We start from the raw sequence: 57671 nt of genomic DNA, 5'->3' as shown, positions 1-57671 counted from the left end.
GCGATCAGGATTTCATTCTGCTTCAGTGCATTTAAAATGCTATCACCCTCAATATTGCGGTATTTCAGAATATCTGCTTCAGAATCGTTTTTCCCGCGCTTGGCCATCGGCAGTTCAATAATCTGGGTCTGTACAAAAGGCTGAATACGTTTGAAATAATCTTCAAAACCAGTCAACACCCAAGCTGGCATTTTTTGACCAATGGTCAGAATACGGATTTTCATACAGGCAGATCAATAATTGGATACTTCATTATAACGATCAAACAACATGAATTTGAACCAGGAAACAAATTGAAATTGAAAGGGGGGATTTAGTGTTGCTTTAATGTCCGTAGTTCAAGTATCCGCTTGATAAAGGAATGGAATAATAATAAATGCGGAACAGTGTCATGATAAAAGGATGTTGTACTGTGCTCCTGTTACTGCTTGGTCTCATGGGTTCAAGCCTGTGTATGGCCAGCTCAAGCAAAAGTGCTCAAGTCCCCCATCTGGAATTGTTTTTTAGCCAGATTATGAATGTGGATGAATACCGGAATTATAAAAATATTAAGGAGCTGAATCGGGTGTCTGCCTGGATCAAAGGGCAGATGCAGCGTCTGGGTGTCCCATGTCAGTATCAGGTTTATGTGGTCAATAACTTGAGTTACCGGAATGTCGTCTGTCAAATCAATACTCAAGCCAAAACCAAGATGGTAATGGGAGCACATTATGATGTTTTCAGTGCCCGATATGGGGCTGACAATAATGCATCAGGTGTAGCGGGTCTGCTGGAAACGGCAAGACTACTTGCTTTGCAAAAATCCAGACTCAAGCATGATATTGAATTTGCTTTCTATACCTTGGAAGAGCCACCCTTTTTTAAGACAGAACACATGGGCAGTTATATACATGCCAAATCATTAAAAGTGCAAAAACAGAAAATTAAAGGCGTGGTGATTCTGGATTCGATTGGCTATTTTGATGAACATCAGGTACAGAGTTATCCAGTCGGATTAAAATGGATTTATCCACGACATGGCAACTTTATTGCATCAATTGGACATTTGGCCTCAACCGGCCTGACCGGCGATTATTGTGATGCTATGCAACGGCTTAACAGGTTGGATTGTCAGCGTTTTGTCAGTCCAAGTTTTGCTCAGGATATGAGTTTCTCGGGCTATCTGAATTATACCAAATTCAATTATTCAACTATGCTGATCACCGATACTGCGAATTATCGCAATCCTTATTACAACACCGAACTGGACACCTTAGACAAGCTGGACTTGAACAAGATGACGTATGTGATTGATGGGCTGGTTGCTATGGCGCTACAGCCATAATTGAGTTAAGTGGCTTTTTACCCAATAAAAAAACCCTGCCGGAGCAGGGTTTTTAGGAATCAGCAGGTCTTAATGACGTGCTGCTTTCGCTTCTTCTTTGGTTTTCACAATTGGCGGTTTAACCAATGCTTTTGGCAAGGAGGTCAATGCCAGCGGTAAAATCTCATCAATTGATTTTACTGCTTTGATCTCTAAACCTTCTTTGACATTTTCTGGGATTTCCGCCAGGTCACGTACGTTTTCCTGTGGAATGAATACCAGCTTGATGCCACCACGATGGGCTGCCAGAAGTTTCTCTTTCAAGCCACCGATACGTAGTGCACGACCGCCCAGACTGGTTTCACCTGTCATCGCGATATCCGGACGAATCGGAATACCGGTGAAGGCAGATACCAGTGCAGTGGTGAGTGCCAAACCTGCTGATGGACCATCTTTTGGTGTCGCACCTTCAGGTAAATGCACATGCACATCAGTTTCTTCAAAGCGAGAGGCTTCGATGCCGAGTTCATCGGCACGGGTACGCACAACAGTCATGGCAGTGGTAATCGATTCTTTCATGACATCACCAAGAGAACCGGTAGTAATAAACTTACCTTTACCCGGAACTGCAGCAACCTCAATGGTCAGTAATTCACCACCGACAGAAGTCCAAGCCAGACCGTTCACACGACCGATTTGTGCTTCTTCTTCCGCCATACCATAGTCAAATTTGTGTGGACCCAGGTATTCTGGAAGATTAACTGCTGTTACATCTACCTCAAGATTTTTAGCTTTCTTGCTGACTGCTTCTTTTACCACTTTACGTGCAATTTTTGACACTTCACGTTCAAGATTACGAACCCCGGCTTCACGGGTATAATGGCGCACGATATCACGAATGGCTTCTTCGTGAACTGTGAGCTCTTTAGAACGTAAGCCATTGTTCTTGATTGCTTTAGGAACCAGATAACGCTCAGCAATATTCACTTTTTCTTCTTCGGTATAACCCGGAAGACGAATCACTTCCATACGGTCCAGCAGCGCCTCAGGAATGTTCATGCTGTTCGCAGTACAGATAAACATCACTTCTGACAGGTCAAGATCGAGATCCAGGTAATGATCACTGAACTTGCTGTTTTGTGATGGATCTAGTACTTCAAGCATCGCAGAAGCAGGATCACCACGGTAGTCTTGTGCCATCTTGTCGATTTCATCAAGCAGGAACAACGGGTTCTTCACACCTACTTTAATTAAAGACTGCACGATTTTACCTGGCATCGCACCGATATAGGTACGACGGTGACCACGAATCTCGGCTTCATCACGTACACCACCCAGTGCCATACGGACAAACTCACGACCGGTCGCCTTGGCAATGGATTCGCCCAGTGATGTTTTACCGACACCTGGAGGACCAACCAGACATAGAATCGGACCGCGCAATTTTTTCACACGTGACTGGACAGCAAGATATTCCACAATACGATCTTTGACATCGTCCAGACCATAATGGTCTGCATCCAGAATTTCCTGCGCCTTGTTCAGGTTAATGCTGACTTTGCTGGCCTTGTTCCATGGTGTATCCAGAATGACTTCAAGATAGTTGCGTACCACGGCAGCTTCACTTGAAGCAGGCTGCATTGCTTTCAGCTTGCGGAACTCGTTTTCTGCTTTCTTGCGTACATGCTCAGGCAAATCTGCTTCAGCAAGACGTTTTTCAATTTCGGCGACATCATCTTCTGCACCGCCGTTCATATCAGAAAGCTCGCGCTGAATGACTTTCATTTTTTCATTCAGGAAGTATTCGCGCTGGTTCTTTTCCATCTGACGTTTAACAGAGTCATGCAAGGTTTGCTCGATCTGCTGTTCTTCAGACTGTTGCAATAGATAAGTCATTAATTCAGTCAAATGCGCTTCGAACTCGTCCTGTTCCAGGAACTTTTGTTTCACTTCAATATTCAATGGAACACGGGTTGCAACGAAGAACAATAACTGTAATAAGTCTTCAATTTTGTTGGCTGCAGTGATCAGTTCACGTGCATTACGTAACTTCGCTTCTGCATATTGAGCGAAAAGCGCACGTAATTCTTGCAAGCGCACAGCTTGCGTGTCTTTATCCATCGTAACTGTCATTGGGCTGAGTTCATGCTCTGCTGTCAGATACTCGTTTTCGTCAATGATCGTTTTCAGCTTGGCACGATGCAGTCCTTCAATCAGGACTTTAATACAGTTTTCATCATTTTCGTGATTCACAACTTGCACAATCTTCGCGACAGTACCGTATTGATATAAATTGTCGTGATCAATTTCTTCTGTAAGCGAATCTTTTTGTGCAACCACAAATACTAGATTGTCACTGTTACGAGCCACATCAACTGCATTGATCGATTTTTCACGACCGACAAACAGCGCAATTTGCATGTGCGGATAAACCACCACATCACGCAGCGCCAAAAGGGGTAGTACACTTGGAACCTGCGGCTCTAAGGTTTCTGGATTCATGATAATTTCAGACATGGGCACTCCTAATGAGTGACAACGGTGTTGCCATGCTTTTAATAGTGATGGGTAATTTTAAAAATACAAGGGCAGTTGAGATTAAATTGTATGAAAAATGACTAATTATGTGATTTTGAAGTAGTTATCAAGAGCAAAATTGAAAAATTAACGTTTGAACTTGATAGAAACTGTTGGAGTGATTAAAGCATCCAGGGGCTGATCCCATTTTTCCCGTTTTAAAGGTTGCCTAACCAGTTGAAAGTCATATGCAAGTCCCAAACGAAAAGGGTGCTTGGGTGCAGAAGCCAGGGTGCGATCATAAAAACCGCCGCCCATCCCAATCCGGGTGCCTGAAGTATCACAGGCCAATAATGGCATGAGCAACAGATCCAGTTTGGAAACATGGACACCACGCGTACTCATTGGCTCTCGCATACCCAGCCGATGGTGGGCAAAGCGCCTGTTATGGTATTGATGCGGGCTGATCCGGATCCAGACCAGATGCTGATTCATGTCACAAATTGCAGGGAGATAAACCTGCTTGCCCAGCTGAAAGCAGCGTTCAATAATTGCTTGGGTCTGAATTTCACCAAAAGCATGCAGATACAGCCCAATACGTTGGGCATGAATAAATTGTGGACTGCGGATCAGGCGGTTCAAGACTTTTTGTGCGGCCTGCCTTTGCTCAAATTTAGAGAGATGACGACGTGTTTTACGAAGGTATCTTCTTAATTCCTGAATGGTCATAGGGCGCAAAAGGATGTGCAACAAAAGTATGCTCTAGTCTAAGTGGGAATTCTGGAAAAGTAAAAAATAATTCTGAATTGTAATGTCCTATTGCATTTTATCTCCCGATATAAATCGTGCCAGGTTTAAAGTCTAATTAAAGAAATTTTATGACCTGTTTTTAAAAGGTCATGAGGTGAGTAGTTTACGCTCTTTGATTTTCATCGCTTTTTATGTAATTAACAGTGTGATAGCAAGCTGCAGCAGTGAATAATTAGAAAAATGTTGAAAAGCTTTAGATCAATAAACATACAGCTTCAGAATAGATTTGTCCCGTTTTTGGTGAAATAGTATAGATACGGAATCATATGACTATTCTCGGCTGAGAAATGATACACATTGGACATTGGACTTAGGTAGGCACGTAAGACCTAACTCAATGGAGAACATGATGAATATTGTGAAGAACACTATCTGCCTCTGGTACGATAACGATGCTGAAACTGCTGCGCGATTTTATGCGGACACCTTTCCAGATTCCTCGATTGACGCGATCAACCTTGCTCCTGGAGATTATCCCTCTGGGAAAGAAGGTGATGTCATTACGGTCGAATTTACAGTAATGGGCGTTGCCTGCATCGGGTTGAACGGTGGTCCTGGTTTTCAGCATAATGAAACATTTTCATTTCAGGTGGCGACTGAAGACCAGGAGGAAACAGATCGCTACTGGAATGCCATTGTGGGCAATGGCGGTCAGGAAAGTGAGTGTGGCTGGTGCAAGGACAAGTGGGGCATTTCCTGGCAGATTACGCCAGCGGTCCTGATCAATGCCTGTAACAGTTCTGACCGTGCTGCAGCCAAACGTGCATTTGAGGCCATGATGGGCATGAAGAAAATTGATGTTGCCGTGATTGAAGCCGCTTTTCGTGGTTGAGTGACAGAGGTTATCCGTAATTTCAGTGAATATTACTGGGCAGCCTTATTTACTTCAATATTTGAAACCTCTCCTTTTATATTTCCTTTCGATCATCTCCTATGTGCCTATATGCATCTTGGGTTAAAACCCCCTTAAGTCCGGCATGGAGTACCTCCAATTTTATTACTAGTCCAAGATATGAGCTGAATGGTTCCCTTAAAGGTTCATTAATAGATAGGCTTTTATATCAGTGTCGTACAAGTTGAAGGGATGCAGATCATGCAATATGAGTTCCAGAATAATTTTTGCACTGAATTGAAAACAGACTGAACCAAAAACAGTCATCTAATCAAATTTCCCTCTCATTGGGACATCTTAAATAATATTAAAATATTGAAATTAATATAAAAATAAAACTGGCATAAGTTCTGCATATCTGTATTCAAACTTGGATACAAGATTGGATACAGAATGCTTCCTCACCAAATGATCGACTGGACAGTCCTGAAATGGCGTGCGGCCGATCAGCAAAAACAGTTCTCACCGAAAAATTCCGCTCAACCCAATGCACAGTTCGAGCGTATTGGGCCTGCCTGTATTTTGGTTGCGACTGGCACATATCTGAAAGAAAAAATTGATGCATTCAGGAAAGCTGAATATGCGGATAGTGTGCATCTGCACCTGCATTACAGATCAGTGAACTTGGTAGGTAGCGAGTCTATGTCCATGAGCTGAATCAATAAAAAAATGAAACAGAGCCATTCAGCAGATTCAAAAAATAGATAAAATAACAGGGGATTCATATGTTTAAGACTGTACTGATTGCAAACCGCGGCGAAATTGCTGTTCGCGCCATTCGCACATTAAAAAAAATGGGTGTAACCAGTGTCGCCGTTTATTCAGAAACAGATCGTTATGCGCAGCATGTACTTGATGCAGATGTTGCCGCATCTCTGCAAGGGACTAAACCTGGCGATACCTATTTGAGTATCGAAAAACTGATTGCTGCAGCCAAAAATACCGGGGCCGAAGCAATTTTCCCGGGTTATGGTTTTCTATCAGAAAGTGCTGATTTTGCCCGTGCCTGCGAAGAAAATGGCATTGCTTTCATGGGACCCACAGCTGAGCAGATTTTAGAGTTTGGTTTAAAACATCGTGCCCGTGAACTTGCTGCAGCTGCCAATGTACCCATGACTCCCGGTACAGGTCTGCTAAATAGTCTGGACGAAGCTTTGGCAGAAGCTGAAAAAATTGGTTATCCAATTATGCTGAAAAGCACAGCAGGCGGTGGCGGAATTGGCCTGACCCGTTGTGATGATGCAGACGCACTTCGGGAGGCTTATGAAAGTGTAAAACGTCTGGGCGAGCAGTTCTTTAAAGATGCCGGGGTGTTTCTGGAACGCTTTATCGATAAAGCCCGTCATGTCGAAGTCCAGATTTTTGGGGATGGTCAGGGACAAGTCGTGGCTTTGGGCGAACGTGACTGTTCACTGCAGCGCCGTAATCAGAAGGTTGTGGAAGAAACACCCGCGGCTCATTTACCTGATGCAACCCGTCAAAAACTGCATCAGGCGGCAGTTGAACTGGGCAAATCGGTGAAATATCGCAGTGCCGGTACGGTTGAGTTTATTTACGATGCAGCACGTGACGAGTTTTATTTCCTTGAAGTGAATACCCGTTTGCAGGTGGAACATCCGGTGACTGAAATGGTGACTGGACTGGACCTGATCGAATGCATGTTGAAAGTGGCAGCAGGCGATACTCTGGATTGGAAGCATCTAAGCAGTATTCAGCCTCAGGGTGCAGCGATTGAAGTACGAATCTATGCCGAAGATCCGGTGAAAAATTTCCAGCCGAGTCCAGGGATTTTGACTGATGTCTTTTTTCCGGAAAATGTCCGGGTTGATACCTGGGTGAGTACCGGTACTGAAATTTCCCAATATTTTGATCCGATGGTTGCCAAGATTATTGTGCATGCTGAAGATCGTGAAACTGCGATTACGACTCTTAAAGCGGCACTAGCTGAAACTCGCCTTAATGGTATTAGTACCAATCTGGATTATGTCCATACCGTCATTTCAGATCCGCGTTTTGAACAGATGCAGATCTGGACACGCATGCTGGATGATTTCAAGTATGTGCCGAATGTGATTGAGGTGATTCAGCCGGGTACACAAAGTTCGATTCAGGATTATCCGGGTCGTGTCGGGTATTGGGATATCGGTGTACCGCCTTCAGGCCCAATGGATGATTATGCCTTCCGGCTGGCCAATAAAATTGTCGGGAATGCCGAGGCCGCCGCCGGGTTCGAATTTACCCTGCAAGGTCCGACCCTCAAGTTTCATGCAGACAATATCATTGCTTTAACTGGCGCACCTTGTCCGGTAAGTCTGGATGATGAAGCAGTAAATTTCTGGCAGCCTATTCAGGTAAAAGCAGGACAAACCCTAAAAATCGGACAAGTGGAATCTGGATGCCGGACCTACCTGGCTGTGCGAAATGGTCTGAATGTACCGGAATATCTGGGTAGCCGTTCTACCTTTGCTTTAGGTAATTTTGGTGGACATGCAGGCCGAGTATTACGTGCTGGCGACATGATTAAGATGGTGAATCCTGAGCTGCCGGCCGATGGTCTACTACCTTTGGCGATTGCAGAACCTGAAGCTTTGGCCACAGCTCTGATTCCAGGTTATGGCAAGGAATGGAAAATTGGTGTGCTCTATGGTCCGCATGGCGCTCCTGATTTCTTTAAAGCTGAATATATTGAGGAATTTTTTGCATCAAGCTGGAAAGTACATTTTAACTCGAACCGGTTAGGTATCCGTTTAACCGGACCGACGCCAAGTTGGGCACGTGAAAATGGCGGTGAAGCAGGACTACATCCATCCAATGTCCATGACTGTGAATATGCCATTGGTGCAATCAACTTTACCGGTGATTTCCCCGTAATCCTTGCCAAAGATGGTCCAAGCCTGGGTGGTTTCGTCTGTCCGGTGACTATTGCCAAAGCTGAACTCTGGAAAATTGGTCAACTGAAAGCCGATGACACGATTAGCTTCTATCCAATTTCGGTAGAGCAGGCCAATGCGCTGGAACGGCAGCAAATTCAAACCCTCCAAAACTTTGCCAAGGCAGAGATGACCCACGAGACTGAAGTTGTTGCAGTTCAGGCAGAAAGTATCCTGGCATTGCGTGAAGCTACGCCAGATGCACCAAAAGCTGTATATCGTCAGGCAGGTGACAGTTATATCTTGCTGGAATATGGCGATAACGTACTGGATTTGGCCCTGCGCTTACGCGTACACCGCTTGATGCAACTGATCCGTGAAGCTGATCTTGAGGGTATCCTGGAATTGTCACCTGGTGTGCGATCCTTGCAGATTAAATATGATGGTCTGCGGTGTAGCCAGCAGCAACTGATTCACTTCCTGCTTGGTCTTGAAGAACAGATGGGCGATTTGCGTGACATTAAAATCCCTTCAAGAATTATCCATTTACCCATGGCCTTTGAAGACTCGGCGACTCTGGGTGCGGTGGAACGTTATCAGGAAAGTGTTTGTGCTAAAGCCCCCTGGCTTCCGAATAATGTTGATTTTATTCAGCGGATTAATGGTCTACATACTCGCCAGCAAGTTAAAGACATTATTTTTGATGCCAATTATCTGATTTTGGGGCTAGGTGATGTATATCTGACTGCACCTTGTGCAGTGCCCATTGATCCGCGCCACCGTTTACTGAGTTCCAAATATAATCCCGCGCGTACTTTTACCGCTGAAGGGACAGTCGGGATTGGTGGCATGTATATGTGTATTTATGGCATGGACTCACCGGGTGGCTATCAGTTGATTGGCCGTACCGTGCCGATCTGGAACAAGTTTAAAAAGAACAAGCAGTTTGGCGATCAGCAATGGTTCTTACGCTTTTTTGACCAGATTAAATATTATGAGGTCACTGAGGCTGAACTGGATCAGTTCCGTGCTGATTTCGCCCATGGTCTGGCAGAAATCAAAATTGAAGAATGCGAGTTTGACTTTGCAGCATATCAGGATTTCCTTGCTGCAGAACACGACAGCATTGCCGCCTTTAAAGCGCAGCAGCAGGCTGCTTTTAGTACCGAGGTAGAACGCTGGAAAGACGAGTTTGATGCACCTGTAGAAATAGAAGTGCTGCAGGATGATACCGATTACAGCCAGTATGTCCCTCTCAACGCCTCTATGACCGGCAATATCTGGAAGATTTTTGTAGAAGCCGGGCAGATTGTGAAAAAAGGCGACACGGTGGCCATCATTGAAGCCATGAAAATGGAGCTGCCGGTCTATGCTGATGATGATGGCATTGTCAAAGCGATTATCTGCCGTTCTGGTCAGACCGTGCATAGTGGTGAACCACTGGTTTATATGGAGTAATGGATTGAGCCATGACTATTGTCCGTAATCCAGCCACCACTAAAGCGACAGGAAAAAGCTCAGACAATCTGTCTGAGCTGGTTTTCCAGAAAATTAAAAATGATATTTTTGACTTTAAGCTGATGCCGGGAGAGCGGTTTACCGAATCGGAAATTGCTGAAAGCTATGCCGTCAGCCGTACACCTATTCGGCAAGCTTTATATCGTTTGCAGCAGGAAGGTTATGTCGAGGTGCAGTTTAGAAGTGGCTGGCAGGTCCGGCCACTGGACTTTAAAGCTTATGAAGAACTTTATGATCTACGGATTTTATTGGAAGGTTATGCAGTCGAGCAACTTTGTCAGAAGCCCAAAGACCAGTTGCAGGTTGCTCTGGCTATTTTGATTCAAACCTGGTGTATTCAACCAGAACAGTATGTCTATGATCTCAGGCGGTTATCTGTAGAAGATGAAGCATTTCATTGTCATTTGGTATTTGCAGCCGGCAATGCAGAAATGGCAAAAATACATAGTGAGATCAGCGAAAAAATTCGGATCATACGCCGGCTGGATTTTTCCAAAGATTATCGGATTGAGGCCACCTATGCTGAACATCAACAGATTTTAAAGGCGCTGCTTGCCCAAGATGCAGTCGCCTGTCTTTCTATATTAGAGGCTCATATTCGACTCAGTCGTAATGAGGTAAAAAAAATTACTCTGGAAATGTTGTCGTGTTGTCCTGGGTAAGTGAGTCAGAATAAATTTATGTTTACAGCAAGAAAAACATCAGACCTGACTCAAAGTTGATAACCAATTCATAACCAGAAAAAACAAGAATCAGCTAGTGGCATCTCTTGTAGTTTTTTAAAGTTAAGTCGAGGATAATAATAACAAAGAGATAAAAATGCTTATTCAGCACATACGACTTTTAGTTGCTGGTACCGCCTGTGCATCTTTCCTGACTATGACAGGATGTACGATGCCTTCCAAATCGCCCATCACTGACAGTTATGGTTCTGATCCAGACTTACCTAAACCACAGTCAAGCTTGCTGCCTACGGTCAATATTGCGCCTGCCAAAGGCTGGCCTGTGGATGAAATGCCTATACCCGCGACAGGTTTAAAAGTTCAGGCATTTGCCAAAGGACTGCGACATCCGCGCTGGCTGTATGTATTGCCAAATGGTGATGTGCTGGTGGCTGAAACGGATGCACCATCCAAGCCCGATGATAGTAAAGGGATCAAAGGGAAAATCATGAAGTGGGTAATGCAGCGCGCCGGCTCATCGCATCCTAGTGCCAACCGCATCACGCTACTTCGGGACAGCAATGGAGATGGGGTGGCTGAACAAAAAACCGTATTCTTGCAAAATCTCAATTCTCCATTTGGTATGGCGCTGATTGGCAATACATTGTATGTAGCCAATACTGATGCCTTGATGCGCTTTCCTTATCAGAACGGGATGACTGAAATCACAGCAGCCGGCACCAAGGTGCTGGATTTACCGGCAGGCCGTTTAAACCATCACTGGACCAAAAATGTCATTGCCAATCCTGCAGGCAATAAACTTTATATCACAGTGGGTTCCAACAGTAATGTGGCTGAAAATGGCTTAGAGCAGGAGCAGGGCCGGGCACTCATTATGGAGTTTGATTTGGATAGTGCCCAAGCACGACCTTATGCAACCGGACTACGTAATCCGAATGGCATGGACTGGCAACCTCAGAGTGGTGCACTCTGGACGGTGGTAAATGAACGCGATGAGCTCGGCAATGATCTGGTTCCTGATTATTTGACCTCTGTCAAAGAGGGCGCTTTTTATGGCTGGCCTTATAGTTATTATGGTCAGCATGTTGATACACGGGTCAAACCGCAAAACCCTGCTTTAGTTGCGCGAGCAATTCCACCGGATTATGCATTAGGCAATCATACTGCCTCATTGGGCTTGGCTTTCTATAGGGCAGATCTGATGCCTCAATATCGTGATGGGGCGCTGATTGGTCAGCATGGCTCATGGAACCGCAAACCACATAGCGGCTATAAAGTGATTTTCGTTCCCTTTCAAAATGGCCAACCAATCGGACAGCCGCAGGATATTTTGACCGGATTTCTAAGCGATCAAGGGAAAGCATATGGACGTCCTGTTGGCGTAGCAGTGGATTCTTCAGGAGCCATTTTAGTGGCAGATGATGTCGGAGACGCGATCTGGCGGGTATCACCCTTGAGTACAAGACCAAAAAAATAAATCTATAAATATAAATAGGCTAAGTGCCTTATTTGGATATAAGCCTGTTGCATAGCAAAAATTAAGCGAAAACTTTTTTATTAAAACGTCAATATTCTGGCTGAAAAGATACAAGAGCTGAGTAGATGTAAAGTAACTTTTAAGCTTCTTTTAAGCTGGCTGAATTAGGCTTTCAAGATATTTTTAAACGTGATTTCGCATGTACAGAGATTCTGCTCATCACATTAAAAATATCTGAATATAAGTAGCAGTTCTAGCCATTCGTAAATACTGGACTTAAAAGCTCAAGACATTGCAAAAAGAGGATTTTAAAAAGTGAAATCAATTATTGCATTTATTTTTCCGTGGTCATTGTTTATGACTCTTCGTCGGCCAGTCGAATCCGTAGTATGTTTGCTACTTCAGATTTCGATTTTTGGCTGGATTCCTGCTGCAATCTGGGCCATATATATTTTATATCGGGATAAAATAGTTTAAGAGATTGTTTTTGAATAAAATAAAGTGAAAAGGACTTTTGAGGCATTTCATGCATACAAGATGACTGCGTTAATACAAGGGGCGTGATCGAAATAAATGGTGAAATGAGAAGAGAAGATTTAGAAAGAATTTTATATGAATTATAAATAATATATTTTCACTAAGAAAATAAGCACTCCGGAGATGCCGCTGCATGTGTCGTTACCCTGAACCCGATGAGTTCAAGGAGGATGTGACGTATACTTGCTGGGTTTCCCATACGAAGATGGGCATACACTCTAAATATACAGACCACACCCATAAGTGTTAGTATCGGCAGGGGAATAGACCCGCTGGCGAACACCCCAGAGTTAAGTTAATTATAAACAATAATGCCGGTGTGGCAACTCCATGCTGTTCATGAACTGTAAACAGTTCATTCGAATGTCTGAAGTTTAAGCGGAATATGTGATTATTCAGTAAGTTCTTCAACTTCTTCTAAAATGGCTTGTAACAAACGTTCGCAATGTCCGTATTGTTGCAGGGACCGGTTCATGCTCAGAACTTCCTGCATCAACTCAAGTGCTACCATAATAATCAGTTTACTAGGTTCCATGCGTGGAGCTTTACGACGAAATTCATCATACTTTTCATTTAATAACTGTGCCGCACGCTGTAATTCTTCCTGCTTGTCAGGGGGCGAGGCTAAACGGAAACTATGCCCCAATACTCTGAGATCGATTGCAATTTGTTCACTCATGATGAAGCTTCCTCAATGACTTCAGTCGGATGGGCCAGTTGTTGAATTTCCTGTGCGTGATGATCCTGCGCAGTGCCAAGAATGGCCAGACGTTGAATAATTGCTTCAACCTTGGCTTTGGCATTTTCATTTTTTTGGGTTAAACGTTCAGCTTCCTGAGTCAAACGCTGGATTTCCTGCTGAGAATGACGCTGTTCAATCAGCATCTTTTCTTTAAGTACCCGCAGATCATTACGTTCAGCCAGAATTTCCTGAAAACGGTTTTTCAGATCAGTGCAGCTTTTTTCAAGTCTGCCATAACGGTCTGCCAGTGCAGTTGCATCATTATTAAGCAGTTGAAACTGGGCCCGAGAGTCCGTCAATTGTTCTGTCAGGTTTTCATTTTCTTGTTGTTTTTGCGCAATTACGCTGTTCTTTTGTTCAATTTGCAGTTGATGTTGCATTGATGAAGAGTCTTGCTCTTCGCGCAAGCTGGAATTTTCACTTTCAAGCCGTGCAAGTCGCGTTTTTAACACGCCGATCTGCACTTGTAGACGCTGTAATTCTTCTAACATATCGAGGTCGCACAGTGTTGCAAACAAAGGTAATATATAAGCAGTATAAAGATTGGATAAACGAATGCAAGACGATATTTCAGGTTGGACCGAATGGCACCGCAATTTTTCTTCAATTGAGGAGATTTCCAGCCCTAGCGAACTGCATGGTTTGCTGACGGGCATTGTTTGTGTCACTCAGGCCCCAAGCAGTGAAGAGTGGTTACAGATTTTAGAAACATTGGACGTATCTGAACTGGATGCCGAAGCATTAGAGCTGTTGACAGGCGAAGCCGAAGACATCTTCCATGCCTTGTCTGAAGATGAGCTGGATTATTTACCTTTGTTACCTGATGATGAGCATACGCTTTCAGAACGTGTGCAGGCACTAGCGGACTGGTGTGCAGGTGTAGTCTTAGGTTTTGGACTGGCATCCGGGCATATCCGCCAGGATGAAGTTGAACTGATTGAACATTTGCAGGATGTAGCCGCGGTAGAATTTGAAGATTCGGATGATGATGCTGAAGGTGAAGAAAGCTATCAGGAATTGTATGAATTTGTGCGCCTGATTCCGGTCAGTTTGTCTTTAGGACGTAAAAAAGTAGGAGTTGAAGAAACGCCACTCCTGCAGCAATTTGGTCAAAAAAATCAGCCTAACGATGCCGCTCCTACAGAGCCGCAAAGTGTTGTCGAGATTTTCTCGCCTAAACGTCCAAGTTGATGAAATGCTGAGGTGAACTAACTCATACTTGAAATCAGGCATATATTTTGCTGTTTACAGTAAAGTTGATGGTCTGGTTTCAAGATCATATTCTAAATAAAAGTACTAAACGATAAGAAGTAAGGTGTAATGAAGAAATTGACACAGGCAGTTTTTGAGGAACGTCGCGCAATCCTCGCAGGGGAAATCGGTTTACGCAGTATTGCTATTATCGCGACCAGTCCGGTAGCCATGCGTAACCGTGATGCAGATTATAAATACCGCGCAGACAGTAGCTTCTTATATTTAACCGGATTTGCAGAACCTGAAGCTGTTGCTGTGATTGAAACCTTTGACACTGAAGAAGAAGGCTATAGCTACAGTTTGTTCTGCCGGGAACGTAACCGGGAAATGGAAATCTGGAATGGCTATCGTGCAGGTATTGATGGAGCCATTCAGGATTATGAGGCAGATGAAGCCTATGCGATTGATCTGCTCGATGAAGAAATTCTGGAAAAACTGCAAAATAAGGATCGGTTATTTTATCGCATCGGGCAGCATGCAGAATTTGATGCGCGTGTCGCGAAATGGATTGCAACTGCAAGTGGTGAAAGCCGTCGTGGGACTTCTGCGCCAGCACAAGTCATTCAGCTGGATCGTATTGTCGATGAAATGCGTCTGCATAAAGATGCAAATGAAATTGAACTGATGCAGATTGCCTCCGATATTTCTGCTGATGCGCATACTCAAGCAATGCTGGTAGTACGGCCGGGCATGATGGAATATGCACTGGAAGCCGAGCTAAATTATGTTTTTGGCAAAAATGGCGGTGTTCCAGCCTATAATAGTATTGTCGGTGGCGGTGAAAATGCATGCATCCTGCATTATGTAGAAAATGACAAAGAACTCAAAGATGGCGATTTAGTCCTGATTGATGCTGCGGCTGAATATCAGTTCTATGCTTCAGACATTACCCGTACCTTTCCAGTGAATGGTAAATTTAGCCCGGAACAGAAAGCTTTATATAATGTAGTGCTGGATGCTCAAATTGCTGCAATTAATGCTGTGCAAATTGGTAACTCGTATAAAGAACCACATAATGTTGCAGTACGCATTTTGGTACAGGGTTTGCTTGATCTTGGCTTGATGCAGGGGAATATTGACGACATCATAGAAAAAGAAGCTTTCCGCCAATTCTACATGCATGGTACCGGACACTGGCTCGGTATGGATGTACATGATGTCGGTGCTTATAAGGTTGATGGTGAATGGCGTGCGTATGAAGAAGGCATGGTCGTAACAGTTGAGCCGGGGCTTTACATCGCGCCCGATGATGAAACCGTAGACCCGAAATGGCGCGGTATTGGCATCCGGATTGAAGATGATGTTGTTGCTACCGAAAATGGTCCACTGGTTTTAACCGCGAAAGTGGTCAAAACGGTAGAAGAGATTGAAGCATTGATGGCAAAAGTTCAAGCTGCCTGATCTGAGAAAACTCAAAAAAGCCGGTCGAAAAGACCGGCTTTTTTATGACACTTATATGCTGTGCAAAGTAGGCGTCTTAAAATATTTCGTAATGATCAACAAGCAATATAACTTACGTTTATATTGAACAAGTCAAATAAAACAAACCTAATTAAAATTTACAGCTTAAAAATTGACAGGAAGTCAACACAGAAAATCCGTTTTTAGCATCAAAGCTACATATTATATCTGCTGATATTCTCATAATTTCTCTGATACTTAAATAAACTTAAATAAAAGCAGGAGAAGACTTATGAGATTAAATACGATTGACTGGATTGCTTATGCCTTGACAATTATTGGTGGCATCAATTGGGGTTTAATTGGTGCATTCGATTTTAATTTGGTCGCTGCGATCTTTGGTGATATGAGCGCCTTATCTCGAATTATTTATGTCCTGGTTGGTTTGTCGGCATTATACCTGATCTATACAGGAACGAAGCTTGGCAAAACAGTACACCATACAGATCATCATACCAAGGTTGTGCGTTAAACAGCTAAAGCAGATCTAGATGATTTGCATGGCTATAAGGCCAATTTTGAATAATCTAAAATCCGGCTTTAATTACGATACCAGAATAAAAAACGGAGCTTAGGCTCCGTTTTTTATTACTATCTTGTTAGATTTTTATTCCGTAAACAGAGATTTTCCTATACTTTTATAAGCATAAAATTCTTGAATGATCAGAAAATTAATAACGATAATTTATTGTTAAGTTGGGTACTTATGTAGGACCAAGGAGTAAACGTGCAAAAGAAGAATATTGGTATTATCTTTGGCGGTAAGTCTACAGAACATGAAGTTTCACTTCAGTCAGCAAGAAATATTGTTGATGCGATCGATCGAGAAAAATTTGATATTACCTTGATTGGGATTGATAAAAATGGGATTTGGCATCTGAATGAAAGTACCCATTTTTTATTAAATTCGGATAATCCGTCTTTAATCGCATTGCATCAATCCGGTAGAAATATTGCCTTTATTCCGGATTAGAGTGAAAAGCAAGTCATTGAATTTAAAGAACAGGCTTTATCCCAGTTGGATGTTATTTTTCCAATTGTGTATGGAACGCTGGGCGAAGATGGCTCTATTCCTGACCAAAATGGGGAAATTTTAGTAAATGAAATAAATACCTTGCAAGGCTTTACCAACATCAGTATGTATCCGAAGATTTGGGAAGCAAGTGGACTGACATACACCAATTTAATTACTCGTTTAATTGAACTGGCTATTGAATATCATCAGAATCAGATAAAATTACAGCATTCAGTCTTCTAAATAGCTACTGGAAAGGCTGGTGTTATTTTAGTTTGAGTGTTATCTGAAAATAAAAAACTGGTTTTTAGAGAAATATCAATCATACAAAAAAAGAGTCTATAACTATTGAATTTTTAATAATAGGTATTGTCTTTCTTATCAGAGTAAATGTGATGATTTACCTTTTTACTGATATGAGAAGATGGGAGATACTTAAAAAATTTTTATATTATTTTAATTGATCTTTAAGCTATAGTGCTAACATCAATTTTATGGTTGTATGTTAAAAAAATAAAGTGAGGATATTAATATACAGCTATAATAAAGATAGTTAATAAAATGATCAGTGCTTAGTATTATCTTAAGGGCTCTTAATGAGTACATACGCTGTTTAAGAAATCTATAGTAAATCAAATATTAAGAAGAAATTATTCGCCATCTGGAATAGTTTGATTGCATTAAGTATGGGAACTAGGTTTAAGTATGGCGTAATCCCTTAATTAATAGTCTTAATATTTTGTATTTCAGGTGAAATGTTTTATCTGGAATTTGATTAATATGAACCATACCAGTTCCAGGAATATTAAAATTTATAAGATTAAGGACGTACCTCAATATGAAAATACCAAAAATAATTCATCAAATTCATACAAAAGGGATAAATTTGCTCTCAGAAGAAGATAGAACGGCAAGGGCTGTTCTTCTGAAAAATAATCCTGATTGGGAATACCGTTTTTATGATTATAATGCCATGGTAGATTTTGTTAAAAATCATTATTCTTCTAGATATTCAAATGCATTTCTTAAAATTAATCCATTATATGGCGCTGCACAAACTGATTATTTTCGATATTTATTACTTTACAGGTTAGGTGGGGCATATTTTGATTTAAAAAGTTTTACCACCTGTAGTTTAAGTGACATTATTTTAGAAGATGATGAACTGCTGGTCTTTGAATGGCAAGGAGGAGCAGCTGAATATGAAGAGTTCGGAAAGCATAAACAAATTAAAAGAGGTAAAGAATACCAACAATGGAATATTATATCTTCGCCGGGAAATAAATATTTGGCCAATGTGGTTGAAAAAATAACAGAAAATTTAGAAAATTATACTTATATTAAATTTGGATATGGCTGGAGTGGTGTGCTGAATACCACGGGACCTATTCCCTATACCAATGCCATAGATGAAGTTACTGATAAGCATGGACTGCGTTGTCTGGGAAGTAGTTGTCAAAATGGAATTATTTATAGAGATAACACTTTACCTAGAAGATTGGATCGTAGTCACTATTCAAGACAAACCAAACCAATTATTAGCTCAGCGAGCTTGTTGGAACAAATAGAAGCTGAAATTTTATTAATCCTTTTTAAAATCTTCAATTTTATAAAAAGATATCTTAGAAAAATGATCTATTAAAAATATAAAATTATTTTGGGTAGATTTTTATTCACTTTAATTTTTTCTACAGTTTTGAAAATGAATTCTAATTTTTTCTTTTAAATAAGAGCTAAGCTGATTGACCGGGTATTTTTAATAGTAATGCATTTCAGCCTTTGTCTGGTCTGCCAGACAGCAGAACATTGAGGTCAAAACAAGCTACAACAACAGCATGTATCACAATGTCAAAATCTCGAGTCATGATGTAATATAAAATCCATCATGATTATAAGTATCTATTTGTATAGATACGACATTGAAAGGATTACAGCATGCAACAAGAAGTCATCATTGTCGGTGGTGGGATGGTGGGCTTAAGCCTCGCATTAATGTTGGCGAAAACTAATATTGCAGTCAAACTTTTGGAAGCCATCAAATACCCAAATTATGATGATGAAAATCTTGCGCCATATCATTCCAGTTTTGATGCACGTAATAGCGCCTTGTCACGTCGTAGCGTACAAATCTATCAGGAGCTTGGACTTTGGAATGCCTTGCAAGAACATGCTACCCCAATTCTGGAAGTGAATATTACCGAACAGGGCAGCTTTGGTAAGGCCCGACTGAAAGCCGAGCAGGAAAAAGTCGAAAGCTTTGGTCAGGTCATTGAAAATGCCTGGCTCGGTCGGGTGCTTCTCACTCAAGTCAAAAAAGAGCCATTGATTGAACTGATTGATGGTGTGCAGGTGAGCTCACTGACTCAAGATGCAGAGTTTGCTTATATCGAAGCGCATCGTGGCGAATCTCTACTGAAATTACAGTCCAAACTGGTTATTGCCGCCGATGGGCGGGATTCTTTCTGTCGTAAGGCTTTGGGTATTGGTGCATCAGAACATGATTATGATCAGGTCGCGATTGTGACCACAGTACAAACGTCGAAGCCACATGGTCATGTAGGTTTTGAGCGTTTCAGTCATTTAGGCCCTTTGGCACTGTTGCCCTTACCGGGTGAGTATCGCCGTTCAGTGGTCTGGCCTGTGAAAAAAGGTACTGAAGGAGAATGGTTGGGAGATGAAAATGACCAGCATTTTCTGGATGCCTTGCAGGAAACGTATGGCGATCGTGCCGGAAAATTCCAGAAAACCGGAAAACGGTTCAGTTTTCCATTGTCTCAAGTGTTAGCTGAAAAGCAGGCTGTTGGTCGTGTAGTGCTCATGGGTAATGCAGCACATACGATTCATCCGGTCGCCGGGCAGGGTTTTAACCTGTGTATGCGTGATGCGCATGTATTGGTGCGTTACCTGAAAGAGCAGCAGGCACAAGGCTCAGACTTGGGCGATGCTGCAATATTGCTAGACTATGAGAAATCCCGTCTCAGTGACCAGCAGCGTGTGATCAAGTTCTGTGATTCAGTGGTACGCGGTTTCAGTAACCAGAATCCGTTTTTAAAATTGATGCGTAATACAGGTTTAGTCGCATTTGATACGATTCCAGGCATCAAGCCACTCGTTGCAAATTATGCCATGGGGTTAAAAGCATGAGCTTAAATCAAACTAACGAAATATTAGACGTTGTCATTATTGGTGGTGGGTTGGTAGGCGGGCTCACTGCGCTATTGCTGGCCCAAGGTGGCGTGCAGCCTACAGTTCTGGATGCAGCGCCAATTCTGGATGCAGATAAAACCTTAAAGGTGGCTAATCCGCGTGTCCTGGCTCTAAGTCAGGCAACCATTCACCTATTAAAAACGGTGGGTGTCTGGGAAAATCTGGCACGTCAGCAGCCTTATACCGGTATGCAGGTGTGGAATAAAAATGGCTATGGCGAAATTAATTTTGGCCAGCCTTCAGAAAAAACACCATCAGTAGAGCAGGCTTTAGGTTCGATGGTGGAACCAAGCATTTTGAATCTGGCTATTCAGCAAAAGATGCTGGAAGATGTACAAGATTATAGGACACAGGTCAAAGTCAGCCGCGTTGAACGTGGCGTCGGTGTGTGGATCATTCATCTGACTGATGGTACACAACTCCAAACTAAACTGGTGATCGGTGCAGATGGTGCAAACTCCTTTGTCCGTGAGCAAGCGTTCATCGATATTGATGTACTGGACTATAAACAGGCGGGGATCAGTTGTGCCATTAAAACTGCACAGCCTCATCAGCACATGGCACGTCAGATTTTTCTTGAAACTGGTCCTCTGGCTTTTTTACCTATGGCCAGCCTTAATCCGGAAGAGCAGGGACACTGGCAATCAATTGTCTGGACCTTGCCAGAGGATTATGCAGAGGAATATGCAGCGCTCCCAGATGCTGAATTTACCCAGCTATTAACCCGTGAAAGCCAGCATATGCTGGGTGAAGTATTGCAGGCAACACCATGTGCCACTTTCCCTTTAAAAGCCCGTGCCGCCCAACAATATGTTCAAGATGGTTTGGCCCTGATTGGAGATGCCGCACATGTGATTCATCCGCTGGCAGGTCAAGGGGTGAATATTGGCTGTCTGGATGCTGCAGTGCTCTGTGATGTTTTACTGCATGATCAGGCGCGTGGTGTATGGGCACACGAGCAGACCCTTAAACGCTATGAACATCGCCGTAAAGGTCAGAACGATGCCATGATGCATAGCATGTCTGCGATTGGCTGGATGGAAACGACCTCATTCTTCCCAATGGTTTGGGTACGTAATTTTGGTTTAAAACAGGTAGAAAATCAGCCAATATTAAAAGATGCATTTATGTCACAGGCCAACGGCCTGAGTTTACTCAAAGACACACGCTACGCAGCTTAAGGGAGAAATGTAAATTTTTTAAACAAATGCCAATAAAGAGTAACGTTTTTGTTTAAAAAAGATACGATTTTTTGAGTTTTGGTACTAGGCGAAGGTCAAAGAGATTGCTAAATTTCACTTAATTCGATACCTGACTTGGAATACCAAGCGAGGGCTATTTTTGGGGAGATGCAAATGACAGACATGAATGATTATGATGACGACGTTGAAGATTCAATTGTTGACGATGATGAAGCAAAAGCCGCTGAAAAAGGCGCGGTCGATAGCACAGAGGTCGTCAGTGATACCGATCTTGTAGAAGCTGAAACTTTGACCGTCACTGCAAAGCTGAAAAAGCGTCAAGCACTTGAAGACGAGATTGCGGCTTTCCTTGCCAGTGGTGGTCGTATTGTTGAAGTTCCGGCAGATGAATCAGTAGCCAAAGAATAAGTTATTGATTAACTTGTCTCTTATAAAAAACACCACATTCAATGTGGTGTTTTTTTTGCAAATTAAAACCTAAAAGAAACATTTAGAACATTAATCGTTGGCCGAACTCAGTTCTAAAGCACGTTGATAAGCGACTTTCTTTTTGATTCCGGTTAAATCTGCTGCCAGTTGTGATGCTGCTTTGACCGAAAGGTCCTGTAATAGGCGATTCAATAATTTATCCAGCTTTTCCTGATCCAGATCTTTTTCTTCGGTGGCGCCGCCAATCACCAGAACAATTTCGCCTTTTTGCTGATTGTGATCATTGCTAATGAATTCGACTAGTTCACCCAAGGTCATTTTCTTGATAGTTTCAAAGGTCTTGGTAATCTCACGCGCAAAACCGACCGGGCGATCTGCTCCGAAAACGCTGGCCATATCTTTAACGGACTCCAGAATTCGATGCGGTGCTTCATAGAAAATCAGGGTTTGGGTTTCATCTTTCAGTTTTTCCAGATTTAGCAGGCGCTGACTTTGTCTGGATGGCAGAAAACCTTCAAAGCTGAAGCGGTCACTCGGCAAGCCAACAGCACTTAAGGCAGCAATAGCCGCACAAGCACCAGGAACGGGAATCACGCGGATATTATGCGCTTGAGCAGCCCGGACAAATTTAAAGCCAGGGTCGCTGATCAGGGGAGTGCCAGCATCACTGATCAGGGCCATATCTTCGCCATTGAGCAGGCGCTGGATCAGCTGATCAATCTTGTTGCTTTCATTATGCTCATGACAGGCAGTCAGAGGTGTTTGAATATTAAAGTGTTTAAGCAATTGTGCTGAAGTTCGTGTATCCTCGGCAGCAATAAGACTCACCGACTTTAACACCTGAAGTGCACGATAACTAATATCATCTAAGTGCCCGATTGGAGTCGCAACAACAAATAACTGAGCACTCATAGGTTTCTCCATGTGGAATAAATTGAATAATAAAAAATGGAAGATTAAAAATAAAATATTGGGCTTGTGTTTAGTCAGCTACATCAGCAGCGTACAAGCAGAAGTGTTGATCATTCTACCCGAATCCGGACCTTTGGCGCGAGCTGCATCGAGTATCAAACAGGGTTTTCTCAGTGCCTATGCTACTTCCGGGCAGAAAGTTCCATTAAAATGGGTCAATTCCAATCAGAAAAATATCTCCCAGCTACTGAAACAGCATGTCAATAAAAAGACCAAAATGGTGGTGGGTCCATTGGCACGCAGCGATGTGGAACAACTACTCAAGAGCAAACCTAAAGTACGTACCCTCAGCCTGAATGATGTAGCAGGGTCATCACCCCAAGTCTGGCAATTCAGCCTGTCCAAAAAAGAAGATGCCGCTGCCCTAAAAACCTTATTGCACAAAGATGGAATTCAACAGCTGCTGATTTTACGCCAGCCGGGCAGTGAAGCCGAGCATGAACTGTTGCTGATGTCATTGTTCAGTCAGAGTGATCTGAAATTCAAGATCGTGAACAAGGCGCCCATTTTTTTAATGCCAAAACAAGGGCTGTTATACCTCGGCAATGCAGAAGGGCTGGCTGCCATACCTGAGTTAAGCCATAAACGGATGTATACCGTGGCCAATGCGATCAGCGAGCAGCATAGACCTCCGAAAGGGATCAAGTTCTGTGATGTTCCGGTACTTTATCTGGCTGACTGGCCAGATGTTGTACAGGCCTATGCTAAAGAACCGGTGGATATGTCCTATCAGCGGCTGATTGCCTTCGGGGGAGATGCCTGGCAGATTACCCAGCAGTACCTGTCACAACCGCATTTGCAGCATATTGAATTTCAGGGTAGAACTGGCCGGATTGAAATCACGGACCACAGTATTCAGCGTAGTCCACAATGTTTTCAGTATAGTGGGACAGGCGTCAAGCTACTATGAGCGAAAGAGGAATGCTACGACCGCAACTAGGTGCATGGGCGGAGCAGCAAGCGGCCCAATTGATGCAAAACCATGGATTTCAGTTCCTGGCAGCCAATTATCACAGTCGCTATGGCGAGCTGGATCTGATTCTAGTACGTGATCAGGAGCTGGTCTTTGTGGAAGTCAAAGCACGTGCACAAACCCGATATGCACAAGCGATCGAGTCGGTGTCTAGGGCGAAACAGGGCAAGATGCTCAAGACAGCCATGTGCTTTATTCAAAAAAATCCACAATTTGCACACTATTACTATCGTTTTGACGTGATTTGTTTTGATTTTAAACAGCAATTTGCAAAAACCCTACAGCATGACTTTTCGCAATACCCTTATGATCTGGCATGGATTGAAAATGCTTTTACTTTTGATCAAGAGTTTATTAACCTTTAAACAAAATAAGATCTAAAGATGCATATATTTGCTTCAAGATCATTGTAAAGTTCAAGCAGAATTGCCATGATCTGAGCTTGGAAAAGATGATTAGATTGAAAAGACGTAATAAAATGAAGGAGTCTTGCTGAGTGGTTAAGCGTATTGCAATAACAATGCTGTGTGTCGCAAGTTTATCAGGTTGTGCCAGTTTTATTTCTAGCGGCACAGGTACGGCTCCTGTCGGAACTGAAAGTGGGGCGCGTACCTTGGGGCAGGTATTTATTGATTCCTCGATTGTCCGTACTGCAAAAATTAACCTTTATAAACTGGACTCGCGTTTTAAGCAGGCCCGGGTCAATATTGAAAGTTTTCATGGCAATGTCCTGCTGACCGGTCAGGTGCCAGATGCCCATCTGAAACAATTGGCCGAAGACAATGTCAAATCCATGAGTGATGTGAAGGCAGTTCATAATTTTATTACTGTCGGCAATCAGATCAGCTATAGCACTATCATGCAGGATACGGCGGTGACTGCAAATACCCGCGGTTTAATTATGAAGGCGCCTGTAGTTGCAGATAGTAAGGTGCATGTTCATACTGAAGATGGCATATTGTATGTGATGGGACGTTTAAACAGTGCCGAGATTACTGACCTGAATCAGGTATTACAGCAGGTAGGCAATGTTACTAAAATCGTGACCCTGATCGATAATGTTGAACAATCCTCAAGTCTGGCCAGTCAGAATTTTGCTGCACCGGCATATGCGCAGCCGGGTATTGAACAGACACCGGTTGCCATTGATCCTGATACGGTTGAACCGACCTATGAACCATAAGGTCGGTCAGTTTAAAACCCAACTTTCACAGCATATTCTTCAGCTTCAGCAACAGTATAAAGATTTCAGGTTATACGATTTTGGCAGCTATGCCCTAAATCGTTTAACTCCGAAACAGGGTTATATGGTCGAAACCCAATTGGCCTATGGTCTGAAATCCCGACAACGCTTTGACCTGTTTCGAAGTCAGCAGCCTTTGCCCCACCGTCCCCTGATTGTGTTTGTACATGGTGGTGCATGGTTGCATGGCGATAAAAAGGATTACCAGTTTATTGGCGAGTCCTTTGCCAAAGAAGGTTATGATGTAGTGGTGATGAATTATCATCTGGCACCACAGCATATTTTTCCCACCTATATTCATGATCTGCATTTGTTGCTAAATCATTTGCAGCAGTCGGCTGAGCAGTTGCAGATCTGTGCTGAAAATCTGGTCTTGATGGGACATTCTGCCGGCGCATTCAATGTGATGTCTGCCTTGTATCATCCGCAATCTGCCAGTATCGATCATAGTCAGATTCGGGCGATTATTGGTCTGGCAGGGCCTTATCATTTTGATTATAAAAACGATCCGATCTGTGCAGGTGCATTTGATCAGGCGGTACCTTATCAGCAGGTCATGCCTTACTATTTTGTTAAAAATAGCTCAACCCGGCATTACCTGTTTATTGCCGAAAAAGACAAGATTGTCGGGCATTTCAATAGTCATGATTTGGATCGTGTACTGAAAGAGAAGGGCAATCATAGCCATTTGATTCATATTCCGAAACTTGGCCATATTACGATCGTGGGTTCGCTCTCCAGTTTGTTTAGCCGCTTTTTCCAGACCAAGTCTCAGGTGCTTTGGGCACTCGAAGATGCGTTTAAATCCTGAGCTGATAGCTGGATAAACCCTGTAGCAACACATAAAAAAAGAACCCCAGGCGATTATCCACTGGGTTCTTTTTTTTGAGCCTTGAAAAATTTACTTTTAAGTACAGGCTTATAGCCAGGTTTTAGTGTCGTCTGCGACGGGCGTGCCTTGAGTCACATGCATGATCATGGCATGGGCAATACTACCTTTGAATGGAATCTCCGGCAGCTGATCGAATTTGAAGAATTGCGCATCGCTAATTTCTTCTTCCTGCAGCTGTAGCTCACCGCCAGCATATTCTGCCTTGAAGGCAATCATCAGGTTGCTTGGGAAAGGCCAGGGCTGGCTGGCCAGATACTGAATATTCTTGAGCTTTAAACCGACTTCTTCCAGCGTTTCACGACGTACTGCATCTTCCAGGGTTTCACCCACTTCAACGAAACCGGCAATCAGTCCATACATCTGGCTTTTGGTATTACGTGCATTTTTAGCCAGTAAAATCTCGTCTTTACCTCGGGTAATGATGGTAATAACGCAAGGCTGTACCCGTGGATATTGACGGTAGTTGCAGGATGGACAGACCATGGCATATTCAACAGCATGTGCTTCAGTGGCTGTGCCACAATGACTGCAAAATTTATGGTTACGACGCCATTCTAAAAGCTGTACCGCACGGCTGGCCTGTTCAAATTGCCGGGTATTCCAGAACTGTAACAGCTGACGGATGGGAACCAGTTGCAAGCCTGGAGGAATTGGCTCATCGGGAAGGAGGTCACGGGCAATCACCTGATCACCCGTGTGGAGTAGCAAATCACTTGCTAAGGCTTCAACCCGTGGAAGTTGAAAGTGTTGATCGACCAGCAGTTGCTGTTGTTGAAAAATATAAGCAAGTGATAATTTGGACATTAGGCAACTATTTTGAGTTTTTCGCTACTGTCCAATGCTACCTGAAACATGGTCTGTAATACAGGCTGTTTGTTCTTTAAGTTATCAATCATCATGTCGGCACTGGCCAGGGTATCTAGAGCCCGATGAATTTCTTCTGGACTTAATGCAATCGACAGTTCAATACGGTTTTTGATAAATTCCGCAGTTGTGACGAAAGCAGTACGAACATGTTCCGCATTCAGGAATAGCATGGCGCCGCCAATCTCGTAAAACTGTACGGGTACAGCTTCAAGGGCAGCCAAGTCCTGGTCTTGCAAGTAATTGCTGAGAATCTGGCTGGAAAGTTCAATCAGTGCCTTGGTTTCACTGAGCAAAGCAGCATGTGCTTCATCCAGACGGTCCAGGGAAATATTCATGTTATTGACGCGCAGCTGCAAACGGCTCGAAGTATAATGACGCTCCAGTACGCCAATCGAGTTCATGGCAGACAGAATGACATTCATTAACTGCTGGGCAAAACTGGCATCCTGCATCATCTCCGGCTGGCTCAGTGTAGCAGCCTGACGGGTCAGGTCATGATAGGCTTCATTCAGGTTCAACACCTTGAAGATATTGGCCAGATTATTCAGTTGAGCCTGTAATTCCTGGGTCTTTTCAGGTGTCATGCTGTGATAGTTGAACTCGATGTCATTACGAATGTGCGCCATTTCTGTGGTCACCAATTCGCTGATGGTATGCATGGTTTCAAAGTCTGGACCATATAGATGGCGACTGAAAACCTGTAGTTGCATATCGGTCAGCAGGTCATCGCTCACATTCAGCTGGCTGCGGATAGACTGTGCAGTTTCATCTTCCTGACTGATACACAGGCTGAGCACATTGGCCAGATCAGCCAATGAAGCCTTGAAACTGTCTGCCGAGCTAAAATACTGTGCCATGTTACGTTCAATGCTCACCAGGGTGCGTAGACGTGGCTCATTAATGAACAGATGCTCGATATTGTTGAAGGCAACATAGACCAGATTCCAGTACTGTTTGCTGCCATCATGCTGTTCGGAAAGTCCAGCCAGATAGGCTCCTACCAGTTTGATGGCTTGCAGATCCAGTTCACTTTCTTCCTGAGTAATCAGCTTGTTCAGTGACAGCTTATACAGGCGGTGTACATATTCGGATTTTTCCAGACCTGGCGCTTGTGGCAATGCAAAGTCAGGAGTAATACAATCCAGTAAGGATTCTACATGCTGGCCTTCAGTTGTCAGCGGTTTACCCAAAGCCAGTTCCAGGCGGTTCAGGGTATCTAGCAAAAATTGTGGAATTTTCACTTCACGCAGGCAGATGAATTCGATATAGCGTTTCAGCATGGTGGTGCCTTCACTCAAGGCAATAACATCCTGAGTATTGACCTGCGCTGGATTCCCCATGATCTTGCGCATCAGTTCTGCTGAATATTGAGCGATTTTTGCCAGACTGGACATGTCGATCAGAGCCAGAACCTGGGCGCATTGTTCAAACTGATTTAATGCATCATCAATGCCAAAAGGTAAAGTCTGGTCTTCTACCAAGGTGCTTACTGCTGATTCGACTAACTTGATCGAGTTATCAACCTCATTTTTTATTATCAGTAAGGCTGTTGGATCAAAATGTATAGAGGTTTGGTAAGACATGATCTGCACCTTTCCTGGAGTATTATCTATATATGAGCCCCGCTTCAAACTGCAGGACCTCTTTGTATTTACTATAACTGAAGAACGATAGTTTTAAACCTAAAGTATCCCCGGAAATGTAGATTTTATTTCGCGAAAAGGCAAGCAGTTCCATGTTTTTCTTCGAAATGTTTGACCCATTTCTCATGTTCCTGTAATTCCTGTTCTGATGGAAGAATCAGGGGTAAATCAATTTCAACCCTAGCCATCCCGGAACGACTGTTCTGCTCTTCCGACTGAGACAGGGCATCAATATCAAAAGAGACCTGTCCACCGGTCATGGCCAGATAAACATCGGACAGGATTTCCGCATCGAGCAAGGCACCGTGGAAGGTACGGTCGCGTTGTGGAATCTCGTAACGGCGCACGAGTGCATCCAGTGAATTTTTCTGTCCAGGATGCTTGGACTTGGCCAGTGCCAGAGTGTCGGTGACTTCACAGACCTCGGAGAGTGCTTTAAAACCTGCGCGTTTGAATTCCATATCCAGGAAGTTCATATCGAAGGCCGCGTTATGCGCAATGATTTCCGCACCGTGCAAATAGTCAAACAGCACCTGGGAAATTTCTTCAAACAGCGGTTTGTCTTGCAGGAATTCGTCGGTAATACCGTGGACATTGACGGAATCACCGACCGGTTTTTTCGGATTGATATAAATATGAATCGAGCTGCCGGTAAGCTTCCGGTTAATCATCTCAAGGGCACCCACTTCAATAATCCGGTCACCATCCTGATAATAAAAACCGGTGGTTTCAGTATCCAGAATCAATTGACGTGGGCCATGCAGCTGTAACTTGGCTGGTGTAATGACAATTTGCGGGTGTAATTGAGCCGCGGCAGATGCGTCTGAAGATGAAGTATCTTCATGGATGTCCGCTGCTAAAACTTCAGTCTGTACAATTTCTTCAACAGTCACTTCGATGATGTCTTCGGACAGCTCTTCCAGTTCTTCTTCACTCTCGGCCAGATCCAGACCAAAAGGATCATCTAGCAGCCAGTCTGGTTCAGATTTTTTTTTATCTTCAGAAATTGAAGGGCTTTGCTTGGATTTTTTCAGGGTTTCATCGGCACCCAGATTGGCTAACTGATCGGCCATTTCATTACCTGGATGGCCAGCATGGCCTTTAACCCAGTGCCATTCAATTTCTCGTCCCTGACAGACTGCATCCAGTTTTTGCCACAGGTCAGGATTTTTGACGTCTTTCCAGTTTTTCCTCTTCCAGCCATGAATCCATTCGGTAATACCTTGTTTGACATAGTTGGAGTCGGTATAGATCACCAGTTTGTCTTGCTTGTCACAAAACAGAATGCCCTCAATGGCAGCCGTCAGTTCCATGCGGTTGTTGGTGGTATGGTCTTCACCACCATATATTTTGTATTCTTGCTGTTCATTCACAATATATGCCCCCCAACCACCTAAACCCGGGTTGCCGCGGCAGGCGCCATCGACATAAAGTGTGATAGTGTGTGACATAAATTAAATCCGATCAAAATGGAACAAACTGGAAGGGTTATTGTATAGCGCAAATGCAGTCGATCAATCTATATGTTCCGGATTTTTTAATTTCTTGTAACATTTAACGTGAAATCGCGGTAAATTATTGCCTTGTGTCTTCGACATGCTTCACTACAATGGCATATCTAAAAAATAAATTTATATACGAGTTGTTTGGATTTCTTTATGTATAAACCAACCACAAACTTGTGGCAGCCGACATTACCGACTTTCTTGAAATTTTCTGTACTGGGAGCTGCACTTGCGTCTCTGGGACTGACGGGCTGTTCGTCTACACATAATGCGAACCAAACAGCAAAAAGCAAGCAGGTTGGATCTCAATATCTGGATGGCAGCAGTCTGGATGGACTGGAAGATTTACTTTCCGCAACAGATATGCGTGCAGTTGAGGGTGACCGTTTACAGATTTTGAAACATGGTGATGTCTGGAAGCGCATGACTGTAGGTTTCAAGATGAATTTAAGTGTCTGGAATCCACGGATTGATGCACAGCGCGGCTGGTTTATTTCGCGTCAGCCTTATCTGGACCGCTTAAGTGCCCGTGCATCACGCTATTTGTATTATACGGTAAAAGAAGCAGAACGCCGTGGCATGCCGACCGAGTTGGCGCTGTTACCGATTATTGAAAGTTCCTATGACCCGGCAGCGACCAGTAGTGCGGCAGCGGCAGGTTTATGGCAGTTTATTCCAAGTACCGGCCGTATTTATGGTTTAAAGCAGACCCCTTTATACGATGGTCGTCGTGATGTCGTGGAATCGACCCGTGCAGCCTATGAGTTTTTGGGCAGTCTGTATAACCAGTTTGGTTCTTGGGAATTGGCACTTGCTTCTTATAATGCCGGCCCAGGCCGTATCCAGCAGGCGATTAACCGCAACAAAGCTGCAGGTCTGCCTACCGATTATTGGTCATTAAAATTGCCACAAGAAACCATGAGCTATGTGCCACGTTTCCTGGCAGTTGCACAGATTATTAAAAATCCAGGCAGCTATGGGGTGAGCTTGCCACCGATTGCCAACCGTCCACATTTCCGTGAAGTTCCGGTCGGTGTGGCCAGTTTAAATGAAATTGCAGCCATCACTGGTCTAAGCCGTGCAGAACTGTATCAATTAAACCCGGGTCATCGTGGTGATCATATTGATCCTTCAAGTCCGCGCCGTATTCTGATTCCTGCTGATTTAAGTCCTTCAGTGGATGAGAAGCTGAAAAAATTATCCGGCTCAGGCGGTTTATGGGCGAGTAACACGAGCAGCCTGCCGCGAAATACGACGACAGTGGTGCCCAGCAGAGCTGCACCGCCAGAATTAAATACGAAAACGATTACGCCTTCTAAACAGACTCCGCCAGCGGTTGTTAGTAATCAGCCAGCAACGACCGTTGCCAAAACGACGACTCCGGCAAGAACTGTCACGACTGCACCTGTGGTAACAGCTGCTGTAAGTACGTCGACCACAGCAAATACTGTGACCCAGACCACCAAAAAGGTTTCGACACCTCAAGGCTCATCTGCCCTGGCGAGTTTTGCGGCACAAAGTGATTTGCCTATTCCAAGTGCACCACGTATTCCGGTGGCAGTGACACCTGCCGCACCAGTGAAACAGATTCAGGTTGAACCACCGATTTCAGCAGCTGAACGTCAGCAAATTCAACAGGTCGTAGCCGCACAGGATATGAACAAGACTGTGGATGAAATTCTGCAGCCTGTCGCAACACCGGCAGAACAAGCTCAGGTGGTTGAGGAGCTAAAAGCGTTGGCACCGGCAGGTACAGAAATTGTTGATCCTTATGACGGCAAAATCAAGCTGACTGCCATTCAAACCAGCCTGTCTGTAGCTGAGCAGCAAGGCAAGGAACTGACCAAAGGCTTCTCTTATCCAAAAGAGGTTGCTGAAAATACCACCGCAAATTCAGTTGAAGCCAAGTTAAATCAGGGCAAAAATTTCGTCAAGACGGATTCTGAAGTGGTAGTGGTCGCTCCAAAAGGCAAACGCAGTACCTATAAGGTCGTAGCAGGCGATAATCTGGCTCTGATTGCAGCTAAAAATGGGGTGAACTGGCGTGATGTGGCAAAATGGAACCAGATTGATCCAAATTCTCCGCTATATGTGGGCACCACCATTTATCTGTATGATGCCAAACCTGTACAGGAAGCAACTGCAACCAAAGAAAAACCGGAAACCTATGTGGTTCAGGCCAATGATTCCCTGACCAGTGTAGCGAATCAGTTTGGTTTTAGTGTGAAGCAACTGGCTGATTTTAATGGACTGAGTACCAATAGCGGACTGTTTGTTGGGCAAAAGCTGTCACTGAAAGATACAGGGCAATCCAAAGCCAAAGCTGAAGAGATTAAAAAAGCTGAAACTGCCAAGGTTCAGACCAAATCCTATACAGTAAAACGCGGTGAGTATCTGAAACTGATTGCCGATCGTTACGGGCTTTCAAATGCTGAACTGGCATCTTTGACTTCAGGTCTGACTGCCGGTAGCAGTCTGATGGTGGGTCAGAAAATCAATGTACCACTTCAGGAAGTTGAAGGGCTAACGGCATCTAGCCAGAAAACTGAGCAGAAGTTTGAAAATGTCAAAGTCGATCAGACTGCGACTGAAAACTATCAGGTCAAACGTGGTGAAACCCTGTATAGCATTGCTAATCAAAGCAAGCTGAGTGTCTCTGAACTGGCTGAACTGAATGGATTGTCTGCTAATAGTGGTTTACGTATAGGTCAGACCATCAAGATTCCAGCCGGCAGTCAAATCCCTGAAACCTATACGGTTCAAGCGGGTGATACGCTGACCGGCATTGCCGCAAAATACAATCTGTCAATGGACCAGGTGGCGAGCCTGAATGGCATGTCACGTAATGCCGGCTTGCGTGTAGGACAGCGTCTGAAACTGAGTGGTGAAGTCGCAGAACCGGTACGTGAAGTGGCCGCGGAAACTGCGGCGAAGAATGCAAAATCGGATTCGCATGTGGTGAAATCAGGTGAAACCTTAAGCTCTATTGCGCGTCAGTATCATTTACAACTGAAATATCTGGCAGATTTAAACGGCCTGAATACCAATAGCACAGTGCGTATTGGTCAGCGTTTAAAAATTGATGGTGACTTTCCGGCAGATAAAAAAGTTGAAGACGTGAAAGTGGCAGCTAAGCCTGTAGCTTCTAAGGCAACTGAATCCTATACGGTAAAATCAGGTGAATCTCTGAATGCAATTGCCAGCCGTTTAGGCATAAGCGTGACCGACCTGGCTCAGTTAAATAATCTGAGCCCACGCGCAGGATTGCGTGTCAGTCAAACCATTCAGATTCCAAAACTGGTAACGGATTATAAGGTCAAACGCGGTGATACCTTAATCGGTCTGGCTTCACGTTATGGCATGAACAGCAATGAACTGGCAGAAATGAATGATCTCAAACCGAATACGCAATTGCGTATTGGGGATGTGATTAAAGTGCCGAACTAATGAATGGATCATGAGATTCGCTCATTTATTTAAAACTTTCAGGTTGATCTGGCTAGCCCCGCTGCTCGTGAGTAGCAGTTGGGCGGCCCTTATTACCCCCCCATATATCGCGCTATATAACCAGCCGAAATATGCCCAGGCCAAATCCCTGCCTTATGCCAATCCGCAAGCACCGAAAGGCGGTACGCTGATTCTGGCAGCTGATGGCAGTTTCGATAATTTGAATAGCATGAATGGCAAGGGTAATGTCACTGAAGGGATCAACTATATTTTTGACAGTTTGCTGTCCAAGTCACTGGATGAGCCCGGTGTGTACTATCCCTTGCTGGCAGAAAAAGTCAGTTTTGACCCCAAGAAAACCGCCTTTATTATTTTTCATTTAAATCCCAAAGCACGGTTTAGCAATGGCCAGCCGGTAACTGCACAAGATGTCAAATACAGTTTTGAACTGTTTCAGACCCAGTCCAATTTTAGCCTGCAGATGTATCTGGCTGATTTAAACCGACTGGAAGTCCTGTCACCTTTACAGGTCAAAATGCATTTTAAATCCGGACATAATCCGGAAATGGCGATGATTGTCGCGCAGATGCCCATTTATTCTAAACAGGAATGGCAAAAACGTAATTTTAAAGAATTGACGTTGAAACCGATGCTGGGTTCAGGGCCTTATGTCATTGAACACATAGATGCTGGACGTAGTATTAGCTACAAACGCAATCCCCGATACTGGGGCAAAGACTTGATGGTCAACCGCGGACGTTATAATTTTGACCGGATCAAGTATCGTTATTATCGTAGTCCTGAAATCAAGTTCGAAGCTTTCAAGTCGGGCCAATTTACCTTGCATGAGGAAAAACAGGTCAACCGCTGGGTGAAAGACTACCAGTTTCCTGCCGTTCGGCAAGGACAGGTGCAGCGTTACCGCTTTCAGCATCACAACCCGATTCCGACCCAGAGTCTGATATTCAATACCCGTCGTCAGCCTTTTGCCGATATCCGTTTCCGGCAAGCCTTGAGTTTTGCCTATGATTTTGAATGGCTGAATAAAGCCATGTTCTATGGTGAATATCAGCGCCTGAACAGCTTTTTTTCCAATAGCGAGCTTGCATCTCATGGACGGCCAAGTGTCCAAGAACTGCACATTTTAAAACCCCATTTAAAACAGCTTGATCCGGTTCAACGTCAGGCTGTACTGCAGGACTGGAAATATCCTCAGTCAGATGCCTCCGGTTTTAACCGGAACAATCTGTTAAAAGCCCGTCAATTGCTATTAAAGGCAGGCTATCGTTATCAACAGGGGAAGCTGATCAATGCTGCGGGTCAACCGGTACAGATTGAATTCCTGTTGCATCAGGCGGAACAGCAACGTGATCTGATGCCATATCTACGTCATTTAAAACGCTTGGGTATTCAGGCCAGTATTCGTATGGTAGAAACCGCGCAATATTATGAACGGCTGCGGAATTATCAGTTTGATATGATTGTCGATACCATGCCACAATCCCTGACACCGGGGCAGGAGCAGAAACAGTTCTGGGGCAGTCAGGCCGCCACGCAGCCAAGTAATTATAATTATGCTGGCATTCGAAATCCGGCCATTGATGGAGTCATTCAGCAGGTAACTCAGGCTCAAAACCGTGAACAGCTGGTGAATAGTACCCGAGCATTAGACCGTTTACTGCGTGCAGGCTATTATCATATTCTGACTTATGGTACGGGCGAATACTGGTATGCTTACTGGAATATGTATCAGCAGCCGCAACGAAAACCTAAACTCTCCGCCGGGATTGATTACTGGTGGGTCGATGCGGCAAAGGCCAGACATGTGGCTGACTATTTCAAACAGCATTAAGCTCCAAGCCTATCAGGGAGTGCCATGAGCACTTATATTCTCAAACGTCTGTTGCTGATGATTCCAACCTTGCTGATCATTTTGCTGATCAATTTCATGGTGATCCAGCTGGCACCCGGTGGTCCGGTGGAGCAGGCGATTTATCAGGCGCAACAGGTTAATGGTTTGGCGCATACCGGATTGCAGTATCAGGGAAAGCAAGGCCTCACACCGGAGATGCTTGAGCAGATCAATATCCAGTACGGCTTTGACCAGCCGCTGCATATCCGCTTTTGGGAAATGGTAACGCGTTATGCGCAGTTTGATCTGGGGCAGAGTTTTTTCAAAGACCAACCTGTGACTGAACTCATCTGGGAAAAATTGCCAGTATCGCTTTCTTTAGGCTTGTGGAGTACCTTGTTGATTTATCTGGTCTCCATTCCTTTAGGGATCAGAAAAGCCCGAAAACATGGCAGTCTGTTTGATCAGACCACCTCTCTAATGTTGGCCGTAGGCTATGCCATTCCAGCCTTTATTTTTGCCATTTTACTGATCGTCTTTTTTGCTGGCGGGTCTTATCTGCACTGGTTTCCCTTGCAGGGCATTCGCTCTGAAAATTTTGCTGAACTCTCATTCTTTGCGAAAATTCAGGATTATTTCTGGCATATGGCCTTGCCGCTGTTGGCCATGGTGCTTGGTGGATTTGCCAGTTTGACTTATCTGGTCAAATTTTCTTTTGTGGAAGAGCTAAGCAAGCAATATGTCCTGGCTGCGCGGGCCAAAGGTTTAACTGAACATGCAGTGTTGTATCGGCATGTATTCCGGAATGCCATTTTAGTGCTGGTTGCAGGTTTGCCCGAAGTCCTGATCGGGGTGTTTTTCGTGGGCAACCTGTTTATCGAGATTATCTTTAATCTGGATGGGTTAGGTGTTTTAGGTTTTGAGGCGATTATCCAGCGTGACTATCCGGTGGTTTTTGGTACTTTATTTATCTTTACCTTGCTCGGTCTGATACTGCGTTTACTCAGCGATTTGCTGTATCAACTGATTGATCCAAGAATTCATTTCAGTTCACGTCGAGGATCACAATAATGTCTTCCTTGATGCAAGCACGCTGGCAACGTTTCAAACAGCATAAGCTAGGCTTTAGCTGCTTTATTATTTTTAGTGTTATTTTCATCATTTCCTTGGGTGCAGAACTGATTGCTAACGATAAGCCCTTGCTGGTGAAATATGATCATGCTTTTTATCTGCCCATCTTGAAATCCTATCCAGAAACAGCTTTTGGTGGGGTATTTGAGACAGAAGCAGAATATAAAGATCCGGCTGTGCAGCAACTGATTGCAGAAAAAGGCTGGGCGATCTGGCCCATCATTCCGTTTTCCTATCAAACGCCAAATTTTGAATTGGCTGAACCGGTGCCTTCGCCACCAAGTGCGCAAAACTGGCTGGGAACAGATGATCAGGGCCGTGACGTTCTGGCACGGATTCTATATGGCTTAAGGATTTCATTACTGTTTGGTTTTGCTTTGACTTTATTGTCTGCGGCGTTGGGAATTTTAGCAGGGGCAATTCAGGGTTATTATGGTGGATGGATTGACCTGATCGGGCAACGCATACTCGAAGTCTGGAGCGGTTTGCCGATGCTGTTTATGGTGATGGTACTGGTCAGTCTGTTTAGTCCGAGTATTTACTGGCTATTTCTGATCATGCTGTTATTTGGCTGGACCACACTGGTGAGTATGGTGCGCGCTGAGTTTTTGCGCGCCAGAAATCTGGAATATGTCTGGGCGGCAAGAAGTATTGGGGCCGGGGATGGACGGATCATGTTCAAACATATTCTCCCCAATGTGATAGGTTCTAGCCTGTCACAGTTACCTTTTATGCTAACCGCTAATATTACTGCACTGACAGCGCTAGATTTTTTAGGATATGGTTTGCCACCCGATTCGGCATCCCTAGGGGAACTCTTGCTTCAGGCCAAAAATAACTTAAATGCGCCGTGGCTGGCATTGTCTGGATTCTTTAGTTTGGCGATTGTATTGAGTTTGCTGATCTATATGGGAGAAGCAGTACGGGATGCTTTTGATCCAAGAAACTAAATCATATAAATATTTACTCAAGAAAAATAAACAGATAAAAATTGTGTAAATTTGACAAGACTGATTGTCAATTGTTCTGGCTTACGTTATAAACGAGTACAAAAGAAAAGTAACGTATCAGGACAGATCATGACTCAATTGGCCGATTCCATTCAAATTCGCAATACCACTTTTAAAAACCGCATCATTAAAGGTGCCATGAGTGAAGCACTGGCCAATGATGCCGGCCAGCCCAATCAGGCGCATTTCAAGTTGTATGAAGCATGGGCCGAAGGTGGCTTGGGTTGTGCTATTACGGGTAATGTCATGGTAGATTATCGTGCCAAGAATGAACCGGGCGTCGTAGTGGTAGAAACAGAACGCGATCTGGCGCAGCTCAAAGTCTGGGCTGGCGTAGGCAAACAGCATGGCATGGTACAACTGGTCCAGTTGTCGCATCCGGGCCGCCAGTGTCCTAAAGGTCTGAATAAAGAAACGGTTGCACCGTCCGCAGTACCCTTTAGTCCGGCTTTAGCCCTGAGCTTTGGAACCCCACGGGAACTGCGTGAAGATGAAATCCTGGATATTATCCAGCGCTTTGCCACTTCGGCTGCTATCTGTGAAAAAGCAGGATTTGAGGGGGTGCAGTTGCATGGGGCACATGGTTATCTGATTAGCCAATTTCTGTCACCGCTGACCAATAAGCGTCAGGATCAATGGGGTGGTAGTATTGAGAATCGTACCCGTTTCTTGCTGCAAACCTATCAGGCTGTTCGTGCTGCGACTTCGGAAAATTTTATTATTTCGGTTAAGCTGAATTCAGCTGATTTCCAGCGCGGTGGTATTAGCGAAGAAGATGTCATCTATGTCTTTAAGGCGATGGACGCTGCAGGCATCGATATCATTGAAGTGTCAGGTGGTAGCTATGAAGCACCTGCGATGGCCGGCGTGAAAGCAGACAAGCGCAAGGCCTCGACCATATCCCGTGAAGCCTATTTCCTGGATTTTGCCGAAAAAATCCGTCAGGAAGTGAAGTGCCATATCATGGTCACTGGTGGATTCCGAACAGTTGAAGGCATGAATGCCGCGCTTGACAGTGGTGCTTGTGATTTTGTCGGGATTGCACGTCCCTTTGCGGTAGAACCTGACTTGGGCAATCGTCTGGTTGCAGGGCAGGATGTACGTTATGCAGTTGAGAAAATTAAAACCGGTATTCCAATGGTCGACAAGATGGCGATTATGGAAATCATCTGGTATGCCGCGCAGTTTAAGGAAATTGCCAAAGGCAAGCAGCCTAATCCGAAACTCTCACCACTAAAAGTCTTTTTGCAGTATCTGAAAGGCAATGTCAAAGCGGTGATCAAAGGACAATTAAACTCGCGAAAATCGGCTTAATCTTTATTAAAAAACCGGACACTGCAAATGTCCGGTTTTTTTAATTTCTGGCACTTAGGGGGGCTTTAGGAGTAATGCATCGCCTGGGTCTGAAAAGGAAATAATAACTGACTTAACTGACGAGTCGCCCATAAGCCTATTTCGGTATGATGCATATGCGGTGCAGTATAAGGAATCAGTAAATCAATTTTCTGTTCAGCACCCTCACAGCGCATGAAGCGGCTTTTTAACTGATTTAAGCGCTGCTGGTCCATACGGCTCATTGCAGGTTCAATTTTTGCTTGTGATGGGGCTGCACTACGTGAGGACAGGCGAGTTGCCAAGCCTGCACCCTGAATCCAGTCTTTAATAATCTGTTTTTCGGTCGCATTAAAGACCCCAAACATTTTACCTTCCGGATGATCGATCATTTTCCAGAAGCGACTTTGTTCTACTGGCGCATCTTTCACGATCCAGCCTTTTTCAATCATCACCTGCAAAAACTCGGCAATCTGGGCAGGATCGGATAACCAGTCATTGATGGTCTTGCCACTAAACTGGCATTTCTGATTATGAATATATTGACCAATCAGCGCTTTATTCTGAAAAATTTTTAAAGCCATCTGCTCAATGTCCAGTTCCCGGATGATTTGGGAAGAACTTTTACCAAGGTCATTTAGAACATAGCCTTTTTTAATCAGATCCAGATAAGCGTGTGGATCTTCAGCATGATTAAAATGCTGGATAAATGCTTGCAGGGATTTCTGCGCATGACCATTGTGAGCATTATCAATAGTAATGTGCACATTGAAATAATGCGGATCAATACCCAGTTCAGCCAGTTCATAATTGGTGATTAACAGATGCAGCGGTAACTGTTCATAACCGAGATTAAAGCCAATGACCAGAGGTAAATATTTGGCCGGGGCATAAGCCAGTGCCAACTGTACGGCAGCCTGTTCATAGTAACTGTCATCCAGATGCTCGGCATAACTGTTCAGCTCATAATGACTTAACACGTCCTGATACATGGTGACATGATTGGCACGCGGATGCCCTAAGCCAAGCTCTTCGAGATAGATGTAAATCAAATCTTTCAGCTCGGGCTGATTGCAATTCGGTACGGTCGAATATAACCAAGCACCATCGACCAGCTTGACTGGTGCAACTTTTGCCAGGAATTCGAAAGCATGGGAAACCGTAGGAAAATATTCCCGGGCTTGGTGCTGTTTCCGGCGATTGACATAGGCCTGGAAAGTCGTACAAACCTGATGATGTTGTTCTAGAAGATGCTGTTCAACCTGTGCAGGCTGATCTAACCATCCGAGAGTATTAATCTTTAAATTTTTAATCAGATCACTCAAATAAGATTCGGCTTGTTCGGTTTTGGCATACATCGAAATTTCAGTATCTTGAAAAAAGTCGACCCACTCCTTAAAGCTTTTAAATTGAAAATTATGATTTTTATTCGGCGATAAAGGTAAACTTAACTCTGTGCTGAAGAACATAATCTGATCCTTGCAGATTTCTTTTATTTACCTTAACGTGAGCTCTAAACTCAGGGTGTTGAATTTTTGTTCTAATTTATTGATGTATTGCTTTAAATGAAAATGAACGGATATTTCTGTGCATAGAAATGTAAAAAAATACAAATTATAAAATTAAGAATAGGTTGGCATTCAGGAAAGTAACCGCAGAATTTGAACGAGCGGTAAAAATAGAATTGAGGTTTCTAAGTGGGTAAAAAAAAGCTCAGGTCGCAATGCCTGAGCTTTTTTATGAGAAGATCATTTATAAGATAATCATCTCGAATATGGCGTCCCTACGGGGATTCGAACCCCGGTTACCGCCGTGAAAGGGCGATGTCCTAGGCCTCTAGACGATAGGGACAGTACAGAAGATAAATTTTAAAACCCTTACTTTTAGCTGGAAGTAATGGCGTCCCTACGGGGATTCGAACCCCGGTTACCGCCGTGAAAGGGCGATGTCCTAGGCCTCTAGACGATAGGGACTTAATAAAATGTACTTCTGAAAATTGGCGTCCCTACGGGGATTCGAACCCCGGTTACCGCCGTGAAAGGGCGATGTCCTAGGCCTCTAGACGATAGGGACGTTTCAGAGGTGGGCGTATAATAGGGTGAAAACAGGGGGGTGTCAAACGCATTTCCATAAAAAAAATGATTTTACGGGTTGAGTGCGTAAATTTAAAACAATCTTGTTGAAATAGAGGAAAATTACCTGAATTAAGCTGGATTTTTAAGCAATTCCAGCATGGCAGTTAATACTTTTGGATGCTGTAAATAACCTTCAACGTCATGTGGGCGTTCCACAAAAGTACGAATTTCCTGATTGATAATGTTAGGTTGAAAGTTAAAAGGGCTTTTTGAGAGTGGAAATGCAGTGAGAAAATCATCAGGTGAATAAAAATTTATCCAATCGCCTGAAATGGCAGCAGGTCGTGTGATCGGTTGCTGGAGATGGGCTTGGATGACCCGAAATGCCAGCGGTGATCCGAGGGTAATAAAACGTTTGATATTCAGTTCCGGGTGCTCAATCAAATAATTATAGGCAATCACGGTGCCAAGCGAATGTGCCACTACAATCTGTGGTTTGCTGCTATATAGTTGATGATGAATGCGAAGGTGAACTTCCTGCATAAACTCTGGATTGGCCAAGTAAAGATAAGTTTCCTGTAAAAATTTTTGCAACAAACTGGCATGCAAGCGGGGAAAATAATTAAGGAGTATCACAAAATCGCGTAAAGCAATATCCTTGCTTAACGCTGTGATGAACCTCAGTTTCTGGTTGAACTTGAGTGCATCATCAAGGTTCAATTGTGGGACGTCACAAATTTGATTGATACGCTGATCTACAGGTGGCGTGGGTTGCCGCTGAACTGGATGCAGGAAGGGAAAATGCGGCCACTGCTGTGGCATTAAAATATTTCCACTAAGCAGATTACGCAAATGATGCTGAGAGAGTAAATCTCCATAAAAAGGGATGCGGATATGCCGTTTTAAATAAGTGAAACGAGCTTGCTGGTGCGAATTTTTGCGCAGGCCTTTTTTGAGAAGATGCAGCCAGTGTTGCCGTAATGAAGTAGCTGTATAATCTTGCTTGTTCATGCCATGAATAAAAACAATTTTCATCGATGCCTCACTGAGACCGACAGTTTTATACTCATAGTATAAAAACCTTGCCTCAGCTGAACCGGTGCTTCTTGTAGTATTAATGTTTTAAATTTTTTTGATAAAACAAGGATTAACAGACATATGTATATTTATGGGAACAGATAAAAGCAAAGCAGGAAATGTATAGATGTGAATTAAAGATATATTGACAAAAAGAGCAGCCGGAGCTGCTCTTTTATTTGCTTTAAGATTTAAGCTTTATTGTGATAGAACTTGTAGTAGCTTGCATAGCATAACGCAATAAATATCAGACAGCCTATGAAGCTGATCCGCATTGATGGATCAAAGACCATGCTAATACAGGTAATAAAACAGAACACAAAGCCCAGGATTGGCACAATTGGGAACAATGGTGCAGCGAAGCCCAGCTCTTTGGCAGTATGACCTTGTTTATACCACTGACGACGGAAGTTGAACTGGCTTAAGCAGATACTCATCCAGACCACCACCATGGTAAACGCCGCAACGCCCAGCAAGTTGGTAAAGATGGTCTCTGGCGCAAACTGTTCAGACAGCAAGCCTGGCAATGCACCCAGCATAGTTACCATCACTGCAATATACGGTACACCGCGAGCATTGAGTCTTGAGAATACGGCAGGCAACTGTTTGCTATATGACAATGACCACATCATGCGTGAAGCAGCAAACAGGCCCGAGTTGGCAGCAGACAGCAATGCAGTGATAATTACAAAGCGGATGATGTCTTCAGCATAAGGAATACCAATATGCTGAAATACTGTTACGAATGGACTGCTACTTACGCCTTCAGCAGCTAAGCCCGCTTCCTGATGCGGAAGTAAGGCTGTTACCACAATAATCGTACCTACAAAGAAAATTAATAAGCGGAAAATCGCAGTATTAATCGCTTTAGGAACATTTTTGGCAGGGTTTTCAGTCTCACCCGCAGCCACACCAATCAACTCGGTGCCAGAGAAGGCGAAGTTCACGATCAGCATCGTCGCAAAAATCGGGAACAGCCCTTCAGGGAACCAGCCCTGTGCAGTCAGATTGGTAAATAAAGGTGCGGCTTCATAGCCCTGATAGCCCAAAACACCAAATATGGCCAATAGACCTAAAAGAATAAAGGCAACAACCGTGACCACTTTGACCAGTGCCAGCCAGAATTCGGATTCGGCAAACCAGCGGGTTGAAATCATATTTAGACTAAATACGAATACACCAAAGATAATGGTCCATAACCACATGGAAATATCCGGGAACCATTCCTGCATCAGCAAGGCCGCTGCAGTAAATTCAGTTCCGAGAGTGACCGACCACGTCAGCCAGTATAACCAGGTGATGGTATAGCCTGTACCTGGTCCGATATAACGTTTGGCATAAGCGCCAAATGAACCAGATTCTGGCATGTGGACGGCAAGTTCGCCCAAACATAGCATTACCATGTACGCGATAATACCGCCCAGGAGATAAGCGAGAATGGCACCTACAGGCCCCGTTTGTGCAATGACTTCACCCGAACCTAAAAATAGGCCTGTTCCGATTGCGCCACCCAGCGAAATCATGACCAGATGTCGAGTACTCATAGCGCGTTTTAAAGGCGCAGAATTGCCCTGATGCGTAGCATCATTCGGAGATGAGTGCATAGGAAATAAGAAATACTTCAAAGGAATGAAGCGAGCTATTGTAGTGAAAAACTACAAATCTGCAATCGAATAATAGTAATTTCGAATAAGGTCTGATCGTATGAGATCAATAGATGGCGTCCCTACGGGGATTCGAACCCCGGTTACCGCCGTGAAAGGGCGATGTCCTAGGCCTCTAGACGATAGGGACGTTGCGAGGTGATGCGTATATTAAGGATTAAGCCGGGTTTTGTCAAAAGGGTTTTTGCTAAAATTCATTTAACAGTTTAAACATTAGGCAAAACAAAAACTTTATTTTATTAAGATATTATTTTCTGAACAGATTTGCAGATTATAAAAATAAACCCAATCGAAATTGGGTTTATTAAAGAGAGAAAAATCTCTATACCGAAGTCTAAAAATTAAGCTTTGTTATGATAGAGCCAGTAATAACTTGCATAACATGCTGCCATAAACAGCAAACAGCCAATAAAGCCGGACAGCATTTCAGGATCAGCCGCCATACTTAAACCTGTTGCGGTACAGCATACAAAACCTAAAATTGGTACAAGTGGAAACCATGGTGTACGGAATTTAAGATCAGACAGCGCATGACCAGATTTGAGCCACTGGCGACGGAAATTAAACTGGCTCCAGCAAATGCTCATCCAGACAATAACCATAGTGAATGCGGCAACACCCATCAGGTTCTTAAAGATCACATCAGCACCGAACTGTTCAGACAGTAAGCCCGGTAAACCCCCAATCATGGTTACCCAAACCGCAATATAAGGCACACCTGATTTACTGACTTTGGCAAATATTCGGGGCAAATGATTTTTTGAAGAAAGTGCCCACATCATACGTGAAGCGGCATATAGGCCGGAGTTTGCAGTAGAAAGCAGGGCAGTGATAATCACAAAACGGATAAAGTCTTCTGCATAAGGAATGCCCATCTGGGTAAATACCGAGACAAATGGACTGCTACTCAGGCCACCATGACCACCGACTTGCAGACCTGCATCAGTATAAGATAGTAGTGAACTGATAACGATAATGGTGCCGACAAAGAAAATAATCAGACGCCATACCGCAGCATGAATCGCCTTAGGTACATTTTTCTCGGGATTTTCAGTTTCACCTGCAGCGATTCCGATCATCTCTGTACCGTTAAAGGCAAAGTTTACGATCAGAAGGGTGGTAAATAGGGGAATCAAGCCATTCGGCAACCAGCCATGCTCGGTCAGATTGCTAAACAGTGGTGCAGATTCATAGCCCTGGAAAGGAATAAATCCAAAAATACATGCAAAACCCAGAATGATGAAAATCAATACAGTGGCAACTTTAATCATTGATAACCAGAATTCAGACTCGGCAAAGGTGCGGGTTGAACTCAGGTTAGATAACAGGACCCCGCCAGCAAAGATTAATGTCCATAACCAGATGGAAGTTTGCGGGAACCATTCCTGCATCAGAATGGCAGCGGCCGTAAACTCTGTACCCAAGGTCGCGGACCAACCCAGCCAGTACATCCAAGACACCATATAGCCGGTACCCGGACCGATATAATTTGTGGCGAATGCACCAAAGGAGCCGGATACTGGCAAATGTACTGCCAGTTCACCCAGGCAGAGCATGACCATATAAGCGATCAGGCCACCAATAATATAGGCCAGTACGGCACCGAGCGGACCAGCTTGGGAAATCACTTCACCTGAGCCCATAAATAGCCCGGTACCAATCGCACCACCCAGAGAAAGCATGATCAGATGGCGTGTGCCCATGGCACGTTTTAACGACGGAGTTTGACCCTCAACAGACGAATGCTGTGAAGGTGGAGAGGGAGATTGCATAACTAAATCGAGAGAGGAGATTCAAAAGAAGTATTTTAGTTTTAATTATATGAAATATCACATAAATTGAAATTTCCCCATAAAGTTGTTTTTTAATTTAAAAAATAAATCTTTGAAAAGATCACTCAAAATTAGTGATCTGGAGTTTGATATTGCTCAGGCTGAGAGTTTTTATCTGGCGTTGTCACTGTCTCAGCAGTGTTGTTATCATCACGGTTGACGATATAGAGATATAGCGCGGATGGGGCTAAAATCAGTAAAACCAGTAAAATCTTTTTTAACATGACACAAAGGCACAATATGAAATCGCATTAATTATAGCCTAAGCAAATGAAAAAGAGCAGCAGGTACCTATTCAGGCTCTAGAATTTAAAAGTGACATCTGCAATAAATTGGCGGCCAATTTGTGGATAGGCAACACCCGAATCCAGATAGAAATTATCACGATTCGTCACATTGTTAATCGTTAAACCTAAAATGGCTTTAAGGTCCTTATTTAAAGGAATATCATAGGTCGCCCTTACATCCCAGTAGAAGGTATTTTTGGTGGTGTATGGGGTATACATATCATATTGTTCATTATTTTTATCAGAATAACCTTTTGATATTTTCTTCATGGCATCCACTTTGCCCTGGTAACTGATGAAGTTATTAATGCTTAAAGGAATCCGGTCAAATTTAATATTCCAGCCTAAACGTGTTGTCCAGGGAGTATTAAAGATTTCAGATGGCTTATCTTCAGCATTGATCAATTTACCATCGTAGTAGATGATGGGTGTGCCGGTATAATACGCTGTGCTGTATGAGTCGAAGTTACGCTGGGTTTCAGTATAATCTGCATTTAGGCTGAACAAATGCTGTGTGCCAACTAACTTCAATGGGCGAATGTTAATCAGGCTTAAGGTATAAATATTTGATTCAGATTTACCTTCATTATCATAAGTATAGCTAAAGCGATTGGTTGAAATGGCTGGATCTTTAACTGATTCTGTGCGGCGAATCTGGTTCTTATTTTTACGATTAACCCATTTTAGACCAATACGGCTATTTGCATATTCAGCATTGATTCCGAACATGGTTTCATCTGCATAAGGGGTATCAAGCTGCGAACGATAAGTAAAAGAACCGGCATATGCTTTTTCTTTCCAGTCGGCTGATAGGTTGTCACGTGTTTGGCGAATGATCAATAAACCTTTTTGATCTTGTAATTCATTATAAAAGGCATTTAAACCATAGTAGCGGTTCCAGCCAGTGGTAAAGGATAATTGTTCATTAGCAAAAGGTTTAAAAACAAATGAGCTACGTGGTGCAACATTATTATTTTTAGTTAAGCTGTCATAGTCTGCACGAAAGCCAAGTGTTGCTGTGAAGTATTTGTCCCATTGAATCTGATCCTGTAAAAATGCATGCCAACGGTCTTGCTGTACCTCAATTTTACCTGCCAAATAAGAGGTGCGATTTTTTAGAAACTGTCCGTCTTGGCCATTTCCTTCATCACATGCATCATATTTATGACCAGTATTTGAATAACAGCTGAGATTGGCAATATTTCCAGTCGCACTAGAATAAATGCTTGTTGTGACAGGACGTTTCCAATGAGCATTATAGTGTCCATATCCTCCGCCCATTTTGAACGTATGGGTCGTATGCTGGGTTTGAATGGGTTCAAATAATGCCTTAAGACTATATTCTAGTTTTTCCTCCTGCTGCTGAGTGCTGCCGAAGCTGCCTTCAATTTGCATACCCGAGGACTTCCAGTTTTTGGTTGATGATTTCAACCAGGAAATATTATCTGTCGCACTTTTACGGTTTGCAGTCTGCGTTTGATAATTGGCTTGTTGCTCAAGTTCAACTGAATTCAATTTATTTTTTAAGTTGATATAGAAACTTTGGCTGTCTGATGTATGTGAGCTTTGGGAGTTATGAGTGGATGAAAGAAAATAGTCACCACTCGATTCCATAAATTGTGTGCCAATCTTTAAAACCGTATTGTCACTGGGAGTATAGAAAAACTCTATACCTGCATTGTTTGAACCTCGTTTTTGTTCATAAGAATCTGGGTTATCAATACTTGTTTTTAAAGGAATATCTGCACGGCGATATGAACCAAATGCATTGAAACCCAAACTTTCAGCAAGTTTGCCATAAGACGTTGCACTGATCCCTTGACGTGTAAAGAAAGGTTGTTTGCTTTCACTGGTGGAATTTTCAAATTCTTCAGCTGCTTCTTTACTAGGGAAATTGATGTCTGACCAATGATCAGAAGTATAGTCATAGCTCAGGCTGCCATGAATTTTACCAATTTCGGTTTGGGGAACACAGGTTTCTGCACTGACTACGCCACCTGTGAACTCACCAAATTCGGCACCCACATTGCTATCAAGTAGGGTGATTTTACACAGCAGATCGGCATTAATTGTCACCGTTTGTGAACTTCCCATTATTTCATTCAGGGTATTACTTTTTGCGTCACTACCTGGATTAATATTGTTATTAATGCTGAGGCCATTGATCAAAAACTTATTATCGTAGGGTAGGCTGCCATTAATACTGATATCCGTCGCGTTGAGTTCGCCTTGCTGCAATCCACTACGTGCGTTTGAATCAAATTGTACATTCGGATTAACTTTTAATAATTCGGTGATGGTCTTAGAGCCATTTGGTATTTGCTGTATGTCCTCTTTATTGTAAACCGTTTTCCCCACCTCATTTTCTGTTTTAGCTTGAATCACAATGGTGGAAAACTTAACAGAAGCTTGTGATTTGACGTGTTCTGATTGATCGGATTTTTCAGCAAAAACAGTTGAACTCAATGCAGTTAAAACCGCAATAGAAAGTGGGGAATAAGCAAAACGCATGAGAGAGCTTGATTATGAGAAAGATAATGTAAGTAATTATCATTAACTATGGCGTGGTAATCAATGAAAATGAGAATTATTTCCATTAATAAAATAATGAATGTTCATGAATTAATCAGCTTGAGGTGCTGGTACAAGATATAGGAAGAAAGAGAAGAAGATAGATGGCGTCCCTACGGGGATTCGAACCCCGGTTACCGCCGTGAAAGGGCGATGTCCTAGGCCTCTAGACGATAGGGACGTTTAGAAGATGGCGGTATCTTATTGATCCGCCACCAGAGTGTCAAGCAGGTGAGGTGCGAGTTTGTTTAAAATATAGCAAAACAGTTCAGCGGTCTTCTGCGTATCATATAATGCAGAGTGAGCCTCTTTGCCATCAAACTCGATTCCAGCCTGGATACAGGACTTCGCCAGTACGGTCTGACCAAACATCACCGCACTTAAAGTCACTGTATCGAAGACAGAAAAACTATGAAACGGGTTCTGGTTTTTGGTTCCGGTACGGGCAATCGCGGCCTGAAGAAAACCTAAATCGAAATGTGCATTGTGTCCGACTAAAACCGCATGGGTACAGTTTTGCTGGCGACGTACTTCATTCACAGATTTAAAAATACGCTTAAGCGCAGTTTTTTCATCTTCAGCCATGGCGATTCGCATCGGATTAGAGGGATCGATCCCAATAAACTCCAGCGAACGGCGGTCGAGGTTTGCCCCTTCGAAAGGATTGATATGTGCATGGTAGGCTTGACCTGGCACAAATTGACCATCTTCATTATAAACAATCGGAATGGCCGCAATTTCCAGCAATGCATCAGTCTGTGCATTAAAACCTGCAGTCTCGACATCGACAACTACAGGTAAGAATCCACGAAAACGTTGACCAATGATTGGGAGAGTTTCATTTGTCACACTTTTCTCCATTGAATGGTTTTACCCGCATAGAGAGGGATAATCTGTTCACCATCCAGGTAGTTTAAACTTTCAGGAATCACTTGATCTTCTTTGATCAGGGTAATAGTGCTGGTATTACGTGGCAGGCCATAGAAGTCTGCACCAAAATGGCTGGCAAAACCTTCCAGGCGCTCAATTTTACCCACCTGATCAAATGCCTGAGCATACAGCTCAATGGCAGTCGGCGCACTATAACATCCTGCACAGCCACACGCATTTTCTTTTGCATTTTTTGAATGCGGCGCGCTGTCTGTTCCCAGGAAAAATTTAGGATTACCGCTGGTTGCGACTTCCAGCAAAGTTTGCTGATGCGTTTGACGCTTTAAAATTGGCAAGCAGTAGAAATGCGGCTTGATCCCACCGACCAGCATGTCATTTCGGTTAAACAATAAATGTTGCGGGGTAATGGTTGCAGCGACATTACGGTCTTGCTCGAGCACAAAATTTGCAGCTTCACTGGTGGTAATGTGTTCAAGTACCAGTTTTAGCTTGGGAAACTGTCTGAGTAAGGGAGCCAGTACTTCATCCAGGAAGCGCTTTTCACGGTCAAAAATATCCACATGATTATGCGTTACTTCGCCATGCAGTAATAAAGGCACTTGGTGTTCTTCAAGCTGTTCAATTACGCCGTAGACCTTGCTCATATCGCTCACACCGCTATCGGAGTTGGTGGTCGCACCTGCAGGATAGAGCTTGATGGCATTGACATACGCAGATTCTTTAATCTTCTTAACTTCGCTTGCCGGGGTGTTGTCAGTGAAATACAGCACCATACGTGGGTCAAAATTTATCCCTTCAGGCACATGGGCCATAATACGTTCACGATAGGCATTGGCTTCCTCCACGGTTTTAACGGGTGGCACCAGGTTTGGCATGCAAATGGCGCGAGAAAACTGTTTGGCTAAATCAGGAACGGTACGTTGAAGTGCTAAACCATCACGCAGGTGAACGTGCCAGTCATCTGGCTGGAGAATCGTAATCGTATTCAAGGCAAATTCAGTCGAACAAATAAAGTGAATGATAATCCATCTATAGCAAAAATGGTAACGAGAAAGCGCTACAAAATAAGGGATATCTATAATTTAATTTCAAAAAGTATGTTATTTTAGAATTACTAAAAAAATTACATAAATACTTGGCAATGGAATACAAGTACAGTCTAGCGAAATTACAAGATAATAAAGAAGACATAGAAAAATTGATCACACGACAAAGTCAGCGTGTAGGTCCGGTCTTCCCTCAAAATCTGGAACAAGAATTCTGGACAAAAAATCTGGAACGTGCCCGTAAACATGTCGAAAAATATGTTTGGGGCGGAGTATTGGCTTATTTTATTTTTTTAGTGGTGATCATTCCTACAGATTACTGGATTATCAGCAAAGAACATTTCGTACATGATTTTGTGTTGTGCATGCTGGGTCTCATCAATGGCTGCATCGCATTAACCCTCTTTTATATGTTTTCCTGTTTACCCAAAATCAGGCGGTTTTTCCCGCAGGCATCAATGCTGCTGGTATTTTGGATGCTGGTTTCAATTTCGTGTATTACCATGTCGATTAAAACTCCAGCTTTACAGCATCAGTCGATGGCAATTGTCACCATTATTTATATTCTGGGATATGTTCTAACCGGTATCAAGCCTGTACAGATACTGGTGACAGGACTGGCTGCAGCAGCTACCACGATTATTGCTTTATCAATCATGTCCATAGAATTTAGCCCCTTGGTTTTTGGGCGTATCCTGATTGGGAGTTGCTTGCTGGGTTATGTGATTAGTCATATGATTTTTGCACGTGAACGTGTGATCTTTCTCTATAGCATTCGTGCCAGAATCAGTGAGCAAATCCAGCGTATTCATACCACCGAATTATTACATTTAAGCCAGTATGATGAGCTGACCAAGATTTCGAACCGACGGACCTTTGATGAGACACTGGAGGTCCATTTCGAACGTGCTCGCCGTGAGGAAACGGCTTTGGCGATTCTGTTTATTGATGTAGATTTCTTTAAAAATTACAATGATTTTTATGGACATCAGAAAGGTGATGACGTTATTTCAAGCATTGCTAAAACGATCAAGAATGCGATCCGGCATATGGACTTTGTCGCACGTTATGGCGGAGAAGAGTTTGTGGTCCTCTTGCCTGAAACAGATGCGCATGGTGCTTATGCAGTGGCATCAAATATCTTTAAAGCGATTGACCGGCTGGAAATTCCACATGAAAAATCCTCAGTTGCGAAACATATCACTATCAGTTTAGGTATTACTGTCTATCGTGGTGAGGATGATATTGATAAAGATGCATTGTTGGGAATCGCGGATCAGGCGCTATATCGTGCCAAGCAGCTTGGACGCAATCAGATCTATTATCAGTCCACTCGATCAGTCAATTCAGATATCGCAAATGGTTAGAAATTCTAAATATCTATAAGCATCACCAATAAAAAACCGCGCTCAAGGCGCGGTTTTTTTGCTAAAGACAAAACTTAGTTTTTGTCTTTCAGTTGTGGCACTGCAGATGCTGTACCGACTGCGAGTAAACCTGTCTCTGTATAAATGCCCAGTTTCGCGCGAGTATCTGTAATATCCAGGTTACGCATAGTTAACTGGCCGATACGATCCATCGGCGAGAACATGGAATCACCTTTCTCCATAGTCAAACGCTCAGCTTCATAAGTGAGGTTAGGAGATTCAGTATTCATAATGGTGTAGTCATTACCGCGACGAAGTTCAAGCGTCACTGTACCGGTAACTGCTTTAGCGACCCAACGCTGTGCAGTTTCACGCAGCATCAGCGCTTGAGAATCGAACCAGCGACCTTGGTAAAGCAGACGACCTAAACGTAAACCGTTAATACGATATTGTTCGATGGTATCTTCGTTATGAATACCGGTCACAAGACGTTCATAAGCAATATGAAGAAGTGCCATACCCGGAGCTTCATAGATACCACGAGATTTCGCTTCGATAATCCGGTTTTCGATCTGATCCGACATACCCAGACCATGACGGCCACCGATACGGTTTGCTTCAAGAATGAACTCAACTGGATCTTCGATACGTTGACCATTGATGGCCACAGGGAAGCCTTCTTCAAAAGTAATGGATACTTCTTCAGGTTTGATTTCTACTTCTTCTTTCCAGAACGCAACGCCCATGATTGGCTCAACGATTTTGATGCCTGCATCCAGGTATTCAAGATCTTTGGCTTCGTGAGTCGCACCTAACATATTGGAATCTGTTGAGTATGCTTTCTCTTTTGACATTTTATAGTCAAAACCGTTGTCGATCAGGAACTGTGACATTTCTGCACGGCCGCCTAATTCGTCAATAAACGTCTGGTCTAACCAAGGCTTATAGATTTTAAGATTCGGGTTAGTCAACAAGCCGTAACGATAGAAACGCTCAATGTCGTTACCTTTATAAGTAGAGCCGTCACCCCAGATGTTCACGTCATCTTCTTTCATGGCAGTAACCAGCATGGTGCCTGTAACTGCACGACCAAGCGGGGTCGTATTGAAGTAAGGAACACCACCAGTAGAAATGTGGAACGCGCCACATTGAATTGCTGCAATACCTTCTAATGCAAGCTGTAAACGGCAGTCGATTAAACGTGCTTTTACTGCGCCATAAGCTTCAGCTTTTTTTGGAATCGCATCGTAATCGTCTTCGTCTGGCTGACCCAAGTTAGCTGTGTAAGCATAAGGTTCAGCGCCTTTTTGTTTCATCCACAAAAGAGCAGCAGAAGTATCTAGACCACCAGAGAAGGCAATACCAACTTTTTTACCTACTGGGACATTCTGCAAGATAGTTGCATTATCAGACATTGTTCATCCTAATGATATGAAATAGGCACGCCAGAATTGGTGGCCTGAAAAAATACATATTGCATCAATTGTATCATTAATTTATTTAGGTTTGCTTTAGAAAAGAAAAACTCGTTTTAAAATCTCTATTCAATAGACTTAAATAATCATAAATCGCACAATTTTGACCAGAATCCTGCTAAAAAATTAAAAATTCGCTATATTCAGCGCATAAAGTTAAAAAATCAGATAAATGAGGAATAAAATCATGGCGTCTCCTATTCCACCATTACCTAACTTAAATCCAAAAACCAAGAATGAAACGCTGGCACTGTTGCATGGGATTTATGCCGGTTTGCTGGTTTTTAGTACGATTGCTTTTTTATATCTGGAATATCAGCAATCCACGATTTCCATGCTGAGTCTGGGAATGATCCTACTAATTTTGTTGATACTGATTGTTTTAAATATACAGGCCTGTCTCAAGGTTAAGCTGGGGAATGGTTCAGGGCGGACATTATCCAGAGTGATGGCAATCCTCATGCTGTTCAGTTTTCCGATTGGGACAGTATTGGGTGCGATTGCATTATGGAAATCCAGTGCACGGCAATGGCAGCAATAATTTAATCGCGAATGTTCGACATGAATATGCCAATTGGTATTTGTGCCTGAGAATGCAGACCTGATAGTCATAAAAAGCCCCTAAAAATCAGTTAAAGTACCTTTATAAGATTTAAGCTATTAGCCAAATAAAAATCAGGGATATGTTATGACTACGACGCGCTATGCCAATATTTTAAAACCACTTCATCTGGGTTTCACCACCATTAAAAACCGGGTGGTAATGGGATCGATGCATACTGGTCTGGAAGATCGCTTTTATAATTATCCTAAACTGGCAGCTTATTTTGGCGAACGTGCAAAGGGTGGTGTGGGTCTGCTGATTACAGGTGGAATATCGCCAAACCGTCAAGGCTGGTTGTTGCCGGCGGGCGGTACCATGAATACCTTGGGCGATATTGCACCGCACCGCTTGGTGACGCATGCAGTTCATAAGCATGGCGCCAAAATTCTTTTACAGATTCTGCATGCCGGACGTTATGGCTATCAGCCTTTTGTGGTTTCGGCCAGCCCGATCAAATCACCAATTTCTCCTTTTAAACCGCGTGAAATGTCAGATAAACAGATCCTGAATACCATTCAGGATTATGTGAAAACTGCCAGTATTGCCAAAAAAGCCGGCTATGATGGCGTGGAAATCATGGGTTCTGAAGGCTATTTGCTGAATCAGTTTTTAAGTCGTCATGTCAATCAGCGTACTGACCGTTGGGGCGGCCCGATTGAAAACCGGATGCGTTTTGCCGTAGAAATTGTTAAAGCGATTCGCGCTGAAATTGGTGAGAAATTTATTATCTGTTTCCGTTTGTCGCTTCTCGATTTGGTGCATGATGGCAATACTATGCAGGAAGTGATTACCGTAGCTAAAGCATTGGAAAAGGCCGGAATTACTTTACTTAATACCGGTATTGGCTGGCATGAAGCGCGTATTCCGACTATTGTCACTTCTGTGCCGCGAGCAGCTTTTGTCGATTACACCGCTGAAGTCAAAAAACATGTTTCGGTGCCAGTGATTGCGTCTAACCGCATCAATATGCCAGACACTGCCGAAGCGATTCTGGCTTCCGGTCAGGCAGATATGGTACAGATGGCACGTCCACTTTTGGCAGATGCGTTCTGGGTCAATAAAACTGCAACCAATCGCGTTGATGAAATCAATACCTGTATTGCCTGTAATCAGGCCTGTCTGGATCATACCTTTAAAAACCAGCGGGCAACCTGTCTGGTCAATCCACGTGCCGGTTATGAAACCGAACTGGTCTATGTCAAAACCAAAAAACCAAAAAGTATTGCAGTGATTGGAGGAGGAGTTGCGGGTTTATCAGCAGCCACAGTCGCTGCCAGCCGTGGCCATGATGTGACGCTATTTGAAGCCAGTCACGAAGTAGGCGGGCAGTTTAACCTGGCTAAAGTGATTCCGGGGAAAGAGGAATTTCACGAAACAATTCGCTATTTTAAGGTGCAACTGGAAAAAACCGGAGTAGATGTACGTTTAAATACGCGGGTAAACCGCGAGCAGTTGGAGCGTGAAGGTTTTGATGAAGTGATTGTGGCTACAGGTGTCGTGCCACGTGCCTTGAATATCGAAGGCAGTCAGGCACCACAAGTCTTGTCTTATGCAGAAGTGCTACGTGGAGCACCTGTCGGTGATCGTGTTGCGGTCATTGGCGCAGGCGGGATCGGTTTTGATGTGTCCGAGTTTTTATTAAAGCCACCGCATCAGATACAGCCGCAACCCGTAAATGAATGGAAGCGAGAGTGGGGTGTAGATTCCCAACCAGATTATGTGACTGAAGGCGGGTTACAGCGAGCTGAAGTAGAACCTCCGGTACGGGAAATTTATCTGTTACAGCGTAAAAAAACAACACTTGGTGCAGGGCTGGGCAAGACTTCAGGGTGGGTACATCGTGCCCAGTTAAAAAAACATGCAGTACGTATGTTGCGCGGTGTGCAATATAAATCTGTTACCGATGAAGGTTTATGGATTGAGGTCGATGGCCATGCTCAATTATTGCGTGTGGATAGTATTGTGGTATGTGCAGGCCAAGAATCGGTGAAGGATCTGATGCCGCTTAACGGGGAAAATACCTTGGCGCAGTATCATATTATTGGCGGTGCAAAACTGGCAGCTGAACTGGATGCCAAGCGTGCTATTCGTGAAGGAGCGGAATTGGCAGCAAAATTGTAGCGATTTGATGAAACTATATCCAGTTGATTGCATTCACTGTAATTTTCACTTGTCAGTCGGATAAAAGCTCCGTATTATTGCGCACATGGAAGCGTGGCAGAGCGGTTTAATGCACCGGTCTTGAAAACCGACGAGGGTGTGAGTCCTCCGTGAGTTCGAATCTCACCGCTTCCGCCAAATTTTAAAAACCCCAGTCGAAAGATTGGGGTTTTTTATTACTTTAAGATTTTAATAGAATGCTGGAAAATAAACGGGATTCGAAGAAAACCACCATTTAAAAAATCAATAATTTATAAATAGATATTTTTCAAGCATGTACTTCAATCTTGATCAGAGCCAAAGCAATTCTTTCCACATGTTGGTAAGCCGGCTGCTCTAGCTCTTCACCAAAGATATCCGGGTCAATTTCTTCATAGGACCAGATTATATTTTGATGCTGTTTCATCGAATCTTTAAGATGCTGCAAAAATAGATTGCCATGTTCAGTCACGGTCACACCGGTATATAGGAATAAACGTCCACCAGAATTCAGCCGTTGTATACCTTCTTTTATAATCCTGAATGATAAATCACAGCCATCCAGTTTATTACCGCCATGCCGGTATTGACGTTGATCTGGATCAATTAAATACGGCGGATTAGCAAAAATTAAGTCAAAATTCCCCTCAAGATTGGAAAATAAATTACTTTGAACCGGATGAATATGATTTAAGCCGGCAAAACTGATATTAATCTGGCTATAGAGCAAAGCTTTGGGATTCAGATCAGCAACCATGATTTCATTATTATCTGGAAAATGTCTGGCGAGGCTGATCGCAGCTGCTGACGTACCACAGCATATTTCTACGGCCCGTTTAAAAGGATGAGGCTGAGTGGCTAGATATTGCTTAAGATGATAGACAAAGCGATAAGTATCCGGACCAAAAAATACTGCATCCTGCTGAGTGGTGGGAAAAGCAGAATGAATAAAGAGTTCATTATCAAGTGAAGAAACCCGAACCTGACTCAAGTATTGGCCTTGCTGTAGCTGTAGAAGTTGATGTTCTTGCAATAATTCAAACAGGACGGGATCAAGATCAGTTTTCTTGAAACCTAGATTCCAGCCAAAGATATCCTGAAGGGTTCTATGCTTATAAATTTCATTCTTTTTTCGCTCCAGAATTCGCTGATGTGAAAGCGGGGTAATGGTTGTAAAGTGATAATCTTGTTCTTTTAAAAAGGCTAATAAATAAAGCAAAGCTTGTTGTTGGCTGTTTTGAATCTCTAAAATCTGGTTCATACTGATATGCTCTTCTATTTATTTAACCTAGATGAAAAGGTCAATTCACTTTATGCCTATAAAAGACAATATCAAACTAGTCATGAATGATCAAAGCTATACAGCGTTTGATTTCCTGGAAATAGATCAGTTTATATTCACCTAAATAGTGCTGTGGTTAGGTAAAAATGTGATGAGAATTGGTTGGATTTGTATAGGTAGTAGGCATAATTTTCTTAGTGAGGAAACCTTATAATGATTCTGCGAACTTATATTTCTTATTCATTATTCTATGTATAAAAAAGGCTATTCATCAAAATGATCAATAGCCTTTGTAGAGGGAGCCTTATTAAAAGCTTAGTTTGGTACTTCAGGTAAGTCAAACCAGATGACTTGCGCATCTTCACTTGCTTTAATTTCGGAGTCTTCCAGAAAAGCAATTGCACCACCCGCCTTAACTGTATGTTCTGCAATCTCGACAGTACCAGAAACCACATGTACATAATTAATATGCTGGGTTGCTTTGACTTCCAGGCTCTGGCCTCGCTGAATTACCGCAGTTTTGACTTCGGCATTCTGACGAATATGCATCGGTGCATTGTCATTTGGACCACAAATC

General features: G+C 43.4%; 48 protein-coding genes, 6 tRNA genes and 1 other RNA gene (2 of these 55 cut by a window edge). 29 read left to right on the top strand and 26 right to left on the bottom strand.

The window, feature by feature from the left end; genetic code table 11:
* Positions 1 to 224: the start of a 23S rRNA (pseudouridine(1915)-N(3))-methyltransferase RlmH gene (rlmH, locus tag AY605_RS06280; protein ID WP_064095590.1), read on the bottom strand. It extends 259 nt beyond the left edge of the window; the window shows 224 of its 483 coding nt (coding positions 1-224); the start codon lies at positions 222 to 224; its stop codon lies off the left edge, out of view.
* A 167-nt stretch (positions 225 to 391) separates the two neighbouring features.
* Between rlmH and AY605_RS06275 the strand changes: the two genes are divergently transcribed.
* The gene (locus AY605_RS06275) at positions 392 to 1324 is read left to right on the top strand and encodes a M28 family peptidase (protein ID WP_081406347.1); all 933 of its coding nucleotides are present in this window, start codon (positions 392 to 394) and stop codon (positions 1322 to 1324) included.
* Positions 1325 to 1393: 69 nt separating this feature from the next.
* Here AY605_RS06275 and lon read toward each other — a convergent pair whose 3' ends face one another.
* Entirely contained in the window at positions 1394 to 3820 is a 2427-nt protein-coding gene (gene lon / locus AY605_RS06270) for an endopeptidase La (protein ID WP_064095588.1), read from the bottom strand.
* 147 nt (positions 3821 to 3967) lie between these two features.
* Positions 3968 to 4549 carry a 5-formyltetrahydrofolate cyclo-ligase gene (locus AY605_RS06265; RefSeq protein WP_064095587.1) on the bottom strand — a complete coding sequence of 194 codons (582 nt, stop codon included), beginning with the start codon at positions 4547 to 4549 and terminating at the stop codon, positions 3968 to 3970.
* A gap of 430 nt (positions 4550 to 4979) precedes the next feature.
* Here AY605_RS06265 and AY605_RS06260 point away from each other — a divergent pair, with 430 nt between their 5' ends.
* The 6 genes from AY605_RS06260 (at position 4980) to AY605_RS14855 (ending at position 12547) form a co-directional block, all read left to right on the top strand.
* Positions 4980 to 5462 carry a VOC family protein gene (locus AY605_RS06260; RefSeq protein WP_171254923.1) on the top strand — a complete coding sequence of 161 codons (483 nt, stop codon included), beginning with the start codon at positions 4980 to 4982 and terminating at the stop codon, positions 5460 to 5462.
* Positions 5463 to 5915: 453 nt separating this feature from the next.
* On the top strand, positions 5916 to 6179 hold the full coding sequence (locus AY605_RS06255; RefSeq protein ID WP_064095585.1) for a hypothetical protein: 264 nt from the start codon (positions 5916 to 5918) through the stop codon (positions 6177 to 6179).
* Between the two features lie 68 nt (positions 6180 to 6247).
* A complete protein-coding gene (gene uca / locus AY605_RS06250) occupies positions 6248 to 9850 on the top strand; it encodes an urea carboxylase (protein ID WP_064095584.1) in 3603 nt (1200 codons plus the stop codon).
* Between the two features lie 11 nt (positions 9851 to 9861).
* Positions 9862 to 10572 (top strand): GntR family transcriptional regulator, encoded by a 711-nt coding sequence (locus tag AY605_RS06245; RefSeq protein WP_064095583.1) that lies wholly within the window; start codon positions 9862 to 9864, stop codon positions 10570 to 10572.
* 217 nt (positions 10573 to 10789) lie between these two features.
* Entirely contained in the window at positions 10790 to 12070 is a 1281-nt protein-coding gene (locus AY605_RS06240; protein WP_228138645.1) for a PQQ-dependent sugar dehydrogenase, read from the top strand.
* Between the two features lie 315 nt (positions 12071 to 12385).
* Positions 12386 to 12547 (top strand): YqaE/Pmp3 family membrane protein, encoded by a 162-nt coding sequence (locus tag AY605_RS14855; RefSeq protein ID WP_081406339.1) that lies wholly within the window; start codon positions 12386 to 12388, stop codon positions 12545 to 12547.
* A gap of 170 nt (positions 12548 to 12717) precedes the next feature.
* Here the strand turns inward: AY605_RS14855 and ssrS are convergent.
* The 3 genes from ssrS to AY605_RS06225 all read right to left on the bottom strand — a co-directional run bounded on the left by ssrS (position 12718) and on the right by AY605_RS06225 (position 13840).
* Positions 12718 to 12901, bottom strand: a non-coding RNA gene (gene ssrS / locus AY605_RS06235) — 6S RNA.
* A gap of 97 nt (positions 12902 to 12998) precedes the next feature.
* The gene (locus AY605_RS06230) at positions 12999 to 13286 is read right to left on the bottom strand and encodes a cell division protein ZapA (protein ID WP_064095581.1); all 288 of its coding nucleotides are present in this window, start codon (positions 13284 to 13286) and stop codon (positions 12999 to 13001) included.
* A complete protein-coding gene (locus AY605_RS06225; protein WP_064095580.1) occupies positions 13283 to 13840 on the bottom strand; it encodes a hypothetical protein in 558 nt (185 codons plus the stop codon). The genes AY605_RS06230 and AY605_RS06225 overlap by 4 nt, the downstream gene beginning before the upstream one ends.
* Before the next feature lie 64 nt (positions 13841 to 13904).
* Between AY605_RS06225 and AY605_RS06220 the strand changes: the two genes are divergently transcribed.
* The 9 genes from AY605_RS06220 (at position 13905) to AY605_RS06180 (ending at position 21896) form a co-directional block, all read left to right on the top strand.
* Positions 13905 to 14540 carry a UPF0149 family protein gene (locus AY605_RS06220; protein WP_064095579.1) on the top strand — a complete coding sequence of 212 codons (636 nt, stop codon included), beginning with the start codon at positions 13905 to 13907 and terminating at the stop codon, positions 14538 to 14540.
* 129 nt (positions 14541 to 14669) lie between these two features.
* Complete coding sequence (gene pepP, locus AY605_RS06215; protein ID WP_064095578.1) at positions 14670 to 16004, top strand: Xaa-Pro aminopeptidase; 1335 nt, start codon at positions 14670 to 14672, stop codon at positions 16002 to 16004.
* Between the two features lie 292 nt (positions 16005 to 16296).
* Positions 16297 to 16536: a DUF378 domain-containing protein gene (locus AY605_RS06210; protein ID WP_064095577.1), complete on the top strand. Its 240-nt coding sequence runs from the start codon at positions 16297 to 16299 to the stop codon at positions 16534 to 16536.
* Positions 16537 to 16791: 255 nt separating this feature from the next.
* Positions 16792 to 17037, top strand: coding sequence for a hypothetical protein (locus tag AY605_RS15385; RefSeq protein WP_064095576.1), 246 nt, complete (start codon positions 16792 to 16794; stop codon positions 17035 to 17037).
* Between the two features lie 45 nt (positions 17038 to 17082).
* Positions 17083 to 17322, top strand: a complete 240-nt coding sequence (locus AY605_RS15380) for a hypothetical protein (protein WP_064095575.1) — start codon at positions 17083 to 17085, stop codon at positions 17320 to 17322.
* Between the two features lie 595 nt (positions 17323 to 17917).
* On the top strand, positions 17918 to 18721 hold the full coding sequence (locus AY605_RS06195) for a glycosyltransferase family 32 protein (RefSeq protein WP_064095574.1): 804 nt from the start codon (positions 17918 to 17920) through the stop codon (positions 18719 to 18721).
* A gap of 293 nt (positions 18722 to 19014) precedes the next feature.
* Positions 19015 to 20223 (top strand): 2-octaprenyl-6-methoxyphenyl hydroxylase, encoded by a 1209-nt coding sequence (gene ubiH, locus AY605_RS06190; protein ID WP_064095573.1) that lies wholly within the window; start codon positions 19015 to 19017, stop codon positions 20221 to 20223.
* A complete protein-coding gene (locus AY605_RS06185; RefSeq protein ID WP_064095572.1) occupies positions 20220 to 21467 on the top strand; it encodes an FAD-dependent monooxygenase in 1248 nt (415 codons plus the stop codon). Before ubiH ends, AY605_RS06185 begins: the two co-directional genes overlap by 4 nt.
* Positions 21468 to 21641: 174 nt before the next feature.
* Positions 21642 to 21896 (top strand): hypothetical protein, encoded by a 255-nt coding sequence (locus AY605_RS06180; protein ID WP_004646359.1) that lies wholly within the window; start codon positions 21642 to 21644, stop codon positions 21894 to 21896.
* 90 nt (positions 21897 to 21986) lie between these two features.
* On the opposite strand, the gene rsmI is transcribed toward AY605_RS06180, so the two are convergent.
* On the bottom strand, positions 21987 to 22829 hold the full coding sequence (gene rsmI, locus AY605_RS06175) for a 16S rRNA (cytidine(1402)-2'-O)-methyltransferase (protein WP_064095571.1): 843 nt from the start codon (positions 22827 to 22829) through the stop codon (positions 21987 to 21989).
* Positions 22830 to 22839: 10 nt separating this feature from the next.
* Between rsmI and AY605_RS06170 the strand changes: the two genes are divergently transcribed.
* The 4 genes from AY605_RS06170 to AY605_RS06155 all read left to right on the top strand — a co-directional run bounded on the left by AY605_RS06170 (position 22840) and on the right by AY605_RS06155 (position 25916).
* Positions 22840 to 23799 (top strand): penicillin-binding protein activator, encoded by a 960-nt coding sequence (locus AY605_RS06170; RefSeq protein WP_064095570.1) that lies wholly within the window; start codon positions 22840 to 22842, stop codon positions 23797 to 23799.
* A gap of 11 nt (positions 23800 to 23810) precedes the next feature.
* Positions 23811 to 24227 carry a YraN family protein gene (locus tag AY605_RS06165; protein ID WP_064095569.1) on the top strand — a complete coding sequence of 139 codons (417 nt, stop codon included), beginning with the start codon at positions 23811 to 23813 and terminating at the stop codon, positions 24225 to 24227.
* A 131-nt stretch (positions 24228 to 24358) separates the two neighbouring features.
* Complete coding sequence (locus tag AY605_RS06160) at positions 24359 to 25045, top strand: BON domain-containing protein (RefSeq protein ID WP_064095568.1); 687 nt, start codon at positions 24359 to 24361, stop codon at positions 25043 to 25045.
* A complete protein-coding gene (locus AY605_RS06155) occupies positions 25035 to 25916 on the top strand; it encodes an alpha/beta hydrolase (protein ID WP_064095567.1) in 882 nt (293 codons plus the stop codon). Before AY605_RS06160 ends, AY605_RS06155 begins: the two co-directional genes overlap by 11 nt.
* A gap of 108 nt (positions 25917 to 26024) precedes the next feature.
* Here the strand turns inward: AY605_RS06155 and nudC are convergent, their stop codons facing one another.
* From nudC to dnaQ, 3 genes are all read right to left on the bottom strand, one after another.
* Complete coding sequence (gene nudC, locus AY605_RS06150; protein ID WP_064095566.1) at positions 26025 to 26801, bottom strand: NAD(+) diphosphatase; 777 nt, start codon at positions 26799 to 26801, stop codon at positions 26025 to 26027.
* Positions 26801 to 28447, bottom strand: coding sequence for a hypothetical protein (locus AY605_RS06145; RefSeq protein ID WP_064095565.1), 1647 nt, complete (start codon positions 28445 to 28447; stop codon positions 26801 to 26803). Before AY605_RS06145 ends, nudC begins: the two co-directional genes overlap by 1 nt.
* Positions 28448 to 28572: 125 nt before the next feature.
* Entirely contained in the window at positions 28573 to 29958 is a 1386-nt protein-coding gene (gene dnaQ / locus AY605_RS06140; RefSeq protein ID WP_064095564.1) for a DNA polymerase III subunit epsilon, read from the bottom strand.
* 207 nt (positions 29959 to 30165) lie between these two features.
* Between dnaQ and AY605_RS06135 the strand changes: the two genes are divergently transcribed.
* The 5 genes from AY605_RS06135 (at position 30166) to AY605_RS06115 (ending at position 38766) form a co-directional block, all read left to right on the top strand.
* Positions 30166 to 33459: a LysM peptidoglycan-binding domain-containing protein gene (locus tag AY605_RS06135; RefSeq protein WP_064095563.1), complete on the top strand. Its 3294-nt coding sequence runs from the start codon at positions 30166 to 30168 to the stop codon at positions 33457 to 33459.
* A 10-nt stretch (positions 33460 to 33469) separates the two neighbouring features.
* Positions 33470 to 35311: an extracellular solute-binding protein gene (locus AY605_RS06130; protein WP_064095562.1), complete on the top strand. Its 1842-nt coding sequence runs from the start codon at positions 33470 to 33472 to the stop codon at positions 35309 to 35311.
* A 24-nt stretch (positions 35312 to 35335) separates the two neighbouring features.
* Positions 35336 to 36382, top strand: coding sequence for a microcin C ABC transporter permease YejB (gene yejB / locus AY605_RS06125; RefSeq protein WP_064095561.1), 1047 nt, complete (start codon positions 35336 to 35338; stop codon positions 36380 to 36382).
* Positions 36382 to 37392, top strand: coding sequence for an ABC transporter permease (locus AY605_RS06120; RefSeq protein WP_064095560.1), 1011 nt, complete (start codon positions 36382 to 36384; stop codon positions 37390 to 37392). Before yejB ends, AY605_RS06120 begins: the two co-directional genes overlap by 1 nt.
* 129 nt (positions 37393 to 37521) lie before the next feature.
* Positions 37522 to 38766 carry an NADH:flavin oxidoreductase/NADH oxidase family protein gene (locus tag AY605_RS06115; protein ID WP_064095559.1) on the top strand — a complete coding sequence of 415 codons (1245 nt, stop codon included), beginning with the start codon at positions 37522 to 37524 and terminating at the stop codon, positions 38764 to 38766.
* Positions 38767 to 38831: 65 nt separating this feature from the next.
* Here the strand turns inward: AY605_RS06115 and AY605_RS06110 are convergent, their stop codons facing one another.
* The 13 genes from AY605_RS06110 to pyrC all read right to left on the bottom strand — a co-directional run bounded on the left by AY605_RS06110 (position 38832) and on the right by pyrC (position 50170).
* Positions 38832 to 40253, bottom strand: a complete 1422-nt coding sequence (locus tag AY605_RS06110) for an iron-containing redox enzyme family protein (protein ID WP_064095558.1) — start codon at positions 40251 to 40253, stop codon at positions 38832 to 38834.
* Positions 40254 to 40559: 306 nt separating this feature from the next.
* Positions 40560 to 40635, bottom strand: a tRNA-Glu gene (locus tag AY605_RS06105).
* 46 nt (positions 40636 to 40681) lie between these two features.
* Positions 40682 to 40757 (bottom strand) — tRNA-Glu (locus AY605_RS06100).
* Positions 40758 to 40781: 24 nt separating this feature from the next.
* Positions 40782 to 40857: transfer RNA gene (locus AY605_RS06095), tRNA-Glu, on the bottom strand.
* Positions 40858 to 40988: 131 nt separating this feature from the next.
* A complete protein-coding gene (locus AY605_RS06090) occupies positions 40989 to 41894 on the bottom strand; it encodes an alpha/beta fold hydrolase (RefSeq protein WP_064095557.1) in 906 nt (301 codons plus the stop codon).
* A gap of 233 nt (positions 41895 to 42127) precedes the next feature.
* Positions 42128 to 43540 (bottom strand): amino acid permease, encoded by a 1413-nt coding sequence (locus tag AY605_RS06085; RefSeq protein WP_064095556.1) that lies wholly within the window; start codon positions 43538 to 43540, stop codon positions 42128 to 42130.
* 114 nt (positions 43541 to 43654) lie between these two features.
* Positions 43655 to 43730: transfer RNA gene (locus tag AY605_RS06080), tRNA-Glu, on the bottom strand.
* A 211-nt stretch (positions 43731 to 43941) separates the two neighbouring features.
* Complete coding sequence (locus AY605_RS06075; RefSeq protein WP_064095555.1) at positions 43942 to 45372, bottom strand: amino acid permease; 1431 nt, start codon at positions 45370 to 45372, stop codon at positions 43942 to 43944.
* A gap of 131 nt (positions 45373 to 45503) precedes the next feature.
* Positions 45504 to 45656, bottom strand: a complete 153-nt coding sequence (locus AY605_RS15065) for a hypothetical protein (protein WP_171254922.1) — start codon at positions 45654 to 45656, stop codon at positions 45504 to 45506.
* A gap of 78 nt (positions 45657 to 45734) precedes the next feature.
* Positions 45735 to 48230 (bottom strand): TonB-dependent receptor plug domain-containing protein, encoded by a 2496-nt coding sequence (locus AY605_RS06070; protein ID WP_064095554.1) that lies wholly within the window; start codon positions 48228 to 48230, stop codon positions 45735 to 45737.
* 165 nt (positions 48231 to 48395) lie between these two features.
* A tRNA-Glu gene (locus AY605_RS06065) sits at positions 48396 to 48471 on the bottom strand.
* A 20-nt stretch (positions 48472 to 48491) separates the two neighbouring features.
* Positions 48492 to 49151: a ribonuclease T gene (rnt, locus tag AY605_RS06060; RefSeq protein WP_034438210.1), complete on the bottom strand. Its 660-nt coding sequence runs from the start codon at positions 49149 to 49151 to the stop codon at positions 48492 to 48494.
* The gene (gene pyrC / locus AY605_RS06055; RefSeq protein WP_064095553.1) at positions 49136 to 50170 is read right to left on the bottom strand and encodes a dihydroorotase; all 1035 of its coding nucleotides are present in this window, start codon (positions 50168 to 50170) and stop codon (positions 49136 to 49138) included. The genes rnt and pyrC overlap by 16 nt, the downstream gene beginning before the upstream one ends.
* 152 nt (positions 50171 to 50322) lie before the next feature.
* Here pyrC and AY605_RS06050 point away from each other — a divergent pair, with 152 nt between their 5' ends.
* Positions 50323 to 51594, top strand: coding sequence for a GGDEF domain-containing protein (locus AY605_RS06050; RefSeq protein WP_064095552.1), 1272 nt, complete (start codon positions 50323 to 50325; stop codon positions 51592 to 51594).
* A 74-nt stretch (positions 51595 to 51668) separates the two neighbouring features.
* Here the strand turns inward: AY605_RS06050 and argG are convergent, their stop codons facing one another.
* Positions 51669 to 53009, bottom strand: a complete 1341-nt coding sequence (gene argG / locus AY605_RS06045; RefSeq protein WP_064095551.1) for an argininosuccinate synthase — start codon at positions 53007 to 53009, stop codon at positions 51669 to 51671.
* Between the two features lie 247 nt (positions 53010 to 53256).
* Between argG and AY605_RS06040 the strand changes: the two genes are divergently transcribed.
* The 3 genes from AY605_RS06040 (at position 53257) to AY605_RS06030 (ending at position 55971) form a co-directional block, all read left to right on the top strand.
* Positions 53257 to 53610, top strand: a complete 354-nt coding sequence (locus tag AY605_RS06040) for a hypothetical protein (protein ID WP_064095550.1) — start codon at positions 53257 to 53259, stop codon at positions 53608 to 53610.
* A 147-nt stretch (positions 53611 to 53757) separates the two neighbouring features.
* Positions 53758 to 55794, top strand: a complete 2037-nt coding sequence (locus AY605_RS06035; RefSeq protein ID WP_064095549.1) for an NADPH-dependent 2,4-dienoyl-CoA reductase — start codon at positions 53758 to 53760, stop codon at positions 55792 to 55794.
* An 87-nt stretch (positions 55795 to 55881) separates the two neighbouring features.
* Positions 55882 to 55971 (top strand) — tRNA-Ser (locus AY605_RS06030).
* Between the two features lie 130 nt (positions 55972 to 56101).
* Here AY605_RS06030 and AY605_RS06025 read toward each other — a convergent pair.
* Positions 56102 to 57073 carry a methyltransferase gene (locus AY605_RS06025; RefSeq protein WP_064095548.1) on the bottom strand — a complete coding sequence of 324 codons (972 nt, stop codon included), beginning with the start codon at positions 57071 to 57073 and terminating at the stop codon, positions 56102 to 56104.
* Between the two features lie 336 nt (positions 57074 to 57409).
* On the bottom strand, positions 57410 to 57671 hold the 3' end of the coding sequence (locus AY605_RS06020; RefSeq protein WP_064095547.1) for a pirin family protein. The gene runs 437 nt beyond the window's last position; only the last 262 of its 699 coding nucleotides appear in the window; its start codon lies beyond the right edge, outside the window; its stop codon occupies positions 57410 to 57412.

This window comes from Acinetobacter sp. SFD, assembly GCF_001647575.1.
Taxonomy (GTDB): domain Bacteria; phylum Pseudomonadota; class Gammaproteobacteria; order Pseudomonadales; family Moraxellaceae; genus Acinetobacter; species Acinetobacter pecorum.
Note: the sequence above shows the minus strand (reverse complement) of the source record. Positions and strands in the feature narration are given on the sequence as shown.

What these genes read in the sequence shown, in the direction of transcription:
- AY605_RS06275 (WP_081406347.1), top strand. Translation starts at nt 392, where the DNA reads ATGATAAAAGGATGTTGTACTGTGCTCCTGTTACTGCTTGGTCTCATG.
- lon (WP_064095588.1), bottom strand. Translation starts at nt 3,820, where the DNA reads ATGTCTGAAATTATCATGAATCCAGAAACCTTAGAGCCGCAGGTTCCA.
- AY605_RS06265 (WP_064095587.1), bottom strand. Translation starts at nt 4,549, where the DNA reads ATGACCATTCAGGAATTAAGAAGATACCTTCGTAAAACACGTCGTCAT.
- AY605_RS06260 (WP_171254923.1), top strand. Translation starts at nt 4,980, where the DNA reads ATGAATATTGTGAAGAACACTATCTGCCTCTGGTACGATAACGATGCT.
- AY605_RS06255 (WP_064095585.1), top strand. Translation starts at nt 5,916, where the DNA reads ATGCTTCCTCACCAAATGATCGACTGGACAGTCCTGAAATGGCGTGCG.
- uca (WP_064095584.1), top strand. Translation starts at nt 6,248, where the DNA reads ATGTTTAAGACTGTACTGATTGCAAACCGCGGCGAAATTGCTGTTCGC.
- AY605_RS06245 (WP_064095583.1), top strand. Translation starts at nt 9,862, where the DNA reads ATGACTATTGTCCGTAATCCAGCCACCACTAAAGCGACAGGAAAAAGC.
- AY605_RS06240 (WP_228138645.1), top strand. Translation starts at nt 10,790, where the DNA reads ATGACAGGATGTACGATGCCTTCCAAATCGCCCATCACTGACAGTTAT.
- AY605_RS06230 (WP_064095581.1), bottom strand. Translation starts at nt 13,286, where the DNA reads ATGAGTGAACAAATTGCAATCGATCTCAGAGTATTGGGGCATAGTTTC.
- AY605_RS06225 (WP_064095580.1), bottom strand. Translation starts at nt 13,840, where the DNA reads ATGTTAGAAGAATTACAGCGTCTACAAGTGCAGATCGGCGTGTTAAAA.
- AY605_RS06220 (WP_064095579.1), top strand. Translation starts at nt 13,905, where the DNA reads ATGCAAGACGATATTTCAGGTTGGACCGAATGGCACCGCAATTTTTCT.
- pepP (WP_064095578.1), top strand. Translation starts at nt 14,670, where the DNA reads ATGAAGAAATTGACACAGGCAGTTTTTGAGGAACGTCGCGCAATCCTC.
- AY605_RS06210 (WP_064095577.1), top strand. Translation starts at nt 16,297, where the DNA reads ATGAGATTAAATACGATTGACTGGATTGCTTATGCCTTGACAATTATT.
- AY605_RS06195 (WP_064095574.1), top strand. Translation starts at nt 17,918, where the DNA reads ATGAAAATACCAAAAATAATTCATCAAATTCATACAAAAGGGATAAAT.
- ubiH (WP_064095573.1), top strand. Translation starts at nt 19,015, where the DNA reads ATGCAACAAGAAGTCATCATTGTCGGTGGTGGGATGGTGGGCTTAAGC.
- AY605_RS06185 (WP_064095572.1), top strand. Translation starts at nt 20,220, where the DNA reads ATGAGCTTAAATCAAACTAACGAAATATTAGACGTTGTCATTATTGGT.
- AY605_RS06180 (WP_004646359.1), top strand. Translation starts at nt 21,642, where the DNA reads ATGACAGACATGAATGATTATGATGACGACGTTGAAGATTCAATTGTT.
- rsmI (WP_064095571.1), bottom strand. Translation starts at nt 22,829, where the DNA reads ATGAGTGCTCAGTTATTTGTTGTTGCGACTCCAATCGGGCACTTAGAT.
- AY605_RS06170 (WP_064095570.1), top strand. Translation starts at nt 22,840, where the DNA reads ATGTGGAATAAATTGAATAATAAAAAATGGAAGATTAAAAATAAAATA.
- AY605_RS06165 (WP_064095569.1), top strand. Translation starts at nt 23,811, where the DNA reads ATGCTACGACCGCAACTAGGTGCATGGGCGGAGCAGCAAGCGGCCCAA.
- AY605_RS06155 (WP_064095567.1), top strand. Translation starts at nt 25,035, where the DNA reads ATGAACCATAAGGTCGGTCAGTTTAAAACCCAACTTTCACAGCATATT.
- nudC (WP_064095566.1), bottom strand. Translation starts at nt 26,801, where the DNA reads ATGTCCAAATTATCACTTGCTTATATTTTTCAACAACAGCAACTGCTG.
- AY605_RS06145 (WP_064095565.1), bottom strand. Translation starts at nt 28,447, where the DNA reads ATGTCTTACCAAACCTCTATACATTTTGATCCAACAGCCTTACTGATA.
- dnaQ (WP_064095564.1), bottom strand. Translation starts at nt 29,958, where the DNA reads ATGTCACACACTATCACACTTTATGTCGATGGCGCCTGCCGCGGCAAC.
- AY605_RS06135 (WP_064095563.1), top strand. Translation starts at nt 30,166, where the DNA reads ATGTATAAACCAACCACAAACTTGTGGCAGCCGACATTACCGACTTTC.
- AY605_RS06130 (WP_064095562.1), top strand. Translation starts at nt 33,470, where the DNA reads ATGAGATTCGCTCATTTATTTAAAACTTTCAGGTTGATCTGGCTAGCC.
- yejB (WP_064095561.1), top strand. Translation starts at nt 35,336, where the DNA reads ATGAGCACTTATATTCTCAAACGTCTGTTGCTGATGATTCCAACCTTG.
- AY605_RS06120 (WP_064095560.1), top strand. Translation starts at nt 36,382, where the DNA reads ATGTCTTCCTTGATGCAAGCACGCTGGCAACGTTTCAAACAGCATAAG.
- AY605_RS06115 (WP_064095559.1), top strand. Translation starts at nt 37,522, where the DNA reads ATGACTCAATTGGCCGATTCCATTCAAATTCGCAATACCACTTTTAAA.
- AY605_RS06110 (WP_064095558.1), bottom strand. Translation starts at nt 40,253, where the DNA reads ATGTTCTTCAGCACAGAGTTAAGTTTACCTTTATCGCCGAATAAAAAT.
- AY605_RS06090 (WP_064095557.1), bottom strand. Translation starts at nt 41,894, where the DNA reads ATGAAAATTGTTTTTATTCATGGCATGAACAAGCAAGATTATACAGCT.
- AY605_RS06085 (WP_064095556.1), bottom strand. Translation starts at nt 43,540, where the DNA reads ATGCACTCATCTCCGAATGATGCTACGCATCAGGGCAATTCTGCGCCT.
- AY605_RS06075 (WP_064095555.1), bottom strand. Translation starts at nt 45,372, where the DNA reads ATGCAATCTCCCTCTCCACCTTCACAGCATTCGTCTGTTGAGGGTCAA.
- AY605_RS15065 (WP_171254922.1), bottom strand. Translation starts at nt 45,656, where the DNA reads ATGTTAAAAAAGATTTTACTGGTTTTACTGATTTTAGCCCCATCCGCG.
- AY605_RS06070 (WP_064095554.1), bottom strand. Translation starts at nt 48,230, where the DNA reads ATGCGTTTTGCTTATTCCCCACTTTCTATTGCGGTTTTAACTGCATTG.
- rnt (WP_034438210.1), bottom strand. Translation starts at nt 49,151, where the DNA reads ATGGAGAAAAGTGTGACAAATGAAACTCTCCCAATCATTGGTCAACGT.
- AY605_RS06050 (WP_064095552.1), top strand. Translation starts at nt 50,323, where the DNA reads ATGGAATACAAGTACAGTCTAGCGAAATTACAAGATAATAAAGAAGAC.
- argG (WP_064095551.1), bottom strand. Translation starts at nt 53,009, where the DNA reads ATGTCTGATAATGCAACTATCTTGCAGAATGTCCCAGTAGGTAAAAAA.
- AY605_RS06040 (WP_064095550.1), top strand. Translation starts at nt 53,257, where the DNA reads ATGGCGTCTCCTATTCCACCATTACCTAACTTAAATCCAAAAACCAAG.
- AY605_RS06035 (WP_064095549.1), top strand. Translation starts at nt 53,758, where the DNA reads ATGACTACGACGCGCTATGCCAATATTTTAAAACCACTTCATCTGGGT.
- AY605_RS06025 (WP_064095548.1), bottom strand. Translation starts at nt 57,073, where the DNA reads ATGAACCAGATTTTAGAGATTCAAAACAGCCAACAACAAGCTTTGCTT.